This window comes from Rhizobium sp. 01T444, assembly GCF_056398305.1.
This window is the reverse complement of sequence record NZ_JBFTPD010000003.1, coordinates 487,456-545,126: the sequence shown is the minus strand read 5'-3', so window position 1 is coordinate 545,126 and position 57,671 is coordinate 487,456. Positions and strand designations below refer to the sequence as shown.

Sequence of the window (57,671 nt, the reverse complement as noted above, 5' to 3'; positions counted from 1 at the left end):
TATCTGCTTCTCATTGGTCGGCAGATAGTGGTCGGCAGCGATCATGATGTCGTGCGCCAGCGCATCCTCCCGGCCATCGAGATTGAAATAGGAGTGCTGGCAGACATTGGCGATCGTCGGCTGGTCCGTCGTCGTCTCGTAGTTGACGGAAAGCTCGCCATTGCCATGCACGCGATAGGTCGCCTGGATCGTGCAGTTGCCGGGATAACCGGCGCGGCCATCGGGATCGACGATCTTCAGCACGACACGGTCGGTCTCGTGCTCGACGATCGTCCAAACGAGTGTACCGATATTGTTACTGCCGCCATGAAGATGCGTGACACCCTTCTCGTTCAGTTCGAGCTGGTAGTCCTTGCCGTCGAGCGTGAACTTGCCGTCGCCGATGCGGTTGGCACAGCGTCCCGGTGTCGCGCCGAAGAAAGGCGAATGCGCGAGGTAGCTGCCTAAATCCTCGAAGCCGAGCACCAGCGGGGCATTATGGCCCTCGAGGCTGATATCCTGGATTACTGCGCCCCAGCTCAATACCTTGACCGTCAGTCCGCCGCCGCGGATGACGACGCGATGGACGGTCTCCCCGTCCTTCGTCTGTCCGAAAACTTCCCGTTCCAACTTGTCCGTCATGATTGACGCTCACTCCATCCCTAGAATTCTGGAACCGGAACCTGCCCCCATTCGCCGCAAACCGCAACCGGGCAGGGCCGGAAAACAAAATACCGTCGCAGAAATGCGACGGCATCATTTCTAAACTGGACCGGTGACGCTCAGATGTCCGAGCCGATCTCTTCGATATCGTAGGGCGTTGTCTGGTAGATCTCATTGATCCAGTTGCCGAAAAGCAGATGCGCATGGCTGCGCCAGCGGTTCTGCGGCGCGAGCGCCGGATCGTTATGCGGGAAGTAGTTGTGCGGCATCTTGATCGGTACGCCAGCATTCACGTCGCGGAAATATTCGTCCGAAAGAGACGTGGAATCATATTCGACGTGATTGAAGATATAAAGCCGCCGACCCTTCGGCTCGTGGACGAGACACACGCCCATCTCGCTCGATTCCATTAGGATCTCGAGGCCGTCGACCTTCTCGATGTCGGCCCGGCGCACCTCGGTCCAGCGCGACACCGGAACCTCGAAATTATCAGAGAAACCGTTGAGATAAACGGAAGAGGGCTTGAGATTACGGTGGCGGTAAACGCCGAAGGCCTTTTCCTTCAGTTCATATTTCGGCACACCGTGGAAATGATAAATCCCCGCCATCGCACCCCAGCAGACATTCATGGTCGAATGGACGTTTGTCTGCGTCCAGTCGAAAATCTGCTGCATTTCCTTCCAATAGGTAACGTCCTCGTAAGGCAGCGTCTCGATCGGCGCGCCCGTGATGATGAAGCCGTCAAATTTACGGTGCTTCACTTCCTCCCAGGTCTGGTAGAAGGCGAGCAGATGTTCTTCAGAAGTGTTCTTGGCCTTGTGGTTGCCGACACGGATCAGCGAGAGTTCTACCTGCAGCGGCGAAGCGCCCACCAGGCGCGCCATCTGCACCTCGGTCTTGATCTTGTTCGGCATGAGGTTGAGCAGCCCGATGTGCAAGGGGCGGATATCCTGGCGGATCGCCACCGTTTCGGTCATCACCCGCACGCCCTCGTTCACGAGGGTTTCGAAGGCGGGCAGCGTATCGGGGATCTTGATGGGCATTGCGGTCAACTCGATCAAAATAAAAAACCGGCGGCGAAAGAATCGCTACCGGTCCGCACGCGGCCCTTTAGCGATTTATTTAACGTGGCTGCAAGCCGGCCGGCCAAATCACCACGAGTTATCTTAATTAGCGCCAGTCGCGCTGCGAATCAACTGTCAATAGAGACAGCTGCACAAGCCATCACGCTTTCTTTATGGGTGGTGGAATCTGTTGATGGACCAGTAACGCCCCCATGTTATTAATGGTGTGATGGGCGATTTTGGAAAAAATAATGAAAAATGACGTCAAAGGGGGGAAGGGCATCCAGAGTCAGGACCGGGTGGGGTATGATCTCAGCCTGACATATCGGCTTGGAGTGATGTTCTCCGCATTCTGGAATTCGCAGGTTCGCGGCAAGGTCGTGGGACTTGCGATCCTGCTTGTCGTCATCATCCTGATGACCGCCTATGGACAGGTGATCCTCAACGAATGGAACGCCCCTTTCTACGATTCCCTCGAGCGTCGTGATCTCGGCGAGTTCTTCCGCCAGCTCGAAGTCTTCGCGATGATCGCCGGTGCGCTGTTGCTGCTCAACGTGCTGCAGGCATGGCTGAACCAGATGACGGCCCTCTACATGCGCGAAGGCCTCTCACGCGATCTCGTCGATCAGTGGCTGGAGCGCAAGCGCGCCCTCAAGCTCTCCACCATCGGCATCCTCGGCGTTAACCCGGACCAGCGCCTTCACGAAGATTCCCGCAATCTTGCCGAAAGCACCACCAACCTTGCTCTCGGCCTCCTGCAATCGACCATTCTGCTCGTCAGCTTCATCGGCGTCTTGTGGGAGCTTTCGAGCGGCTTCATCTTCCATATCAGCGGCCACAGCTTCACCATCCCCGGCTACATGGTCTGGGCGGCGATCTTCTACGCCGCATCGGCCTCGCTATTGAGCCAGGTCGTTGGCCGCAAGCTCGTCAAGCTCAATGCCGACCGATTCTCGAAGGAAGCCGAACTGCGCTTTGCGCTGATGCATGCCAACGAGAATATGCCGGCGATAACAGTGGCGCGTGGCGAAGAGAACGAGCGCAAACGCATCAACGGCGATATCAGCAACGTCCTTACCGTCATCAAGCGGCTCGCCATGGCCAATACCAACCTGACTTGGGTCTCGGCGGGTTATGGCTGGCTGGTTATCGTTATCCCGATCATTGTTGCAGCCCCCGCCTATTTCTCCGGCGGCCTCACATTCGGTCAGCTGATGATGTCGGTCGGCGCCTTCAACCAGGTCAATACGGCGCTGCGCTGGTATGTCGCCAACTTCGGCCCGATTGCCGAATGGCGCGCCACGCTGATGCGCGTCACCGATTTCCGCCAGGCGCTTCAGGAGATGGATGATGACTTCGATTTGAAGGACGCAATCGTCTACGAGGAAACCGCGCCCGACAGGCTGACGCTGAAGGATATCGTCATCGTTGCCAAGCTTGGCGAGGATATCGACGATTGCGGCGGCTTCCAGATGCGCGAAACGGATGTGACGATCAGGGCCGGCGAAAAGGTCATGATCAACGGCGATCACAGCGTGAACCGCCGCCTGCTCTTCCAGGCCATGGCCGGCCTCTGGCCCTGCGGCAAAGGCACAATAGGCCTGCCGCCGATTGACGACATCCTGTTCATCCCCCAGGTTGCCTATGTGCCGGGTGGAACGCTGCGGGAGGCGATCGCATTCCCCCAAAAACCCGAAGCCTATGACACCGCGGCCATCGAAGCCGCGCTTGAGGCTGCCGGCTTGCATTCGCTGGTCGCCCGCCTCGATAGCCGCGCGCGCTGGGACAAACTTCTCGATGCCGATGAACAGAAGGCAATCGGCTTTGCCCGCCTGCTCCTCGTCAAGCCGCGCTGGGCCGTTTTCGACGAAGTGCTCGAAGGCATGGAGCCGGAATGGCAGCGCACTATGACGAAGCTGCTTACCACGATGCCGGACACCGGCATGATCTATATCGGCCGCTCGGAGACCTATCTGGAAGCGCTGCATCCGCGCATACTGCATCTGCTGGCGCTGCCTTCGAAACCCGATGAAGAACCGGCAGCATCCGTCGCAGGATCAAGCGCCGCGGCAGCTCCTGCCCCGGCGCTCTGATCAATTCCAATAGAAGAAATACAGCGGTTTGGCTGGAATTACTCCAGGAGAGCCTACATCGGCGGCATCACGCCGTTGATGCCGACGGCGACCTGCGCGGCCGAAATGCTGCCGTCGGCTGCCCTTTCCGCCATGACGATAACGCCGGCACCCGGCTTCAGATCATCTTTCGTTGCCGGCGCAAAGGTGACGATCGGCGTGCCCTCGGCAATCGAGATGGTCTTCTCCTTGCCCTGATAGGTGAGCGTGATCGTGTGGCCGTCGACAGCCTTGACCGCATTGCTGACGGTCGCATTGGTCATCGAGCTATTCGGCTGCACGTCCCACGGACGGCTGCCTTCGCCGGTGCCCTTCATCGCGGCCGGGAAGATCAGCACCTCGATCGCGCCATCGGGACCTGTGCCCTTCGGCAAGGAGGCGACACCAACGAAATCGCCGACCTTGATATCATCGACAGAAGCATTCCTGATACCCGAGACCTTCCAGCCGGACTTGAGCGCCACCGTCGCATCGCTGCCCTCGCGGGTCTTGACGGTTAGCGTGTCGCCGTTGAGACTCTCGATCGTGCCACGAACGCGCACGCGCTGGTTTTCCTGAGCAATCGCCGCCTGCGAAAGGCTAAGCACGACGAAGCCGCTGGCGGCAAGCGCCGTCAATATTCTGGTATTGGATTTGCAAGACATGTAACTCTTCCTTGTCGCCATTGATCGGCACGATCCCCAGCTGAGCGGCACTCTATGCCGCATGACGCGGCGCGGGCGAATCAAGGAAAAGTGAGGAAAGCGGACCCCGACAATCCGGTTCCAGACCCCGGAGTCCGCGAAAGACCTTTGAAAAGGCCGGCTCAACCGGCAGCAGACATGTCCATGTACATGATTTCCCAGACATGGCCGTCGAGGTCCTGGAAGCTGCATCCATACATCGGCCCCATATCGAGGATCGGCTTCCAGGGCTTGCCGCCCACTGCCAGCGCTTTCCTGAGGTAATCATCCACCTCGTCGCGGCTACCGGCCGAAAGGCAGGTCAGCACTTCCTTGCCCTTCGTCGTATCGGCGATATCGCCCTCGATGAACTGCTGGAAATGACCGTGGGTCAGCAGCATCACATAGATGTTTTCCTCGACAATCATGCAGGCAGCATCGTCGGTGGTAAAATTCGGATTGTAGGAAAAGCCGAGCGCCGAGAAGAATTCCTTCGACTTGACGAGGTCCTTGACCGGCAGGTTCACGAAAATCATGCGCATGAAAAATCTCCCTAATGACGTGGCGGCACCATGCCGTTGATCACGTTCGGCCCAAGGACGGAGAAAAACCACCCGATCCGACATTTCAGGAAATTTTTATCGGATCAGCCTTCCAGCTCCTCGCGCAGCATTTCGAGTTCCAGCCATTCCTCTTCCATCTTGATCAGGCTTTCGCGCAGTTTCTCCATCTCGGATGCCAGCCGGTTGAAGGTTGCCGGGTCCTTGGTGAAGAGGTTCGGATCGGCCATCTTCTCCTCACGCTTGCCGATCTCCGCCTCTGCCTTGGCCATTTCTTTCGGCAGGTTTTCGAGTGCGAATTTCTGCTTGTAGGAGAGCTTGGCCTTCGAGGCAGAGGGTGCAGCAGCAGCCGTCTCCTGCGCCTTAGGCTTTTCCGCCGCCTTCTCGGCCCTGCGGCGTTCCTCGGCTGCACCCTTGCGCTGTGCCAGCATGTCGGAATAGCCGCCGGCATATTCGATCCAGCGCCCGTCCGGCGCTTCTGGATTGGCCGGCGCAATCGTCGAGGTCACAGTCCGGTCGAGGAAGTCGCGATCGTGGCTAACGAGGATGACGGTGCCGGCAAAACCCGTGACGATCTCCTGCAAGAGGTCCAGCGTCTCGATGTCGAGATCGTTGGTCGGCTCGTCGAGGATGAGCAGGTTCGTCGGCCGCGACAGGATGCGCGCCAGCATCAGCCGGGCGCGTTCGCCGCCGGAGAGGTTCTTGATCGGCGTGCGCGCCTGCTCCGGCTGGAACAGGAATTCCTTCATGTAGCCGGTCACATGCCGCTGCTCGCCATTGACCAGCAGGTTCTCGCCACGCCCATCCGTCAGGTAGTTGGCAAGCGTATCGTCGAGGTTTAGATCCTCACGCTTCTGGTCGAGGGTCGCGATATCAAGATTGGTGCCGAGCTTCACCGTACCGCTGTCGGGCGCAAGCTGGCCGGTTAGCATCTTCAAAAGCGTCGTCTTGCCGGCACCGTTCGGGCCGACGAGACCGATGCAATCGCCGCGATGCACGCGGATCGAGAACGGCGCGACGATCGGCCGGTCGTCATAGCTCTTGGTGATCTTGTCGGCCTCGATCACTAGCTTGCCGGATTCCTGCGCATCGGAAGCGCTTGCCTGCACGGTTCCCTGCGGTCCTTTGTGGCCACGATACTGCGAACGCATCGTCTGCAGCTCCCCGAGCCGGCGCATGTTGCGCTTGCGTCGTGCCGTCACGCCATAGCGCAGCCAGTGTTCTTCCCGCTCGATCGCCTTGCCGAGCTTGTGCTGCTCCAGCTCCTCTGCCTCCAGCACCTGGTCCCGCCACGCCTCGAAAAACGCAAAGCCCTTGTCGAGCCGGCGAGACGTGCCGCGGTCGAGCCAGATGGTGGCCGTCGAGACCTTTTCGAGGAAGCGGCGGTCGTGCGAGATCAGCACCAGCGCACTGCGCGTCTTCTGCAATTCGCCTTCCAGCCACTCGATGGTCGGCAGGTCGAGATGGTTGGTTGGCTCGTCGAGCAGCAGGATGTCGGGCTCCGGCGCCAGTACGCGCGCAAGTGCTGCGCGGCGCGCTTCGCCGCCAGAAAGGTTCTTAGGATTTTCCTCGCCGGTCAGCCCGAGATGCGAGAGCAGGTAGCTGACACGATAGGGATCGTCGCCCGGCCCGAGACCGGCTTCGGCATAGGCCTGCACGGTCTGGAAGTCGGCAAAATCCGGCGCCTGCTCCAGATAGCGCACCGTTGACGCTGGATGGCGGAAGACCTCACCTGACTGCGCGTCGACCAGGCCGGCGGCGATCTTCAGAAGCGTCGATTTGCCCGAGCCGTTGCGGCCCACGAGACAGATCTTGTCGCCGGACTCCACCTGCAGGGCAGCCCCCGCCAGAAGCGGTGCACCGCCGAAGCTCAGGAAGATATCGTCGAGTTTCAGAATGGGAGGCGCCAAGTATCAGACTCCGGAAAGATCATAGGGCCGCGCGAGCACGATGGCCCTGCCGCTGGCAAGCGAGAAGCGCACGGGGCCTTCCGCCACATTGGAAATGGTGCGCGACGAGCCGAAGGGCAAATGGAAGTCGGCGAGCGGATAGCGGGCATTTTCGATGAACAGGCCGCGCAGCTCGCTGAAGCCTGGCACGGAGAACAGGCTGCCCGGCGGAAGATCGATCTCCAGCGAGCCAGGAAGCAAAGGCACGGCCTCCTCACTGCCCGAGGTCAGCAGCATGTCGAAGCCTTCCTCCGCCAACTCCACGGCGTAGAGCAGATGCTGCAAGGCGTGGTCGGACCGTTCACCGCCCAACGCACCCGCAAGGATCAGGCGTTTGGCACCACGTTCGATCGCCTCGGAAACGGCAATTTCACCATCCGTCGCAGCCTTTGCGGCTGGATAGGGCTGGCGTGGCACATCGGGAAAAGCGCCGTCGAGATCGGGCGGCGTGGAATCGAAATCGCCAACCCACAGTTCCGGCACAACGCCCAGGGCCGCCGCATGGCGCATGCCGCCGTCGGCCGCAATAAACCGGCTTTCCCGCACGGCGTCGCGCAGACGATCCGTCAGGCTGAGTGCCCCGCCGAGCAGGATGGTGAAGGTGGATTGGCTCATGGGCATTGCCCATAGCGCAAACGGGGGGTGAAGGGGAAGAGGCGCCGCAGATCCGGTGCCTTTCCCTCAAAGCAATTCCCGCAAAAGCGTGCAGCCGTTTTGCGGGAATTGCGTAATCAAATGCTCTAGAAGCGATAGGTGACACCGGCGCCGATCAGCCAGGGATCCAGTTTCGCCTTGCCGCTGACATCGGCACCGCCGACGGTCGCATCGAAATCCGGACGCAGGAAGATTTTCTTCACATCCAGGTTCGCACCCCAATGCTCATCGAACATGTAGTCGAAACCGGCCTGCAGCGCGACGCCGAATGTGTTCTTCACATCGAGGCTGTCGGCACTCTTGCCGGACTGGTTGTAGAAGACAGTGTAGTTCACACCGGCACCGAGATAGGGCTGGAAGGCACCGAAATCGGTGAAATGATACTGCAGCGTCAGCGTCGGCGGCAGCAGCCACGTCTTGCCGATTTCCCCGAGGCCGGCAATCGAGCCTTCGCCATGCACATTGGCATAGGTCGTGCCGAGAACGAGCTCCGCAGAAATATTGTCGGTGAAGAAATAGGAGATATCCACTTCCGGAATCACCGTGTCCGAATAGGACAGATCGGATCCGGGAATGCCATCGACTGAGCCGTTGTCGCGCGTGATCACGCCAAGCGCACGAAGACGTACCTGCCATGGGCTTTGCGTGGCCATTGGCGAGCCCGCCGAAGGCGCCAGATCGGCAGAAAGCGCCGCATGCCCGAAGGATGCGAAAACGATAGCGGCAAAAATACCCCTCAGCCGAAGCGGATGATGTTTCATGTGAATCTCTCCTGATTTCGTCGATCGAGGAGAGACTTAGGCTTGCCTTGGATGGGTCGGCTTGAGCGAGATCAAACGCTCGGACTATTTTCTTAGCCCGGTGTATCCTTGTCGCGGGAAAGGAAGATCGCCTCGTAGCCGCCGATGAATTTCTCGAACAGCAGCGAGAAAGTGTCGATCTCCTCCTGTGGCCAGTCCCCCACAACCTCGGAAACGAAGGCGAGCTTCTGGGCCCGGATTTCCGCCAGCAGATCCTTCCCGAGCGGAGTCATGACGACGACGATACGTCGCGCATCCGCCTGCGAAGCCTCACGGCGCAGGACGTTGCGGCCCACCATATCGGACACGACGCGGCTTGCCCTCGAAGGGTCGATGCGTAGCATCTCGGCAATGGCGCCGACCGTCACCTCGCCATTTTCCTGTGCGCGACGCACGGCATCGAGTACGTCGAGATGAGATAGTTCCAGGTCCGGCGCCACACTCTGGATCGCCAGGCGGCCGATCAGCCGGCGTCCCGTCATCATTCGCATGCGCGTCATGGTGCGGCCGATGCGCGGCACACTGTCCAAAGGATCATCAAGCTCGGTCGTTTTTGTCTTGGTCAAGGTCTCGTTCATGACGGAATCATAACAGACCGGGGTTGAAAATAAAATATGCCAATGTCAATAATATGCCGTTGACAAATATATGACATTAGCACATAATATATCCATATAACGAGAATGGCCCATCCCATGGATATGCAACTTGCCCCCGCCCCGCTCGTAACGGATCCCCGTCGGCGGCTCATCCTCTTCTTCTTCCTGATGACCGCCATGTTCATGGCGACGCTGGATAACCAGATCGTCTCCACCGCACTGCCGACCATCGTCGGCGAGTTCGGTCATCTGGACCGCTTCGGCTGGATCGGTTCGGCCTATCTACTGGCGCTCAGCGCCGTGATGCCGCTCTATGGCAAGCTCGGCGATCTCTTCGGACGCAAATATGTGATGATGACGGCGATCGCGATCTTCACGGTTGGCTCCGCCGTCTGCGGTCTCGCCGTCTCGATGAACACGCTGATTGCCGCCCGCGTGCTGCAGGGCTTCGGCGGCGGTGGCATCATGGTTTCGATCTTCGCCGTCAATGCCGACCTCTTCGAGCCGCGCGAACGCGCCCGCTACCAGAGCTATTCCAGCCTCGTACTGATGGCCTCCGGCGCCATCGGCCCGGTCCTCGGCGGCACAATGAGCGATCTCTTCGGCTGGCGCTCGATCTTCCTCGTCAATGTGCCGATCGGCTTCATCGTGCTTACCGGCCTCGCCTTCATGCTGCCCTACCGCAAGCCTCATCGCCGGCCGAAGATCGATTATGCCGGCGCACTCCTGCTGGCGCTGACGACAACCAGCATCGTGCTTGCGACCGATAGCAGCGAGCTTTTCGGTGCGTTGATCTCTCCGCAGAGCATCGGCATCGTCGCCTTCGGTGTCGTTTGCGCCATCACCTGGGTTTTCGTCGAACGTCGCGCGCCGGAGCCGATCGTGCCGCTGCCGCTTTTCCGCAATTCCACCTTCAGCCTGCTACTGGTAATCTCGATCATGGGCGGCGCAATCGCCATCGGCATGGTCAACTACCTCGCGCTGTTCCTGCAGACGACGACAGGCCTTTCGCCGTCGGGCGCCGGTCTGCTCTTCATTCTGCTGACAGGCGGTCTCGTCTGCGGCTCCCTGAATGCCGGCCGCATCATTTCGAGGACCGGCCGCTACAAGCCCTTCGCCATCGCCAGCCTCACCTGCAGCGCCATCGCTTTTGCACTGATCTCGCAGGTTCATGCCGGCACACCGATTGCCTTCATCGGCGCGATCATGCTGCTGCACGGCATCGGTATTGGCCTTGCCCAGCAGGTTCCGGTCATCGGCGTTCAGAATGCCGCACCCGCCCGCGATGTGGGTGCCGCAACCGGCTCGGTCACGCTGTCGCGTATGGGTGGCGCCTCGATTGCCATCTCCATCTACGGTGCAATCATTGCATCGCAGCTCGGCAGGCTCGGCTCCTCCATCCCGGGTGTGGCCAATATCGAGGAGCTGACGCCGAAAATGATGGCAGCACTTCCCGAAGCCAGCCGTCAGGCGGTGGCTAATGCTTATGCCTCCGCCTTCTCGCCGCTGTTCATGACCTCCTGCGGCATCGCTTTGATCGGTCTGATCGCCGCCATTATGCTGAAGCCGGTGCAGCTCCCCCGCGCCGGCGAACAGAAGACCAGCCAGACCACCGCCGCCGCCGCCGAAGCCGCGGAGTAAGCACAGAGCGCGCGGCCTCCGCGCCTCTTCAATTTAGTCGGCTCGAAAACACCACCATTAATTGTATTATTCGCGCGAATGTTACGCGTGCCCGCATCGGTCGCCGTACTGACCGATTTTTTCCGCAGTGCAGCCGGAATCTGCTCTCGCGATGGAACTTTCGCCATAATTTCATCGGAGCGAGAAGTGCCTCGACAGGCGGGGCATTGCCGAAATGCAACGGCGCCACATTTAGATAGAGTCTCGCTATGCAACCCACGCGGAAATCGGCTACAGCAAAGACTTGGATCGGCCGATTGTGCAGCGCGAGAACCGAGGCGGAAGCCTATTGAATTTTCCTGGCAACGGCCGGCCCGAAGATGCGGCAGACCGGCGACTTAAAATGGTGCGGAGAGACAGACTGGACAGTATGACGACGTGGAAATCGCCCGCGCTTTCCAGTGATGCCTTTTTTGCGCCGCGCCGTTGGGCGCGCCGTTTCCTGCTGCTGTCGGCCTGCGCCGTCGCGCTGAACGGCTGCGAGTCGTTGATCCAACAATCCTATCAGCCGACCGTCGGCCCTTCGTCTAATCCGCAAATCGTCGACGAAGTGCAGAAGAACGACCCTCGCGCCGCCATGGGCGCCCGCGAGCATCCGCGCATCGTTGCGAGTTATGGCGGCGAGTATAAGGACGCCAGGACCGAGCGCCTCGTCGCGCGTATCGCCGGCGCACTGACGGCCGTCTCGGAGAATCCGAGCCAGTCCTACCGCATCACCATCCTGAACTCGCCCGCTATCAACGCCTTCGCGCTGCCGGGCGGTTATCTCTATGTCACCCGCGGCCTGTTGGCGCTTGCCAACGATGCCTCGGAAGTCGCGGCCGTGCTGTCACACGAGATGGGCCACGTCACCGCAAACCATGGCATCGAGCGGCAGAAGCGTGAAGAGGCGGAAGTCATTGCCAGCCGTGTCGTCGCCGAAGTGCTGTCGAGCGATATAGCCGGCAAACAGGCGCTTGCCCGCGGCAAGCTGCGTCTTGCCGCCTTCTCTCGTCAGCAGGAACTGCAGGCCGACGTCATCGGCGTACGCATGCTCGGTGAAGCCGGTTATGATCCTTATGCCGCAGCCCGTTTCCTCGACTCCATGGCCGCTTACAGCCGCTTCATGTCGGTCGATCCCGAGGCCGACCAGAGCCTGGACTTCCTGTCGAGCCATCCGAATTCCGCCCAGCGCATCGAGCTTGCCCGCACCCACGCTCGCGCCTTCGGCCAGGAAGGCTCCGTCGGCGATAAAGGCCGTGACTACTATCTCGATGGCATCGACGGCCTTCTCTACGGGGACAGTCCGGAAGAGGGCTATGTGCGCGGCCAGACCTTCCTGCACGGCGGCCTCGGCATCCGCTTCGACGTGCCGCCTGACTTCAGCATCGACAACAAGGTCGAGGCCGTCATGGCAACCGGCCCGAACGATATCGCCATCCGCTTTGACGGCGTGGCCGACAACCAGAACCAGAGCCTGACGAATTACATTTCCAGCGGCTGGGTTACCGGCCTCGATCCGTCGACCATCCAGCCGATCAACGTCAATGGCATGGAGGCTGCGACCGCGCGCGCCACTGCCGACCGTTGGGACTTCGATGTCACGGTCATCAGAAACAACAATCAGATCTTCCGCTTTCTGACGGCGGTGCCGAAAGGCAGCCCGTCGCTGGAGCCGACGGCAGACGTTCTGCGCGCAAGCTTCCGCCGTATGACGCCGGACGAAGCCGCTTCGCTGAAGCCGCTTCGCGTGCGGGTGGTCACAGTCCGCCCTGGCGAGAACATCACCACGCTCGCTTCCCGCATGATGGGTACCGATCGCAAGCTCGATCTCTTCAAACTGATCAACGCCCTGCCGACGGGCGCTGCCGTTTCTCCCGGCGACCGCGTGAAGATTATCTCCGAATAAAAGAAGGCCCGGCTTGTGCCGGGCCAGTCTGTGCTGCTGGGGAGTAATTCCTGTCAGGCATAGGCTGCCATGTGCGGATCGGCGCTGACGAGCGCCGTACGAAGCTTTTCCATCGCCCGGCTTTCGATCTGGCGCACGCGCTCTTTGGAAATGCCGAGGTCAGCGCCGAGCTCTTCGAGTGTCGCCCCGTCTTCGGCAAGCCGGCGCGCGCTGATGATCTTCATTTCACGCTCGTTGAGATGCTTGAGGGCAGAGGCAAGCCAGACACGACGGCGTTCGCCGTCGATCATGTTTGAGACCTGCTCATCCGGCAGAGGTTCGTCGCTGACGAGGAAATCCATCTTTTCTGCACTGTCGGCATCACCCGAAACGGAAGGCGCCTGCAACGAGGCGTCGTTGCCGGAAAGGCGCGCATCCATGGTCTGCACGTCAGCAAGGCTGACACCGAGGGCAGCCGCGATTTTCTGATGAATGGATTGCAGTGTCAGCTGCGTATCGCCCTTGGCCAGCTTGGCGCGCAGGCGCCGCAGATTGAAGAAAAGTGCCTTCTGCGCCGAACTCGTACCGCCGCGCACGATCGACCAATTGCGCAGGATATAGTCCTGGATCGAGGCGCGGATCCACCAGCTTGCATACGTGGAAAAGCGCACATCGCGCGCCGGTTCGAACCGGGCCGCGGCCTCCAGAAGCCCGACATAACCTTCCTGTACGAGATCGCTCATCGGCAGGCCGAAATTGCGGAACTTGCCTGCCATGGAAATGACGAGGCGCATATGCGCCATGGCGATTTGGTTGCGGGCGCCGCGGTCTTCATGATCTTTCCAACGAATGGCCAGGTTATGCTCTTCCTCACGGGCAAGATAGGGAGCCGCCATTGCTATTTTGATCATGCGCCGATCTGCAGACATGTTCTTCATATCGCTCTCCTAAATGGGCCACGTGCCTAAAAATGAACAAGCAAACATCGTTTCCGGAACATCGCTGCGCCGGAGCAAACTAGGGTCTTGAATGCATAAAGGCCTCCTCCTGGACTTTTCAGGAGGAGGCCCTATCTCTCGTCATGTGCCGCCAAGACGGCAGGATTGGATCTGTTTCTTGAGATTGCCGGAAAGGCAAATTCTGGAAATCATGATCCTCTCCTCATCGAACATTGACAGCTTCGGCGGAAGTCAAACCGAGCTTTATGGGCTCCGGTCATGTCCGCACTACTGTGTATGAACGTCGTAGCGGCGAAAAAGTTCCAATAAAAAACCCGGCACCAAGGCCGGGTTTTTTCATCAGCAAAAACAATGCGCTATTAAGCGGCTTCGTCCTGCGAGTCGTCTTCTTCGATTACCTTGCCACGCTTCGGACCCTTGTTGAGATTGGTCTCGACGAGGCGAACTGCTTCGGTTTCAGACATTTTGTTGACGGCAGCGATTTCGCGAGCCATGCGGTCAAGAGCAGCCTCATAGAGCTGACGCTCGGAATAGGACTGTTCCGGCTGGTTCTCGGCACGATAAAGATCGCGAACGACCTCTGCGATGGAAATCAGGTCGCCGGAATTGATCTTGGCATCATATTCCTGAGCGCGACGGGACCACATGGTGCGCTTGACGCGAGCCTTGCCCTGCACGACCTTGAGGGCGCGCTCGACGAAATCGGTCTCGGAAAGCTTACGCATGCCAATGCTCATGGCCTTCGCGACCGGAACCTTCAGCCGCATCTTGTCCTTTTCGAAATCGATGACGAAAAGTTCAAGCTTCATGCCGGCGACTTCTTGCTCTTCGATAGCCGTGATGGTACCGACGCCATGTGCGGGGTACACGATCGATTCACCAGTCTTGAAGCCGTGACGTGCGGTAGAAGGTTTTTTCTGCTGGGTGGTCATTCTAATCAAAAACTCCCTGTTACGCTACCGGCGGCGGCCGGAGCCGGGTCAGTCAGGCCCGGATGAGACGGTTAAATCCGTCGGGTGACTTCACTCTGGTTCCACCAGACAGAAGCAAAAGGTATCCTTGCGCGCGATCTTGGGATCCGACAGCTCAAGTTATTGATATGTCACGGAAACCGCGTACGGATTTGTTTTACTTTCGTGATGGTTTTGGGCATGCGTCATGCCACAAATGGAACAGTGTGGTGAACGTATCACAAAAATATGAGGAAATCAATAATTTGCTTAACGTGAGTCATGTGGGCAACACATAGCCCCCATGTGACTCACGCGTAATTTGAAACGTTTAACCTGCCGCTGAACCCGGTTTCATCGGCACCGCACGTCGAAATTTTCAGTCGCCGCTACCGGGCTTTTCCGAGAAGTATTTCTCGAATTTTCCGGTCTCGCCGTCCATCTCCTTGGCCTCGGCCATCGGCTCTTTCTTGACCGTGATATTCGGCCAGATGCTCGCATATTCAGCGTTAATCTTCAGCCACTTGTCGAGACCCGGTTCGGTATCGGGCTTAATCGCCTCGGCCGGACATTCCGGCTCGCAAACACCGCAGTCGATGCACTCATCGGGATGGATGACGAGGAAATTCTCGCCCTCGTAGAAACAGTCGACGGGGCAGACTTCAACACAGTCGGTATATTTGCAGCGAATGCAATTGTCGGTCACGACATAGGTCATGAAGAACTCCAGGATTTCCACGCGGGCGGGGCCGGGCAACCTGGAACGTCGCGCCTGTCCCCTAAGCCGGAGAGAAAGCGTGGACAGGCTTGGGAGGCAAGCACGCTACCCGGCAGGTTGTGTGTCACGTATCGGCTTTACAGCAGGATTTCAAGGACAAACGATCTCCGAAAAGCTGACGGCAGGAAGAGTTTTCTAATCCTCATCCGACATCAGCCTGTCGATTGCGCGCCGTTCCTTTTTCGTCGGTCTTCCGGAGCCGGTGGCCCGAATAGCTTGCTCATAGGGCGTGAGGCGTTTTGCCACATCCGGAGGCGGCGACAGATCCTCATAGAGCAGCTTCGCCTCCTCATAGGGTCCGCGCCGCTCGCCCGGCAGCCGGACAACGAGAATGACATCCCGCCGCTCCAGCCTCAGCTCAACGCGATCGCCCACCTTGACCATCTGGCTCGGCTGTGCACAGCGTGCGCCATTGATGCTGACGTGACCGGATTGGATATGGCTCTGCGCCAGCGAGCGCGATTTCACCATGCGTGCGAAGAACAGCCATTTGTCGATGCGCTGGCGCGAACCGCTCCCTGGCTGTGTCTCTCCACTCATGACTACTTCTTCATCTGCTCCTTGAGCGCTGCAAGCTTGGCAAACGGCGAATCCGGATCGATCGGCTTCTCCTTGCGCGGCGGCTTGGCCTCGAAGCGCAGCGGCTGCGAATTGCCGCGATTGTTGTTGCGGTCGTTGCGATCGCCACGATCCTTGCGGTCCTGACGGTCGCCGCGCTGCTCGTTGCGGTCATTACGCGCATGCTGAGGCCTGCCCCCATCACGATTGCCGCCGTCACGATTGCCGCCTTCCCGGTTACCGTCGCGATTGCCGCCATCCCGGTTGCGGTTGTTGTTGCGATTACCGTCCCGGCTCTCGCCACCTTCGCCACCGCCCTGACGGCGATTGTTGCGCTCACCGCGGTCCTGACCCTGGCCTTGGCCCTGTCCGCCGCGGCGGTCGCCATGGCCGCGCGCTTGGCGCTGGTTTTCGTTGCGGCCACCGAGGCGCCACAGGAGAACCGGCTTCGGCTCTGCAGCTTCGCCCGCCTCAGCCGAATCTTCGGCAACTGCAGGCGTTTCCTCAGCTACAGGTGCGGCTTCGACAGCGGGCGTTTCTTCCGAAGCGCCGTCTGCGTCATCGTGGTCGGCCTTTTCAGCCGTTTCCTCTGCTGCGGCCTCAGTCACCGCTGAAGCCGGAACGGATGCTGCATCCTGCGTTGCGAGGAATGCGGCTGCCTCTTCGGCCTTCACGGCATCGGCGCGGTAGCCGAGACCCTTGAGAATCTCTTCCATGTCTTCGAGCGTCGCGCCGAGAATGGATAGCATCGCCGTCGTCGTCGTGAAACGGCGACCGTCATAGGCGCCTTCGGGACGCGTGCCTTGACCCGGCTTCCACTGCAGGAGCGGACGGATGAGATCGGCAAGACGCTCCAGGATGTCGATGCGCACGGCGCGCTTGCCGAGGAAACGGAAGCCCGCGAGCTTGTAGAACATACGCTCGAAGCTCGGATCGGTGACCACAGAGGTACGGCCGGCGGCGAGCACCGGAATGAGATCACCGTAGCCCGGCTTGTCGAGACCGTCATTCTTCAGCGCCCAGAGCAGGGTGATGAGCTCCGCCGGCGCCGGCTTCAGAAGCGCAGGCACGAAGATATGATAAGCGCCGAAGCGAATGCCGTATCGGCGCATGGAAGCGCGCGCATCCTGATCCAGAGACTTCACTTCTTCCGTCACGTCGCGGCGGAAGAGCACGCCGAGATTCTCGACGAGCTGGAAGGCAAGCCCCTTGGCAAGGCCCTGCAGGTCTTCGGCGCGCGACAGGTCGTCGAGCGGCTTCAGCACCGTGCTGATATGATGATTGACGAAGCGCTCGATACGGGCGGCGACATGGTCGCGCGCATTGCCCGTGAGCTGCTCGTCGGCAAGCAGGATGACACGCGGACGCATCACATGATCGCTGCCCGAAAGGCGGCCGACAGGATCGCCGAGCCACCGGACGAGTCCATCCGATCCGATCGCCAGATCGGCATTGCCTGCGGCATGCAAGCGTGCGGCACGAGCTTCGAATTCGAGAGCAAGCGCCTTCTGCGACGCAGCCTGAACCGCCTTGGCATCCGGCCCGTCCGTTCCCCCAACAGGCGTGAAACGGAACCCGGTCAACTGCCCCACATGATGTCCTTCAACAAAGACATCGCCATTCACACTGATTTCAGCTTCCAGCATCGCATTCTCTCTCAGGCGCTTCATGAGCACAGATGTCCTGCGATCAACAAAGCGTTTCGTCAACCTTTCATGTAACGCATCGGACAATCGATCTTCGATTTCCCGCGTCTTTTCCTGCCAGTGTGTCGGATCGGCAAGCCAGCCGGGCCGATTCGATACATAGGTCCAGGTTCTTATCTGCGCGATTCGCGCCGAAAGCGTGTCAATTTCTCCATCTGTCCGATCCGAACGGTGAACCTGTTCGGCTAGAAACTGCTCGTTCACCGTGCCATAGCGCACTAGATCGGAAAAGAGGGTAGAAATAAGATCGGCATGTTGCGCAGGCGTTATGCGCCGATAGTCCGGTAGAGCGCAAGCCTCCCAGAGCTTTTCGACCCGCGCCGGCGTGCTGGCGAGATCAATAATTTCCGGATAGCGCGACAAATGTTCGAGCGCTTGCTGGTCGACGGCCGGCAGCGCCCGGGTCAGACCCGGCACGCGGGGGCCGGTCTCGAGGCTTGCCCGAAGGGATTGTATCGAGGAAAAATCGAGATCCTTGGTACGCCACTGCAGAACCTTGATATTGTCGAACTCATGGCCCTCGATGCGCTGCACGAGTTCCTCGTCGAAGGGTGAAACCTGGCCGGTTACGCCAAAGGTTCCGTCACGCACATGACGGCCGGCGCGGCCAGCGATCTGGCCGAGTTCGCCGGGGTTGAGGTTGCGGAATTGATACCCGTCGAACTTCCGGTCCTGCGCGAAGGCCACATGGTCGACATCGAGATTGAGGCCCATGCCGATCGCATCGGTCGCGACGAGATATTCGACGTCACCCTCCTGATAGAGCGCGACCTGCGCATTGCGGGTGCGCGGGCTGAGCGCTCCGAGCACGACAGCCGCACCGCCGCGCTGGCGCCGGATCAGTTCTGCGATCGCGTAAACTTCGTCCGCCGAGAAGGCGACGATTGCCGAACGCTGCGGCAGCCGGGTAATCTTCTTCTGCCCGGCATAGAGAAGGTGGGAAAGCCGCGGCCGCTCCGTGACCGTAATCCCCGGCAGAAGCTGCTGCAGGATCGGCCGCATTGTGGCAGCACCTAGCAGAAGCGTCTCCTCGCGCCCGCGCAGGTGCAGGATGCGGTCTGTAAAGATATGGCCGCGCTCGAGATCTCCAGCGAGCTGCACTTCATCGATGGCGACGAAGGCTGCCTTGGTTTCCCGTGGCATCGCTTCGACCGTACAGACCGAGAAACGCGCATTCGGCGGCGAGATCTTTTCTTCGCCGGTCACCAGCGCCACGTTATGGGCGCCGACCTTTTCGACCACGCGCGTATAGACTTCGCGCGCCAGCAGGCGGAGCGGCAGGCCTATGACACCCGTCCCATGCGCCACCATGCGTTCGATCGCATAATGGGTCTTGCCGGTATTGGTCGGCCCGAGCATCGCGGTCACGCCGCGCCCGCTCAGTATCATCGGCTGCGAAGTCAGGGTCATATTCCATGCAAGTGAGGCGGTGACGCCCCAGGGTCAAGTCGGAGCTGCGAATGAGGCACAGAACACATGGACAGCCGAAGCTTCAAACGCAAGGGCAGATTTGAAATAGACTTTGGATTGAGCACGGAAGTCACAGCCCGCTAAGTCCTTGATTTAAGATTCGGAACAGCTTGAGAACGAATCGGAGACGAATCGCTGACTCCGGCTGATTCAGCTTTTGTTCACGGCTAAGTATTGATTTTGAATCGCTTTTTTACACTAGATGCTGAATCTCTAGACTCGCCTGCGAACAAATGCTGGCACCGCGATTAACGCCTTTTTGCCGCATCGTAAAAACGCAAAGGTCAAGCCCGAAATTAACGCTTCGACCAAAGCCGGAACGAATCGGAGACGAATCGCTGATATCGAGGTTTCCCCTTTCGTTCACGGCGAGATCTTGTGGGCACTTTCGCCACCGATCCCAAGATACGGGTTCCGGGTTTGCGCAGCGATTCCGAGCGGTTGGATCGCGTTAATCTTTTGCATGCCGAATTTACGGAGCCTTAAACAGACCGGCGCCGGTAGGCTGAGGAAAGTCATGGCTGATCAAAGCCGGAACGAATCGCCGACGAATCGGAGACATCTTCATTTTCCCGCTTTGTTCACCGCAACATATTGTATTAAAAGATGATTTTAACCATAATCGGAAAATGTCCGATAGCATTTCGCCGACTTGCTTTCGAAGGAACCGGCTAAATTCGGCCTCTGTCGCAAAGGGCGATCACGCCGCCGTGATATTCTGAGAGTTTAGCCGGGAACAAAAATCGCGGATGCGGGTTTCTAGTCCAGTCGAAATGAGAATGAGGCAGGACAAACACCATGCTTGGCACGATACTTCTTATTATCCTTATTCTGTTATTGGTCGGCGCCTTGCCGAATTGGGGTTATAGCCGCGGCTGGGGCTATGGACCTTCCGGTGGTTTGGGGTTAGTTCTCGTCATCATTATCATTCTTGTACTGATGGGCCGAATTTAAAGGCCGGTAACCTGGGGAGTTAGACATGAAAAAGATTGTTCTTAGCTGCGCTCTCATTGGCGCTCTCGCCTCCTGCACCCCGACGGAGCAGGGCACGGCGATTGGTGCGGGCACGGGCGCCATCATCGGCGGCGCCGTCAGCAACAGCTGGGGTGGCGCGGCAGTCGGCGCAGTCGCCGGCGGTCTGACAGGCGCACTGATCGGCCAGTCGGTTGAGCGCCGCGGCTACTGCATCTATCGCGACCGCTACGGTCGCCGCTACGAAGCGCGTTGCCGCTAATCAGCATCGGCCCATCGGAAATTTTGAACGGGCGCTTCAGCGCCCGTTTTTCTTGGCCGCTTTTGTCGTCAACGCCGCGTTGACGATCGGTCGCTGAAGTCAAATCTACCGCGCCACCAGGACCAAGCGCATATTCCTTTCAACATCACAAGGGCAGAGCCTGTGCCGCCCGTGAAAGAAAAGGAACGCTACCATGGCCCAGATTTTCCTGAATTCCGCCGTCGCCGTCCTGATCGCCTCGGCTTTCCTCACGACGGCAGTCGCTGCCCTCCGCAGCCAGGACCGCGCCGTCCAGAAAGTGCCCGTCAAAGCCAATAGACGGCGCCATCCCAACGCCTGACGCCATCAATGAACCGAACCGCGTAACGGCAACTATACGAGCGCCCGTCTGCAGGGAGATAAGACTATGAACAAGATCATCGCAATCGCCGCCCTCATCACCATTGCCCTCGCGGCCTATGGCGCATCTGCCGGCCCCTATGACAGTGCCGGCAGCTTCCCGAGCAACTACGCCCACAGCCAGAAGAAATAGGTTCAGACGAAGAACTGACCGCCATTGGCCGTCAACGTCGAACCGGTAATGAAACCGGCATCCTCGGAAACGAGGAAGGTCACGCAGCGCGCGATCTCCTCGGGTTCGCCGAGGCGCCCGACCGGGATTTGCGGAATGATCTTCTCATTCAGCACCTTTTCCGGCACCGCAAGCACCATCTCCGTCCCGATATAACCGGGGCAGATGGCATTGACGGTGATGTTCTTGACCGCACCTTCCTGGGCAAGCGCCTTGGTAAACCCGAGGTCGCCGGCTTTGGCGGCAGAATAGTTCACCTGCCCCATCTGGCCCTTCTGGCCGTTGATGGAGGAGATATTGACGATGCGGCCGAAGCTGCGGTCACGCATGCTGCTCCACACATGGTGCGTCATGTTGAAGAGGCCGGTGAGGTTGGTATTGATCACCTCATGCCACTGCTGCGGCGTCATCTTGTGAAACATCGCATCGCGCGTGATCCCGGCATTGTTGACGAGGATCTCGACCGGGCCGAGTTCGGCCTGGACCCTCGCAATACCTTCGCCGCAGGCAAGATAGTCGGACACGTCCCACTTGAAGACGGGAACGCCGGTAACATTGTGAAATGCCTTGGCCTTTTCATCATTGCCGGCATAGTTGGCAGCAACTTTATAGCCGGCATTCTTTAGAGCCATCGAAATTGCCGCGCCAATTCCGCGCGTACCACCAGTGACCAAAGCCACTCTGCTCATGTTCCGCTCCCCAGTTATTGTCAGCCCGCTCTCGGGCGGGCCTCAAGAAACATGCATTGTACGCTATTTACATTGCCTCGAAGCACATCGCGACACCCATGCCGCCGCCGATGCAAAGCGTGGCGAGGCCCTTTTTGGCGCCGCGGCGCTTCATTTCGAAGAGGAGCGTATTGAGGACGCGCGCACCCGAAGCGCCGATCGGATGACCGATCGCGATCGCGCCGCCATTGACGTTGACGATATCAGGATCCCAGCCGAGATCCTTGTTCACGGCGCAGGCTTGGGCCGCGAAGGCTTCATTGGCCTCGACGAGGTCTAGATCGCCGACGGACCAGCCGGCCTTTTCCAGCGCCTTGCGGGAAGCAGGGATCGGGCCGGTCCCCATGACCTGGGGATCGACACCGGCTGTTGCCCAGGAAACGATGCGGGCAAGCGGCTGGATGCCGCGTCGCGACGCTTCCGCTTCGCTCATCAGCACGGCTGCGGCAGCGCCGTCGTTGAGACCGGAGGCATTCGCCGCGGTCACCGTGCCATCCTTGTCGAAGGCGGGCCGCAGCTTGGCCATGGCCTCCAGCGTCGCGCCGTGGCGGATATATTCGTCGGCATCGACGGTTACATCACCCTTGCGGCCCTGAATGATGAAGGGAACGATTTCATCCCTGAAGCGGCCAGCCTTCTGCGCGGCTTCCGCCTTGTTCTGCGAGCCGACGGCGAACTGGTCCTGGTCGTCGCGCGAAAGCTGCCATTGGCGTGCGATATTTTCTGCAGTAACGCCCATGTGATAGCCGTAAAAGGCGTCGGTTAGACCGTCCTTGATCATGGTGTCGATCATCTTCATGTCGCCCATCTTCACACCGCCGCGCAAATGCGCCGCGTGTGGCGCCATCGACATGGATTCCTGACCGCCGGCGACGATGATCTTCGCATCACCGAGCGCGATCTGCTGCATGCCGAGGGCAACGGCACGCAGACCAGAACCGCAGAGCTGGTTGACGCTCCAGGCCGTCGCCTCCTTGGGTACACCAGCCTTCATCGCCGCCTGGCGAGCGGGGTTCTGGCCCTCGCCGGCCTGCAGGACCTGACCAAGGATGACCTCGTCCACGTCTTCAGGGGAGACATTTGCCCGCTCCAGCGCGCCCTTGATGGCGGCAGCGCCGAGCTCGTGAGCGGGAATTGTGCCGAAAGCACCGTTGAAGGAACCGACAGCGGTGCGCGCTGCGCTGGCGATGACGACGGATGAACTGCTCATGGGGTGGTTTCCTCGTTTCTCGTCACACATATAAGTGGAAACTGACAAAGCTGCAGGCGCAAGTCAAATGCCAAGACTATTCCACCATTTGCTGCAGCGCCCTCAAATGGATTTATCCGTACAGGGAAAGGGCTTGCCGCATCGCACAAAGAGATTGTCACCGCCCTTCTTTTGCGTCTACAGTCTCTGGTGGAGGAGTATCCATACAATCAGACGGGGTTCGGGAGACTGATATGGCGAAGACTGAGGGTCAGATCGTAATCAAGAAATATGCCAATCGCCGCCTCTATAATACAGGCACCAGCACCTATGTGACGCTGGAAGACCTGGCGGAGATGGTGAAGAAGGGGGAGGATTTTGTCGTTCAGGACGCCAAAAGCGGTGACGACATCACGCATTCGGTACTGACCCAGATTATTTTCGAGCAGGAATCGAAGACCGGCAACACGCTGCTTCCGATCTCCTTCCTGCGTCAGCTGATCACCTACTACGGCGACCAGATGCAGATGGTCGTTCCGAGCTTCCTGGAACATTCCATGCGCGCCTTCACGGAACAGCAGTCGCAGATCCGTGAGCAGGTGAACCGTGCCTTCGGCGAAACGCCGCTCAGCAAGAACCTGCAGCTTCCCATGCAAATGGTCGAGGAACAGGTCCGCCGGAATACCGAGATGTTCCAGCAGGCCATGCAGATGTTCTCACCCTTCATGACGCCGCCGCCCAAGGAAAGCCGCAAGGCGGAGGCGAAGGACATCGACGAGCTGAAGGAACAGCTTCGCGCGCTGCAGAACAAGCTCGACAACCTATAGGCCGATAGAAACGTCCCGGCCGGCGCTGCGGATCGACACCGCAAAGCCGCCGATCACGTCGATCAGCGCAATGGTCATCAGGATGAAGAAGACCTGGGTCGCCGCATCCTTGACGAGAAGAAACTCGACCAGGAAGGCGATGAAGACCAGCATCGACAGCATGTGGTTGATGAGGTTGCCGGAAGCGTTCCGGGTCGCCTTCAAGATCTCGAAGAAGAGTACGACGAGCGCCACGACGATGAAAAGATCGCCGAGCGCCATACTCCAGATCGCTCCCGAAAGCATCGACAGTACGATCACATCGTGCTGGAGCGAGGGAATGCCGCCGCCACCCATCAGGCCCAGCATCGCCAGATTGTAAAGAATAAATGGAATAACCATCAGCGGCATTACGGTAATCATGCAGAAATATCTCCCTGATCTCCAGGGAATACTGCCTGACATCACCGTCTCACTTCAAGGCACTGAAGATTATAATATCTTGAAAAGAAAAAGGCCGGCATAGAGCCGGCCTTCAAAACTTTCATCGGACAAGCCGCATAAAGAATTATGCGCTTTCCTTCGGCGTCAGAACCTGGCGGCCACGGTACATACCGGTCTTTAGATCGATATGGTGCGGGCGGCGCAGTTCGCCGGAGTTCTTGTCTTCGACATAGGTCGGAGCCTTCAGCGCATCAGCCGAACGGCGCATGCCGCGCTTGGACGGGCTCGTTTTTCTCTTCGGTACAGCCATTTCTCTTACTCCACTTGCGGGCAAAACATTCCCACGGCCAGACTGGCGGCCGAAACGGACATGTCGCGATTTCGGAATTTTGCGCGCTTATACATGCAAGGGGCGGCCTTGACCAGTCCCCATATGTATTTTTTGCGATGCCTCTGATTGTCTGCTCAGACTTCGTCTTCCGGCACGATCCACGGCTCGGCTCGGGCTGCTTCTTCCCACTTCCGCCAGGCTGGATGCGCCTTCATCGCGCTCATGTAGGCCAGTATATCGGTGCTGCTGACGAGATCATAGATATCGAAGCGATTGACGACGGGCGCAAACATCGCATCCGCTCCGCTGAATGCACCGAAGAGGAACGGTCCACCGGATTTCTGCAGCAGGTCGCGCCAGATTGTCTCGATGCGACTGATATCGGCAGAGACGCCGTCAGGCAGCGCGATCTTGCCCTTCAGGCGGCGAATATTCATCGGGCAGGCGCTGCGCAGCGCCCGGAAGCTCGACATCATCTCCATGGAGCCCRAACGGGCGAGCGCCCGCTCGGCGCGATCCTTCGGCAGCAACCCGGCATTTGGGTAAAGCTCGGCTACATATTCGATGATCGCGAAGGATTCCCAGATCTTCAGCGCACCATGCTGCAGCAGGGGCACATGGCCGCTCGGAGAGACCGCCTTGATATTGGGATTGCTGTTTGGATAATCGAAGGGGATCAGTACCTCTTCGAAATCGATGCCGACGCCCGTCAGCGCCATCCACGGCCGGAAGGACCAGGAAGAGTAGTTCTTGTTGGCGATATAGAGCGTCAGCTTGTCCATGGTGTGTTCCTGTCAGGGTTCGAAATCGAAGATCAGCAGTTCGTGGAAGTGGTTCATATCCTCGAACACGCAGAAGGCCGGCGGGTTGAGTTCCAGTACCGGCGCCCTGCTGCGGATATCCTCTGTCACCTCGTCAAGCATTGCCTGCCAGCGCGGCAGCGCCTCGTCTTCCAGCCGCTCGATCGCATAGGTGAAGGTCATGTGGAACTTGTAATTCTCATGGTGGGGCTGACGGTAACCCAGGAGATCGGCGAATGCGTCGCGCCAGGCGCGCATAACCTTGCGGTCATCCTCTGTCGCACCCTCGAGGAGCAGGCCGGACGGACGGGCTTCGACGATCGCGACCTTGAAGGGATCGAACATCTTGAAGCCTTCGAGCCGCGCGCCCATGAGCTCTGTCATGTCATCGATCGGCGTATCGAGCGGAATATTATCAGGCCAATGGTTCTCCTTGCGGCCGGTCTCGATCACGCCTTCAAAAAGCGTCATATGGAGGCTGGTGATTGGCGTGAAGATGAATTGTGGTGCCTCGGGCATCGCCAGATATCTCTCACGCGCTTCGATCAGCACCTGCTGCGTTCGTGAGCCCCTCGGGGGATGGCAGACGATCGTGTTACCCCGCTCGGGCAGGAAGCCGCCGAGCTTCTGGTAGCGGGAGCCGAGATGCCGCGGCGGAGCCGGATTATGGGTCTTCGAATACTGGAGAAGCTCGGGCGAAAGTGTCGTGGTGGTCATGGGCGACTCGGGGCTTTGATTGCTGATGCATTCGCCCATATGGCAGGATCAAGAATGTCAGATGACGCTTGCCGCTTCCAACGACAAGTTCTGATTCAATCATAGATGCACTTGATGTAATCGCCCGAGCCCTGCGCCCGCCGTTCGATGAGCGCTGCAAGCCTGCGCAGCCCTCGTCCGGGTTTTCCGGCATTGCGATCGATCGGGTTCGGTAGCGAAACCGCAAGCAACGATGCCTGGCGGCGCGTAAGCTTCGAGGCAGGCACCTTGAAGTGATATTGCGCAGCCGCCTCGATACCGTAAATGCCTGGCCCCCATTCGGCGATATTGAGATAAATCTCCATCAGCCGCCGCTTCGACCAGACGAAGTCGGAGCCGACAGCCAGCGGTAGTTCCAATCCCTTGCGGATGAAGGAGCGGCTATTCCAGAGGAAGAGGTTCTTCGCCGTCTGCATGGGAATGGTGCTGCCGCCACGCGTCTCCTGGCCCTTCAGCGTATCCTCGACCAGCATCCGCATCTCGCCCCAATCGACACCGCCGTGGAAGCAATATTGCCCGTCTTCCGACATCATCACCGATTGCACGAGCACAGGTGCAACATCGTCGATCGACACCCACCGTCGGTCATAACCGCGCAGAAGCAAGAGATCGCGCAGCATCAGCGTCGAAACCGGATGGATGAAGGGCAGCAGATAGAGAAGGATCAGCACGTAGGGAAAAAGCATCACCGCCAGAACGGCAAGAACAATGCGCTTCAGCACCTGGCGGTCTCCAACCCAGCGCCGGCGAACCGGCGCCTCGACGCTCTCCTCTGTCTGCGGCGCTATATCCAATGTCCCAGTCCGATTTCGCCCTTGTCGTTGTCATACCGCCTGAAAACCATCATTGCCAGAGTGCAGCGGAAATCTTGACGCGGCGATCGACAATTCCGTTGCCAGCAGCCGTTCTGCCGTGCCAAAGAGCGCGCATGGACGCTAAGCGGGAAACATTCGAGACACGGTTGAAAAACAGCGCCGCTGAGATCGAGGCGCTGCTCGATCTCCTGCTCTCTCCCACCGTACTGTCCGACGAGATCGCCCGTCCCGACCTCTTGCGTAGCGCCATGCACTACGCCGTCCTGAATGGCGGCAAACGCCTGCGCCCCTTTCTTGTCGTGGAAAGCGCAGCACTTCTCGGCGGCAACAGGCAGGCAGCACTTCGCGTCGGCGCAGCACTCGAATGCATCCATTGCTATTCGCTCGTTCACGACGATCTGCCCGCTATGGACGACGACGACCTGCGCCGCGGCAAGCCGACCGTACACATCAAATTCGACGAAGCGACCGCCATTCTGGCCGGCGACAGCCTGCTGACCTACGCCTTCGACATCATCGCAGCCCCGGAAACCGACCTGCCGGACCGCAGCAAGACAGAACTCGTTCTGGCGATCGCCCGCGCCGCGGGCCTCGGCGGCATGGCCGGCGGGCAAGCCCTTGATCTTGCAGCGGAAAATCAGGCGCCCGATGAAGCTGGCATCATCCGCCTGCAGGCGATGAAGACGGGTGCGCTGATCCGCTTCGCCTGCGAGGCCGGCGCCATCATTGCCGGCGCTTCGGCCGAAGACCGGCAGCGCCTGCGCCGCTTCGGCGAGAAGATCGGCCTCGCCTTCCAGCTTGCCGATGATATTCTCGACCTGATCTCCGATATCAAGACGATGGGCAAGGCGACCGGCAAAGATGCCGCCCGCGGCAAGGGAACGCTGGTGGCGCTTCACGGCATGGAATGGGCGGAGAAGCGGCTGCGTCAGCATGTCGAGGACGCAGAAGAGCTGCTCGCCCCCTATGGTGAACGCGCCGCAGTGCTGATCGCCACGGCCCACTTCGTGGCCGAACGCAAGAATTGAGACAGAGGAAGGGCGGTACCATCCAGCCCTGCTCCAGTTCATCGAAAAGCGGAGTGATTACTCCGCTGCCGTCTTCTGGCCGAAACGCTTCTCGATATAGTCGATGACGAGCACCTCGAAATCCGAGGCGATATTTGGGCCGCGCAGCGTCAGGGCCTTCTTGCCGTCGATGAAGACGGGGGCAGCCGGCGTCTCGCCGGTGCCGGGAAGCGAAATGCCGATATCGGCATGTTTGCTTTCGCCCGGTCCATTGACGATACAGCCCATCACGGCGACATTGAGTGCTTCTACACCCGGATATTTCTCACGCCAGATCGGCATGTTCTTGCGGATGTCGCTCTGGATGTTCTGCGCGAGCTCCTGGAATACCGTCGAGGTCGTGCGTCCACAGCCGGGACAGGCCGCGACGACAGGCACAAACTGGCGGAAACCCATGACCTGCAGCAGTTCTTGCGCCACCTGCACCTCGCGGGTGCGGTCACCATTCGGCTCCGGCGTCAGCGAAATGCGGATCGTATCGCCGATGCCGTTCTGCAGCACATAGCCCATGGCAGCCGAAGAGGCGACGATGCCCTTGGTGCCCATGCCGGCTTCGGTCAAGCCGAGATGCAGCGCATGGTTGGAGCGTTCGGCGAGCATGGAATTGACGGCGATCAGATCCTGAACCTGGCTGACCTTGGCCGACAGGATGATGCGGTTGCGCGGCAGGCCGATCTCTTCGGCAAGCTGGGCAGACAGCAGCGCCGACTGCACGATCGCCTCGTGCGTCACCTGCCGGGCCGAAAGCGGCGATCCTTCGGCCTGGTTCTTGTCCATCAGCTGCGTCAGCAGTTCCTGGTCCAGCGAACCCCAGTTGACCCCGATGCGCACCGGTTTGTTATAGCGGATCGCCATCTCGATGATTTCGGCGAACTGCTTGTCCTTCTTGTCCTTGAAGCCGACATTGCCGGGATTGATGCGATACTTCGCCAGCGCTTCGGCGCAGGCCGGATGATCGGCAAGCAGCTTGTGGCCGATATAGTGGAAGTCGCCGATCAGTGGCACATCCATGCCGAGGCGCAGCAGCCGCTCGCGGATCTTCGGCACGGCGGCAGCGCTTTCGTCGCGGTCGACGGTGATGCGCACCAGCTCCGAACCGGCGCGATGGAGTGCGGCCACCTGCGCAACCGTGGAATCCACATCCGCCGTATCGGTGTTGGTCATGGATTGCACGACGACCGGCGCACCGCCGCCGACGATGACACCGCCGACATCGACGGCAACGGAAGCGCGGCGCGGTTTCGGATCGAAATCGAAAGCAGACATAAAGAGCTCTTACACCCGGAAAACAGAGCCTTTCAGGTGGATCAAGCCCGCGAGCTTGTCAACCGCCCCGTATATCACTTTTGTTTGGAGGCGGCTCAGTGGCCGCCGCCCGAGACCCCGTCGGCATATTGCGCGAGCCTGGAGAATGCGAGAACGACGAGCAGCAGCACCGGCAGTGCCATGAAGACGGCCGCAAAACCCACATGCTCGGCCACGAAGCCGATCACCGAAGGCGCCACCAGCATGCCGGAATAGCCCAGGGTCGTGACGACGGAGATGCCGATACCGGGCTTCAGGCCGGGGATGTTGCCCGCCGCCGAAAACGCGATCGGCACCATGTTCGAAATACCAATACCGCAAAGTGCGAAGCCGATGATGGCGATTTCAGCATTCGGCGCAAGGCTAGCAAGCAGCATGCCGACGATGGCAAAGAGCGTGCAGATGCGCAGCGTCTTAACCCCGCCGAGACGATCGCGGACGAGATCGCCGGCAAAGCGCATGGTCGCCATGGCGGCCGAGAAGGCCGCAAAGCCGAGGCCGGAGAGGGCGACCGACGCACCCATTTCCTGCCTGAGATAAAGCGCACCCCAGTCGAGGACAGCACCTTCCGGCACCATACAGAACAGCGCCATAACGCCGAGCAGCCACGGCAGCGGCACCATCGGCAGCTTCGTCTTCTCCTTCTTGGTATCGGGATGCGGCGGATCGGCCAGAACCATCGGCCAGGCGACGGCAAGGAAGATAGCGGCCAGCACGGTCGCCAGTTCCGCGTGGCCGAGAATGCCGAGCCTGGAGATCACCAGGCCGCCAAGGCCGGAGCCTATCAGACCGCCAAGGCTCCAGAACGCATGGCAGGATGACATGATCGCGCGGCGCATGGATTTTTCCACCGCCACGGCATTGGCGTTCATTGCCACGTCCATCGCGCCCATGAAACCGCCGAACAGAAAGAGCGAGATCGCCCCTGTGATGACGTTGGGAGACAGCGTCAGCGCCAGAAGCATTGGCAGCAAACAGACGGCAAGCACCCGCACGACAACGCGTGAACCATGCTTGGCGATCTGCGCGCCGGCGATTGGCATCATCACCAGCGAGCCGAAACCGAAGACGAGAATCATGAGCCCAAGCTCGAACTTGGTGAGTCCCAGCCGCTCGGCAAAGTCGGGAATCTTCGGCGCCCAGCAGCCGACGACGAAACCATTCATGAGAAAGAGCAGCGAGACCGCCGCTCTGCTCCTGGTAATGAAGCCGCTCCGTACCCACGGCGCTGCACTCACATTATTATCCATTTCCTTGTCTTTCCTCTTGATCGGGCTTGCCTGCCCGATCCCTGTAAAAGGCGGAACGGTCTCAAGCCGTCTTATCCGCAATGATCGTCCGGCACCCGCGTGCACGGTATTGTTCGAGCATGGCGGCATCCGCATCGTGCTCGACGATAAGGCATTCGCAATGCGCGACCGGCAGAACGCTGTGTGGCGCAGCCGTACCGAATTTTTCCGATGTCGCAGCGACCATGACCCGCTTGCTCTTGGATGTGGCGAACCTCTTGAACTCCGCATCCTCGAAGCCGAATGTCGTCAAACCCGCCTCGATATCGACGCCGCAGGCGCCCAGGATGCAAAGGTCGGGCGCTAGCTGCTCCATGTCCCGCAAGGCTTTTGCGCCAAGCGATCCGCCGGTCTGGCGGTCGACCAGACCACCGATCAGGATCACGTTTACACCGGGCTTCTCGATCAGGGCCGCGGCAATCGCCGGCGCATTTGTGGCAGCGGTCAACGGAAGATCGGCCGGCAGAGCATTGGCAATCGCCAGATTGGTGCTGCCGGCATCGAAGAATACCGTCGTACCTGCGACGATTTCCTCTGCCGCGGCGCGGGCCAGCGCCTGTTTCCGGTCGGCAGCAAAGCTCATGCGCTGGGTCAGACTTCCGTGCGCCGGCGAAATCGGCAACGCTCCGCCATATACCCTCTCACAGAGCCCTGCCGCCGCCATCTCGCGCAGATCGCGCCGCACCGTATCCTCCGAGACGCCGAATTCGAGTGCGAGTTCTGCAGCCAGCACGCGGCCATGCGTCTTCAGTCGCTCGGAAATGACAGTCTGGCGTTCCCGCAACAGGAAATCTTGCATGTTTATACCGGATCAACCCTTCAAAATCTGAAATCATGCATAAACACTGATAACCGTGCACGCAACATGCACGATCACACGTTTTCTGACGCTCTGAAACAAAGCTCCACGACCAGGGCGAAATCTCGCATATTGACCGTCTCCGGGGGCAGGACTATCGATCAGGCATTCCCGATTCCCGCCGGCATAGCCCGCCTCTGGTACATCCCGTGAAAAACTCCGTCAGCCTGGGCATCCTGCTCACGACCGCCGCCTATATGGCGTTCACTTTCCATGATGCGATCGTCAAGGTTTTGACGGCGAGCATTCCCGTTTGGCAGATCCTGTTCTTCCGCAGCCTCACCATCCTTCTCGGCTGCCTCGCCTATGGCCGCAGCAAACTTGTGCATCAGGCGATCACCTCGCCGATCATCAAGCCGATGATTGCCCGCAGCATCCTTCTGCTCTGTGCATGGCTTTCATACTACACGGCCGCAAGTCATCTGCAGCTCGCCGAGGTCACGACGCTCTATTACGCAGCGCCTGTCGTCGGCACCTTGCTCGCCTGGTTCATCCTGAAGGAAGAGGTCACCCCCGCCCGTTGGCTAGCGGTCGGTGTCGGCTTCGTCGGTGTGCTCATCGCCAGCAATCCCGTCGGGCTCACGATCTCCTGGCCGGTCTATCTGGCGCTGCAGGCAGCCGTGCTCTGGGCTTCCGCCATGGTATTGCTGCGCAAAACCTCGCTGCATGAGAAGACTATCATCCAGCTTGCGGTCTCCAACGTCTTCTTCCTCATAATGACCGGTATTGCCGTGATCTACACCTGGCAGACCCCAACTCTCACGCAACTCGCCCTGCTCATCGGCACCGGTGTCGTCGCCGGCTGCGCCCAGTTCGCCCTCTTTGAAGGCATGCGTCAGGCTCCAGTGTCGGTGCTCGCGCCCTTCGAATATACATCGCTCGTCTGGGCCTTCATCCTCGGCTATCTGATTTGGGCTGATGTACCCACGCAGAATGTCGTCGTTGGTGCGGTGATGATTCTTGGCGCGGGCTTGATCATCATCGTCAGCGAAAAATTGCGTCGTCGCGCCCTAGCCTGATACCGGTTTCAGCCAGATTCGTGGTCAGAGTGGCAGCTTGAGAAAAATATTCGCAGTTGCCGCTTTTATTTGCAGTTTTCTACGCTTTCGATACCGCAATTTTCTGCGATGTATCGACCATCCGAACACAATCTTCCCAAGGATGGATAGAACAATGAACTGGTTGAAAACCGTCGCCGCCGCCGCCCTCATTCAGGCTGCAGCCCTGCTGCCCGCCCATGCCGGCGAAAACCTCAACGCCATCAAGTCTGCCGGCGTCTTCAAGATCGGCACGGAAGGCACCTATGCGCCCTTCACCTATCATGACGAAAGCGGCAAGCTCGTCGGCTTCGACGTCGAGATCGGCGAAGCGGTGGCCGCCAAGCTCGGCGTCAAGGCGGAGTTCATCGAAGGCAAATGGGACGGCCTGATCGCCGGCCTCGACGCCAAGCGTTATGACACCGTCATCAACCAGGTCGGTATCACCGACRCACGCAAGCAGAAGTACGACTTCTCCGAACCCTATATCGCGTCGAAGGCCGTACTGATCGTTCGCGACGGCGACGACAGCATCAAGACCTTCGCCGATCTCAAGGGCAAGAAGTCCGCCCAGTCGCTGACCAGCAACTTCGGCAAGATCGCCACGGAAGCGGGCGCCGAACTCGTCGGCACCGACGGCTTCGATCAGTCGATCCAGCTCGTCCTGACGAAGCGCGCCGACGCAACGATCAACGACAGCCTCTCCTTCCTGGACTTCAAGAAGCACAAGCCGGACGCTCCAGTGAAGATCGTGGCCCAGCAGGAAAATGCCGACTATTCCGGCATCATCATCCGCAAGGGCGAGCCGGAACTGCTCGAAGCGATCAACAAGGCGCTCGCCGATATCAAGGCTGATGGCACCTACAAGAAGATCGCCGACAAGTATTTCGGCCAGGACGTTTCGAAGTAAGTCCTGACACCGGCGGTTTCGCGCTGCCGCCATATCATTTATAGCTGCATGAGAAAGCGTCCGGCGAACACTCGCCGGACGCGTCTTTTCTTGAGGACACGCCCTTGCCGCACTGGCTCCAACTGATGGCGGAATCGCTTCCCTCGCTCCTCTGGGCGGGGCTGATCTTTACCATCCCCTTGACCTTGCTTTCCTTCGCCTTCGGCCTGATCCTGGGACTGATCACCGCCATCGCCCGTCTTTTCGGACCCGCGCCTGTTGCAGCCATTGCCCGTTTCTATGTCTGGGTCATCCGCGGCACGCCGCTGCTCGTCCAGCTCTTCGTGATCTTCTACGGCCTGCCGAGCATCGGCATCCTGCTCGACGCCTTCCCGGCAGCGCTCATCGGCTTCACGCTGAATATCGGCGCCTATAGCTCCGAAATCATCCGTGCCGTCATCTCCTCTGTGCCCAAGGGCCAATGGGAAGCGGCCTATTCCATCGGCATGAGCTGGCGCCAGGCCATGAGCCGCACCATCCTGCCACAAGCCGCCCGCGTCGCAGTACCGCCGCTGTCGAATACCTTCATTTCACTGGTCAAGGATACCTCGCTCGCAGCAGCCATCACAGTACCCGAGCTCTTCCAGGCCGCGCAGCGCATCGTCGCGACCACCTACGAACCGCTGATCCTTTATATCGAGGCGGCGCTGATCTATCTCGCCTTGAGCTCCGTACTCTCGACGCTGCAGCAGCGGCTGGAGCGTCGCTTCGCCCGTTATGGCGGAATGCTGGAGGCAAATGCATGATCGAGCTTTCCAATATCGAAAAGCGCTTCGGCGACGCCGTCATCTTGAAGGATATCAGCATCCGCATCCCGGAAGGCAGCGTTACCGCCCTCGTCGGCCCCTCCGGCGGCGGCAAGAGCACCCTGCTCCGCTGCATCAATCTCCTGGAGATTCCGACTGTAGGCACCATCCGCCTCGGCGAAGAAACGCTCTCTTTCACGCCCGGCAAGCGTGTCGGCTGGCAGGCAATTCAGAAGATCCGTCGTCAGACCGGCATGGTGTTCCAGAACTTTCAGCTCTTTCCGCATCAGACGGCGATCGAAAACGTCATGGAAGGTCTGGTCACAGTGCTGAAATGGCCAAGGGAAAAGGCGCGCGAACGCGCCATGGAGCTGCTGACCAAGGTCGGCATGGCGCACAAGACCGATGCCTGGCCCTCGACGCTCTCCGGCGGCCAGCAGCAGCGCGTGGCGATCGCCCGCGCTCTTGCGCCTTCGCCGCGCGTATTGCTCTGCGACGAGCCGACGTCTGCGCTTGATCCGGAACTGTCAGCGGAAGTGGTGGATGTGCTGGGTCAGCTTGCCAGGGAAGGCACGACCATGGTCATGGCGACCCATGATCTTCGCCTCGCCTCCAAGATTGCCAATGACGTGGTTTTTCTGGAGGCCGGCAGCGTGGTGGAAACCGGCAGCGCCAGAGCGATCTTCAATACGCCGGAGAAGGAGCGCACCAAGCGCTTCATCTCTACCATCAACGCCGCTCATACCTACGATATTTGAGGCGATGCCGGGATGCGAAATCCCGGCATACGGAAATCCCGATCAGGCGGCAGTGACGACGGCACGTGCTGCCTTCAGCGCATTTCCCCACCAGGTCAGCTGATCGAGCAGGTTCTTGGCAGCTTCGTTCAGATGCGCGTAATCGCCGAGGCTCTTGCCTTCCTTCAGAACGGCAAGATATTCGCTGAACGCGATGTGTACCCCCGTCCTGACAGAAGCTGCACTCATTTCGACGAAGACCAGACGAAGCTGCTCGACGGYGCGTGCGCCACCGACGCCGCCGTAACCGACGAAGCCGACCGGCTTATGGATGAATTCGCCGAGATCGATCGCGTTTTTCAGAACAGCCGTCGGAGCATGGTTATATTCGGCGACCGTGAAGATGAAGCCGTCGAATTCGCGCAGCTTCTTCTTCCAGCGCTCGGCGGTTTCGCTTTCCGCCGTGGTGGCGCGCGCTTCGCCGAAGAAATGCATCGGGTAGTCGAGAAGATCGAGAACCTCGACTTCGAGATCGGAACGCTGGTCGACGAGCTCGGCGATCCACTTGGCCGGATGTTCAGCGAAACGGCCAATACGCGTGCTGCCAACGATGACGGCAATCTTCAACTTGCTCATGAGATGATCCCTGATTGATCTTGGGGGCGGTGATGGGAGCTCAAGTCTATGAGAAAGCCTCCTCGCCCGGCAAGGCGAGAAGGCTGCTAACTCATAGAAAAATCAGCTTTTTAACGACACGATCGTACACAATCGGGTGATGCCGGAAACGATCGTCCGTCGTCTTCTTAACCGGCATAGACGACGAGCAGATCCTTGGCGTCGATCTGGTCGCCGGCCTTGACCAGGACTTCCGAAATCGTGCCGTCCTTTTCCGCATGCAGCGCCGTTTCCATCTTCATCGCCTCGATGGAGACGAGTACGTCACCGGCACTGACGACCTGGCCAGGCGCAATGAAGACACGCGAGATGACGCCTGGCATCGGCGCCCCGACATGGACGGCATTGCCGGCTTCCGCCTTGCGGCGGGCCGCAGCCCCCGAAGCGCCGTGCGCCCGATCCGGCACCTTGATGCGGCGCGGTTGGCCATTGAGTTCGAAGAAGACGGTGACCATGCCCTGGCTATCGGTACCGCTCATCGCCTGGTTCACGATGACCAGCGTCTTGCCCTTTTCGATATCGGCAAACAGCTCTTCGCCATCCTTGAGGCCGTAGAAATAGGAGGGCGTCGGCAGCACCGAGACCGGACCATAAGTGTCCGCAGCCAATGCGAAATCGGTGAAGACCTTCGGATACATCAGGTAGGAGGCAAACTCGAAGTCGCTGACCTCACGCTCCAGCTTGGTCTCGATCGCCTTGCGCTCCGCGTCGAGGTCGGCATCGTCAAGCAACGAGCCAGGGCGCACCGTATAGGGCTGATCGCCTTTCAGCGCCTTCTTCTGCAGCGCCTCCGGCCATCCTGATGGGGGCTGGCCGAGATCGCCCTTCAGCATCGAGACCACCGATTCAGGGAAGGAAACCTCCCTATCCGGGCTAACGACGTCGGCAACTGTCAGGTCTTGGCTCACCATCATCAGCGCCATATCGCCAACGACCTTGGACGACGGCGTCACCTTGACGATATCGCCGAACATCTGGTTGGCGTCGGCATAGGCCTGCGCCACCTGGTGCCAGCGGGTCTCGAGCCCTAGCGAACGGGCCTGTTCCTTGAGGTTAGTGAACTGGCCGCCCGGCATTTCGTGCAGGTAGACTTCCGAAGCAGGTCCCTTGAGGTCACTCTCGAAGGCCGCATATTGATTGCGAACCGCCTCCCAATAGAAAGAGATGCGGCGGATCCATTCCGGATCGAGGCCCGGATCGCGCTCGGAGCCACGCAGCGCTTCGACGATGGAGCCGAGGCAGGGCTGCGAGGTATTGCCTGACAGTGCATCCATCGCTGCATCGACGGCATCGACGCCTGCATCCACGGCAGCAAGAACCGTGGCCGCGGCAATGCCCGACGTATCATGCGTGTGGAAGTGGATCGGCAGGCTGGTTGCCTCGCGCAGCGCCTTGAACAGCACCTTGGCTGCGGCCGGCTTCAGGAGGCCTGCCATGTCCTTCAGCGCGATGATATGCGCGCCGGCCTTTTCGAGCTCGACGGCAAGATCCGTATAATATTTCAGGTCATACTTCGGTCGCGCCGAATTGAGGATATCGCCCGTATAGCAGATCGCCGCTTCGCAGAGCTTGTTCTCCTCGGCAATGGCGTCCATCGACACGCGCATATTCTCTACCCAGTTCAGGCAGTCGAAGACACGGAAGAGATCGATACCCCCCTTGGCGGCCTGTCGGACGAAGTATTTGACGACATTATCGGGGTAGTTCTTGTAGCCGACGCCGTTCGCGCCACGCAGCAGCATCTGCAGCAGAAGGTTGGGAGCCCCCTCGCGGATCAGCCCCAGACGCTCCCACGGATCCTCGGTCAAAAAGCGCATGGAGACGTCGAAGGTCGCACCACCCCAACATTCCAGCGACAAGAGATTTGGCAGCGCATGCGCATAGGTGCCAGCGATCTTGGCAATGTCATAGGTGCGCATGCGGGTGGCGAGCAGCGATTGGTGACCGTCGCGCATCGTCGTATCGGTCAGCAGTACCTGCGTCTGCTCGCGCATCCACTCGCCGAATTTCTTCGGACCGAGCTGGTCGAGAAGCTGCTTCGTCCCATCGGGGATCTTGCCGCCGTCTGCGTAGGGTACGACCGGCTTGGCGGCATCCTGCGATGGCCGCGGGCGATCCTTCGCCTCGGGATGACCGTTGACGGTGACATCGGCGAGATAGGTCAAAAGCTTGGTGGCACGGTCCTGGCGCTTGACCTGCTGGAAGAGCTCAGGCGTGGTGTCGATGAAACGGGTCGTATAGGTGTTATCTCTGAACTTCGGATGCGTAATGATCGCTTCCAGGAAGGTCAGGTTGGTGGCAACACCGCGAATACGGAATTCGCGCAGTGCGCGGTCCATGCGCGAAATCGCCTCCAGCGGGTTCGGCGCCCAAGCCGTCACCTTCACCAGCAACGGGTCGTAGTAGCGGGTAATAATCGCGCCGGTATAGGACGTGCCGCCGTCGAGGCGGATGCCGAAGCCCGATGCCGAACGATAGGCAGTGATGCGGCCATAGTCCGGAATGAAATTGTGCTCCGGATCTTCCGTCGTGATGCGGCACTGCAGCGCATGGCCGTTGAGGCGGATATCCGCCTGCTTCGGCACGCCGGATTCCTCAGTGCCGATCGCGAAACCGTCGAGGATGTGGATCTGCGCCTTGACGATATCGATGCCGGTCACGACTTCGGTGACCGTATGCTCGACCTGGATGCGCGGATTGACTTCGATGAAGTAGAATTTGCCGGTATCGGCATCCATCAGATACTCGACGGTGCCGGCGCCGACATAGTTCGTCGCCTCCGCGATCTTCAGCGAATAGGCGGCAAGTTCCTGACGCTGCGCTTCCGACAGATATGGGGCGGGCGCGCGCTCGACGACCTTCTGGTTACGGCGCTGGATGGAGCAGTCGCGCTCGAAGAGATGCACGACATTGCCGTGCGTATCGCCGAGGATCTGGCTTTCGACGTGGCGGGCGCGCTCGACGAGTTTTTCGAGATAGACTTCGTCCTTGCCGAAGGCAGCCATCGCCTCGCGCTTGGCCTCGGTTACCTCGCGAGCGAGATCTGCTTTGGAGCGGATGACGCGCATGCCGCGACCGCCGCCGCCCCAGGACGCCTTCAGCATCACGGGATAGCCGATCGCGGCAGCCATCTTGGCAACTTCCGCCATATCGTCAGGCAGCGGCTCAGTCGCCGGAACGACCGGAACGCCGACGGAAATGGCGAGATTGCGCGCTGCCACCTTGTTGCCGAGCTGACGCATAGTATCGGCCCTCGGGCCGATGAAGGTGATGCCTGCAGCATTGCAGGCATCGACGAATTCGGGGCTTTCCGAAAGCAGACCGTAGCCCGGATGAATGGCGTCGGCGCCGGAAAGCTTGGCGACACGGATCACTTCGTCGATCGAAAGATAGCTTTCGATCGGGCCGAGATCACGGGCGAGATGCGGGCCGCGGCCGACTTGATAGCTCTCGTCGGCCTTGAAGCGGTGCAGCGCCAGCTTGTCTTCCTCAGCCCATATCGCGACCGTTTTTATTCCGAGCTCATTGGCCGCGCGGAAGACGCGGATGGCGATTTCGGAACGGTTGGCGACAAGGATCTTCGATATGGGCAATGTACTCTCCTCAAAGCACGAAAAACGGGCCATGCTGCACCCGCGAAGAGAATTCTTAACGTGCTGTTACAGAAAGTTCAATTTCCCTCGTCTCGACGAAATAGAATTTCTCTAGATCTCAGGTAATCAAACCATACCGGAAAGCAAGCGCCACCGCCTGCTGCCGGTTCTTGGCCTTCAGCTTATCCTGCAGACCGTTCATGTACCAGTCGACCGTATGATTGGAGATCTTCAGATGCTTGCTGATTTCCATCGAGGTCATACCCTCGGCGAGATAATGCAGGATTTCCATTTCGCGCCGGGTCAGCTGTGTGTCGGTTATCGGCACCGTTTCCAGCGTCGCAGCTTCGCCCTGCAGATCGAGCAGCCGCCAGAAGGTTTTGCGGGCGATCGCCTCGAAAAGCGAGATTTCAGCCGGTGAAAGCTCAACGGGCTTACCGCCGAGGCTGAGGCTGCCCAAGATGCCGTTTCGTCCATAGATCGGGAAGACATAGCCGTCTTCCAGCCCATGGCCGAAGGCATCGACCATCATCTGCTCCATGCGGCGCTGATGCGGGTCGGCCCTAAAAGCGGCCATGCTGTCGCGCCAGCGGAAGGGCCGCTGCGCATGTGCAAGATACCGCACGGTCGGATCGACGAGCACATATTTTTTCACTGCATAGACGTGTGACCATCTGTCCGGCCACCGGCTGGCCATAGTCACACTCCATGGGTTGTCTCCCTGCTTGGGGTGGCGAAGCAGACCATAGAAATCGAATCCGCTCGCGCGGATCACCTTGTCGAGTTCTTCGATCGCGCTTTCGCTGTCGGAATGTTCCTCTAGAATCACAAGTAATTGAATTAAAGAATGAATTTGCACAAAATGCCCCTTGCCCGGACCAACGAGGCCGCCGGAGCAGGCCTGATAACCCGCCGCTGAACGGTCTTTATTAAAAAATTGCAGTTCACAAACTGGATGGTGCGCTAGACGCTCCAGGGAATGCAAGCGCAAATTGTCGCGATGTATGCCTAAGCAACAATTTCGAAACTATGGTCACTTATCGCACTGAGCGATCGCACCGTACGCGCGAATTTCGAAGTCGGATTCCAAACCTGAATATCCCGTTAATCGTCGGTTCAGGTAGATCTTTGTAGCATCGCACCATCCCGTTTTTTCGCAGATGCAAAAGAGGTCCCGACGTGTCGTTATTCAAGGTCTATGCAAGGGCTCTGCGCTATCTTGGCGCCTACAAGCTCCGCGTATCCCTCGTCGTTATCGCGAATATCGTATTGGCGGCCATCACCATCGCCGAGCCGATACTGTTCGGCCGTATCATCGATGCGATTTCCGGCAAGGGCGAGGTCAAGCCGATCCTCATGATGTGGGCGGCGTTTGCCGTCTTCAACACCATAGCGTTCGTCCTCGTGGCACGCGAAGCCGACAGGTTGGCCCATGGCCGCCGCGCGACGCTTCTGACCGAGGCATTCGGCCGCATCATCTCCATGCCGCTTTCCTGGCACCACCAGCGGGGCACATCCAACGCGCTGCACACGCTGCTGCGGGCTTGCGAAACCCTGTTCGGCCTGTGGCTGGAGTTCATGCGCAACCATCTTTCGACGGTCATTGCGCTTGGTCTGCTCATCCCGACCGCAATGTCCATGGATCTGCGTCTCTCCGCAGTCCTGATCGTGCTCGGTATCGCCTATTGGATCATCGGCCGTGTGGTCATGAGCCGCACCAAGGACGGCCAGGCTTCGGTCGAAAACCACTATCATACCGTCTTCGGCCATGTCAGCGATTCCATCAGCAACGTCTCGGTTCTCCATAGCTATAACCGCATCGATGCCGAGACGCGTGCGCTGAAGTCCTTCGCCGATCGCCTGCTGCAGGCGCAGTATCCGGTACTCGACTGGTGGGCGCTTGCGAGCGCGCTGAACCGCATGGCCTCGACGATCGCCATGATGGTCGTGCTCGTCATCGGCACCGTGCTCGTCCAGAACGGCGAACTGCGCGTCGGCGACGTTATCGCCTTCATTGGCTTCGCCAACCTGCTGATTGCCCGCCTTGACCTGATGCGTCAGTTCGCCACGCAGATTTTCGAAGCCCGTTCGAAGCTGGAAGACTTCTACAATCTGGAAGATTCCGTCCGCGAACGCGAAGAGCCGGCCGGCAACGGCGAGATCAAGGACGTCAAGGGTGATGTCGAGTTCAACGACGTCTCCTTCGGCTTCGCCAACAGCTCGCAGGGTCTGCACAACGTCTCCTTCAAGGTGAAGGCCGGCCAGACGGTTGCGATCGTCGGCCCGACCGGCGCTGGCAAGACGACGCTCGTCAACCTGCTCCAGCGCGTCTATGACCCGCAGGGCGGCCAGATCCTCGTCGACGGCCACGATATCAGCAAGGTCACGCGCAAGTCGCTGCGCCGCTATATCGCCACCGTCTTCCAGGACGCGGGCCTGTTGAACCGCTCGATCAGCGACAACATCCGCCTCGGCCGCGAGAACGCTTCGGAAGAGGATATGCGCCGCGCCGCCGAAGCGGCTGCCGCTGCCGACTTCATCGAGAACCGCGACGAGCAGTACGACACCCATGTCGGCGAGCGCGGCAACAAGCTCTCCGGCGGTGAACGCCAGCGTATCGCGATCGCCCGCGCCATTCTCAAGGATGCGCCGATCCTGGTGCTGGACGAGGCGACCTCCGCTCTCGACGTCGAGACGGAAGCCCGCGTCAAGGCGGCGATCGACAACCTGCGCCAGAACCGCACCACCTTCATCATCGCCCACCGTCTCTCGACGGTCCGCGAGGCGGATATGGTGCTGTTCCTGGATAACGGCCGCATCGTCGAGCACGGCAGCTTCGATGAGCTCAGCCACTCGAACGGCCGCTTCGCCGCTCTGCTCCGCGCCAGCGGCATCCTGACGGACGACGAAGTCCGCAAGGCCCATACGACCGAAGCTGCCTGATCGGCTTCGCAAGGACACGACAAAAGGCCGGAAGGGCATCGCTCTTCCGGCCTTTTTGTTGCGCGGGATTCCCTGTGAATCGCTGTGGGCAGACCCGCTTGTTCTCATCATCGGTAAGGATTGATCCGTAGAGTCTCTAAGCCGCTTCTGCATAGACGAGGTCAGGTGCAAGGATCCATTCGCCCTGTTTGAGCGACATGACATCAAGTCTGCCGCGGCCATCTCTGGCGGCAACGCCGACAAACCGATAGCAGCCACCGTTCCGGTCGATGACCACGGCAGAAATCGGTTTGCCGCGAAGATGACCGACCACAGGGCCGTCTGCCTTCGCGGCATCAAGCAGGAAATATTCGTGAGGAATGTTGCGACTAACCATCAGGCGCGACCCTCGCTCCGGATGGCCAGGCCGACAGCCGTCTTTGTCCCTGTCTTCATCGCTGCGTCCGGGCGATTGGCCTCAGCCGGAACCGGCTTGCGGCAGAACTGTTTCGTCTTCTTGATCTCGACAATGAATGGCTTTCGCTGCGACCTCATAACCTGTCCTTTCCGCTTGAAATGCGTGTCACGCAAAGATGCATTCGACCTGTCCAAGCGGTCCGAAATCAGCCGCCAGATGCTGGCCGGGCCAAACCTGAAGAATGGTGGTGCACGATCCCGTCGCAACGATATCGTTGGCCTGAAGCTGCCTGCCGTTCGCCGAAAGTTGGTTTGCCAGCCAGACGACGGCATTGAGCGGATTGCCCATGACCGATGCGGATGTCCCCGAAAAGACCGTCTGCTTGAACAGGAAGGTTGTAATATCGATGCTGGCAAGATCGGCTGATGTCAGCGCCCCGGTATGATCACCGCACAGGGTTGCGACATGCAGGCCGAAGTCGGCGATCGCTGCGTAATCTCCCGTAAAGACCCGCCGCGTGCGCCGGCCGAGAATGCCGACGGCCGGGCGGCAATCGAGCACGGCTTCAGCAGCACTGTCGAGGTTGATCGGTTCTCCGATATCCGGATAAGACCGCAGCATCCTGAAAACCAGCTCACCCTGGACACCGATGGTGCCTTGCGGCAGCCGGAATTCCTTCGTGCCGGCAAACAGTGCGGAGGCAGGAATTTCGGAATAGATCGGCTTTGCAAGACCGAGAGTGTGGCGCGATTCCTCGCTCGTACCGACGAGCGCATAGCCCTTACGCTCGAAACCCAGCGCATCCTGCGCAATCGCCTGAATGTCATAGGCCTCACGTTTGGAGGAGATCAGGTCAAGCGGAAGATCGCAGAGTTCGTTATGCCGACGGCTCCTGGCGAGGATATCGGCTGTGGCGTCCTTGAGTTCGAAGTACATCTTCGTGCTCCCTATCATTGGCATTGCCTCAGGAAGCCAAAATGGAGCGAGGCGCGTAGCCGTTCCATTCGTGATGAACAGCTAAAAAATCAAAATCTCATAGTGATCCCGGAGGTCCCGCTTGCGGCTGCGCATTCCACCTGGAACAACTGCGTCAAGGCGTAACCACCCAACGCTCGGCGAAAAAGCCGGCGGCCTCTTCAACCGCCGGCTCCGTATTCCTTAAGGAAGCCTGCCTATTTGCGCTTGCCCTGGCTATAGGCGTCCACTCCACGGCTGATGCGGACGGGCACCGGAATAGCGCCGCCGCTGGCAAGAGGCCGAGTGTTTTCCTGTTCGCGCTTGTATTCGAGATGATAGGCATAGGCGAACTGGGCGGCGATGCCGACAAGCACAAAGATCGGACCGATGATCTGGTCACGGTTGGTAATGTAGAGCAGCACCTGCCCGACCATCGCCAGGATGGTGCCGGCGACAAAGATATTGAGCGAGTGCCGGCCGAGGATCGTCAGCGGATGATCGGCCGGGCGGCGGAAAGCCTGGGACACCGTCGGAATATTGATCACCAGATAGGCGAGCGCCAGCACATGCAGGAAGCGCGGCAGCGACAGGAATGTCTTGTCGAAGCCGGTCAGCACGGCAGGCAGGCCAAGTGCTGCAAGATAGTTTCCGATATCCCAAAGACGCGCCGTCACCCAGATGAAGGAGAGCACGACATAGCCGAGTGCCAGCGCGAAAAGCAGCGGATGGTGGGGAAGCGTGCCGCCGCGCTTGACATGCATCATCGACACGATGCCGATCGTGAACAGGAACTGCCAGGAGAAGGGATTGAGGAACCAGTCTCCCTCGAAAAGCATGTTCTGCGGCGCGATCTGGTAAATGCCCGCAAGCAGCCAGACGGTGCCGGAAACGGCAAGCGCCAGCAACGCGCTCTTCTCGTTCAGCAGCAGGATCAACGGCACCATCAGCATCAGCGCGCCGTACATCGGCAGGATATTGTTGTAGCCGATCTGATGGCCGAGCAAGAGCAGTGCGGGAATGCCCTCCTTCAGGTTCATCAGCACCGCCAGAATATTAATCTCGACCAATAGCCCCGGCCGGTGGAACAACCAGGCGCCGCAGATGAACAGCGCAAGCGTCACGAAAGTGGTGATCATATGGGCAAGATAAAGCGTGAAGGCACGCTTTGCCGCCTTGATCGCCATTTCCAGCCGCTTACCCGCTTTGAAGCGCGAGCCATAGGCAAGACCGACTGCAATGCCCGAGATCAGCACGAAGGCTTCGGCGGCATCGGAAAAGCCGAAATTCTTGGTCGTGATATATTCGAAGATTTGCCCCGGAACGTGATTGATGAAGATCGTGATGAGCGCGAGACCACGAATCACATCGAGCCTCGTATCACGCTTGGACGCCGCCACTGATATGGAACTTCGTTGGGCGCCAATGGCTTTGGTCGGCATACCTGCCATGGTGTCTCTCCTGTTATCCGTTTTGCAAACGCTACGCCGGCCAAAAGGGTTCCCCCTTTGGCCGTGCGAATCGTCGGAAAATCAGCTTGGAGATTGCTGTTATCCGACCGGATATCCCTCGTGGGGATTGGCGACTTCGCTGCCGTTTATCGACAGAGTGTAGCCTTCAGCATTGGACGCTTTTGAGACCGAAATGCGGTATTTGCTTCCGTCGCGTTCGATCTCTGCCGCAAACCCGTCCCAATTGGAAGGGAGCGACGGGTTCACAAAAAGTTGTCCACCCTTTAGCCGGATACCGAGGATACCTTCCACCGCCGCGCGGTAGAGCCAGCCGGCCGAGCCGGTGTACCAGGTCCAGCCACCGCGCCCGACATAGGGGGCATGGCCATAGACATCGGCCGCCACGACATAGGGCTCGACGCGATACCGTTCGGCCGCCGCCTTGTCCAGCGAATGGGTGATCGGATTGAGGATCTGGAAGCAGCGCAGGGCATCGTCACCCCGCTTCAATTCCGCCAGCGCCATGACCACCCAGGTCGAGGCGTGTGTGTACTGGCCACCATTCTCGCGAACGCCCGGCGGATAGGCCTTGATATAACCTGGATCCTTCAGCGACCTTTCAAAAGGCGGTGTGAAGAGGCGGATGATCCGCGCATCTTCGTCAACCAGCCGGTCGAGCACCGCATCCATCGCCTTGATGGCCCGCTTCGGATCACCTTCACCTGAGAGCACGCTCCAGGACTGTGCAATCGAATCGATCTGGCATTCCAGGCTCTCCTTCGAGCCGAGCGGCGTGCCGTCATCGAAAGTGCCACGGCGGTAATAATCGCCGTCCCAGGCAGCGCTTTCGAGCGCCTTCTTGAGTTCGATGAGATGAGCCTTCCAGCGCTTCGCACGGGCCTTGTCGCCCCGGTCTTCGGCATACGGTATGAAAGTGCGCAGTGTGCCGGCAAGGAACCAGCCAAGCCAGACACTCGTGCCACTGCCGCCGATGCCGACGCGATTCATCCCGTCATTCCAGTCGCCACCGAGGAAGAGCGGCAGGCCGTTCGTTCCCTTGCGAGCAATGGCGAGATCGAGCGCCAGGGCTGCATGTTCGTAGATGCTTACCGTATCCTCGGATATTTCCGGCTTGAAGAAGGAGTCATGCTGGCCTTCCAGCAGCGCCGGACCTTCGAGGAAGGCGAGCTGCTCGTCGAGCACGCTCTTGTCACCGCTGACACTGCAATAATGATCGATCGCATAGGCGAGCCACACGACATCGTCGGAGATTATGGTGCGTACGCCGGCTCCCGTCCCCGGCAGCCACCAGTGCTGTACGTCCCCCTCGCGGAACTGGCGCGAGGCCGCATTGATGATCTGGCCTCGCGCAAGCGCAGGCTCCTGCAGCACGAAGGCGAGTGTATCCTGCAACTGGTCGCGGAAGCCGAAGGCGCCGCTCGCCTGGTAGAAGGCCGTCCTGGCCATGATGCGGCAGCCGAGGCTCTGATAGGGCAGCCAGGTATTGACGAGGTTGTTCATGCCTTGATCCGGCGTCGAGATCTGCAGCTTGCCGGTGAACTCCTGCCAAAAGCCCCGGTTCGCCTGCACCGCTTCATCGAACGAGGCCTTTCTGATATCGGCAAGCAGGGTGCGCGCCTCCTCTTCGGTGGACGCATCACCCAGGAAGAAAGTGACGTCGCGCGCTTCGTCAGCGCCGAGCTCGATATCGATCGCAAGGATCGCCGCTGGATCGCCTTCAAGGTCCGTGGAGCCGGAAAGAGCAGCGGCTGTGGTCACGGCGACAGGCGCCTCAATCGTCCCGCTCTTGCCGATGAACTCGCGACGGCTTGCCGAGAAACTCGAAACCGTCTCGCTTGCGGCGAGGAAGGCGGTGCGACCCGAATAGTCGATGCTGTAGGGGTTCGTCGCAAACAGCGCGCCTGTCTCTTCGTCACGTTTCGTCAGGATGAAAGGGGCGGTCTTCTGCGGATTATTCCCAAGGACCCATTCCACATAGGCGTAGAGCCTGAGCTTGCGGCTTGCCGAACCGGCGTTACGCAGACGCAGGCGCTGCAGCCTCACCGGCTTTTCGCGATGCACGGTCTGCGTCACTTCCAGCGCGATCTCGTGCTGCGTGCTGGAGAAAGTAGAGTAACCGAGACCGTGGCGCGCTTCGAAGCTGATATCGTTGCGACGGGAGAGCCTTGCAAACGGCGTCATAACCGCGCCACTTTCGAGGTCCGCTATGTAGAGGGCTTCGCCGGAACGGTTGATGACTGCATCGTTCGACCAGGAGGTGAGCTGGTAATCACGCGAATTGACGCTCCAGGTGAAACCGGCACCTTCGGCTGACACATGGAATCCGAACCGGTCATTCGAGATGACATTGATCCAAGGCTGCGGCGTCGCCCGCCCGCCCGGCAAGCGCACGACATATTCACGGCCGTCGCGGGCAAAGCCACCGATGCCATTCCAGAAGTCGAGATCGCCTTCCTCCTCGATGGCAATAGTCTTGATAGCCGGGGCAGGTAGAGGCGGTATGCGCTTGACCGGCGTCTCCGTGTCCTCTGGCTCCTCCTTGACAGGGGTAAACAGCAGGCGGGCGCGGTTGATCTGATCAACCACCTTACCGTTCTTCGCATGCAGCGTTACGCGCGAGGCGGCGATCAGTGCATGATAGGTGCCCTCTTCCATTAGATCCTTACGGACTGCGAAGATGTGCTGGCGCAGACCATCGGCCTGGCCCATGCGGCGCACGCCCTCGCACATGGCGTCGAGCGCGTGCTGCATATCCTGTGCATAGGAAGAGGCCCGTTCGTTCATGATGACGAGATCGGCGGTCACCCCGCGTGAACGCAGATATTCCTGCGCCAGCAGCGCTTCGCGGGCGATTTCGAGATCCATCTCGTCATCGATGCGCAGCGTGAAGATCGGGAAATCGCCCGAAATCGCCAGCGGCCAGAGCGCCGACTGTGACTGCATGCCGGCCCGGACGGCGCCATAGTCGCCGCGAAGCTGCATGTCAGGATAGACAAGATAGCGGCCGAGATACTGGAACGCTGCCGCCTGCTGCGAACTGACACCGACATGGCGCATCTGCACCTGTGTACGCGTCCAGGCCTGGATGATTTCGTGGTTGAAGGCATCCGGATGGCGATAGCGATCGATGGCCTTATCCACCTCGGCACGGCTAGGTGCTGCAATCGTCCAGAAGATCACGCTGACCTTCTTGCCAGCCGGCACGCGCACAGTCCGGCGCAACGACAGGACAGGATCCAGCGTGAAACCGTCGGTGCCGGAAAGGCAGGCACCCGGATCGAAAGCAGCGGCATTCGAAAGGCTGCGGCCACGACCGATGAACGTCCTCCGCTCCGTTTCGAATTCCGTATGTCGCGTATCCCCGGCGTTGTCGACAATCAGATGCGCGATACTCATATTCGCTTCGTTCGGATCGCGCTTGTTGCGCTCGGCACGGATGACATCGCCGCGCGTGTCGATCTCCGTTTTGACGAACATGCGGGCGAAAGCCGGGTGCGCGTTGTCCGTGTCGTCGGATGTGATGACCGGTTCGAGATAGGACGTCACTTCAATGAAGCGATCCTCCGCACCCATGTTGAACAGCGTCAGGCGGCGGGCTTCCGCATCATGCTCGGTGGCAACGATACATTCGACCTCGCTCGTAAGCTCGCCAAGAACCTTGCTGAACACGGCCTTCTCGTCAGCAAACTCCACTCGGACTGTTTCGCCCTCCACGCGCTTCGGTTCTGATGTTGCCGACCACCATTCATTGGTCACCGTATCGCGCAGGAAGATGAAATTGCCCCAGCGGTCTTCGGTCGGATCTGGCTTCCAGCGGGAGACGGATAGACCGTTCCAGCGGGCATAACCCGCGCCCGTTGCAGTCAGCATCAGGGAATAATGGCCGTTCGACAGGAAGACGAGCTCTCGTTCGCGCGATGCCGGATCGGCGATTTTACGGATGACGGGCCGCATCAACTCGTCCTGGATGCTGGCGGGCGTATCGGATTCATCCTTGCCGCTCATGACCGGGATGTCGCGCGGCGCTTTTTCCTGCAGCAGCAGTTCGGCCGCTTCGATGACCGGATCGGAGTGGAAGAGTTCACGCAGATGGCCGTTGAAGGCAACGTTGGCGACAGCGGCGATCGACATGCCATGGTGGTGGGCATAGTAATTATAGACGACTGCACATTTCCTGCCTTCAGGAACGCGTGTCGGCGTGAAGTCGACGGCGTCGTGAAAGCCGAACTTGCCGAGAGCGCCGAGCTTGCGAAGCCTCTGCAGGTTTTCGAGCGATGCTTCCGGGTCATATTGGCTGGCGAGCAGCGAGGCATAGGGCGCGATGACGGCATTGTGGCCGAGACCGCGCTTCAGGCCGAGCGTAGGCACGCCGAAGTTCGTGTACTGATAGTTGAGGTTATGGTCGCGGGCATTGAAGGCCGCTTCCGAGATGCCCCAGGGCGTACCGAGCTTACGGGCATGGTTCATCTGTTCGACAATGACGAGATTGTTGGTCTGGTTGAGGATGCCTCCGCCGCGCTCCTGCATGACGAGCGGCGGCATCAGATATTCGAACATCGAGCCGGACCAGGAGACCAGTGCACCACGAGAGCCGACCGGCACGACCTGGCGTCCAAGCTTGTACCAATGCTCCGTCGGCAAATCGCCCTTGGCGATACCGAAGAGCGAGGTAAGACGGCATTCCGAAGCCAGAAGGTCGTAACAGGCCGCATCGAGCTCGCCGCTTTCCACGCGATACCCGATCGACAGCAGGCGACGCTCCGGACGGTATAGGAAGCCGAAATCCATCGAAAAGGCGAGATCGCGGGCCTTGTCGCGGAGCGCGATCAGGCGGGGGCGCAACGCATCGATATTGGAAAGGTCGAAGGTACTATCGGAGATGTGTGCCTCGCAGACCTTGACCAGCGAGGCCGCCCACAACGTGACCTCTTCCGTCTGCTTCGACTTCACCTCGTGATGCAAGTTGCCGGCAAGGTTCTGGATGTCGCGCGCCAGAACGGCAAGGTTGATGACACGGATCGACGCAAATTCGTGCTCGCGCTTGACGGCGGCAAGCGCATTCTGGAAGCCGGCAATTCGCTCTTCCAGACGGCGGCGCAGCGGCCGCACGGTCTTGCGGTCGTCAGGCAGGTCAGCCAGCACTTCATCAAGAATGCCGGCCGTGTCACCGACACCGTCGAGATTGCCCTGGACATGTGCCGAGGGTGCTTCCGCCCAGTCACGGCAGGCCGAGGAAATGGCAATCAGGTGACCAGCGAGATTGCCGCTGTCGACCGCCGATACGTAGCGAGGTCCCAGCGTCTGCAGCGTATCGGTGTGATACCAGTTGAAGAGATGGCCGCGGAACTTTTCCATGCGGTCGACCGTGGCGATCGTCTGCTCCAGGCGCTCGATAGTCTCCTCGAAGGAGAACCAGCCGAAATGGCGGCCGGAAATGACGGACAGGAGATAGACGCCAATATTTGTGGGCGAAGTGCGCGTCGCCACGATGACATGGGGCGTTTCCTGCACGTTGTCGGGCGGCAGATAGTTCTGCTCCGCCGTCGTGAAGGTCTCGAAGTAGCGCCAGGTGCGGCGCGCGATCTTGCGCAGCTCGCTGGAGACTGCATCCGGCACGTCGAGCCGGTCTTCCGTCTCGGCCGACTGGCTCACATACCAGGCGACGACGGGCGAGCAGATCCAAAGGAGCGCAAAGGGAATGCCAACGAGGAATGAGTTATTTCCCGACAATGCGGCGAAAGCGACCGACAGAATCGCCAGAACCGGAGCATGCCACATCGCTCTATAGTAGGAGAGGATGGTACCCTGCCTGCCTGCCCCGACGCTGGCCGCAGTGCGCCACTGCAAGAGCAGCTTGCGGCTGACTAAGAGACGGTAGAGCGATCGGCCGATAGCATCCACCATCATGCAGACGGTGTCAGCAATGAAGATGATGCGCAGCGCCACCTGGGCATCGGCAGCCGCAATATCCGACCAGACAGTATAAAGATGGGCGCTGGCGACAATATCGCTGCTGCGCGGGATGATGCCATTGATGAGCGAAAGGGTTGGCGCCACGAATAGGCAGAAAATCAACAGGATCTGCCAGATCAGCGCCCCAAATGGCTCCATCAGATACCAGCCGAGCACGGAAGCGAGGAACCAGGTGATCGGTGTCAGCGACCGGCGCAGATTGTCGAACATCTTCCAGCGCCCGAGCGCGGTGACGCCGTGTTTCGGACTGAACATATAGGGCAGAAGCTGCCAATCGCCGCGCACCCAGCGATGCTGGCGCGAGGTTTCGACCTCGTAGCGTACCGGAAAGTCCTCGACGAGTTCGAGATCGGTGACGAGTGCGCAACGTGCCATCGAACCTTCGAGAAGGTCATGGCTGAGCACCGAATTCTCCTCGATACGCCCCTTCAGTGAAGCCTCGAAGGCATCGACATGATAGAGGCCCTTGCCGGTGAATGTGCCTTCGCCGGCAAGATCCTGATAGACATCCGAAACCGTGAAAACATAGGGATCGAGACCGCGATTGATCGAAAAGACGCGTTGAAAGACTGACGCATCCTTGCCCGTCGTCAGCGACGGTGTGACGCGCGGCTGCAGAATGCCGTAGCCGCTTTCGACACGCCCGCTTTCCGGGTTAATGACCGGGCGGTTGATCGGATGATGGAGCTTGCCGACGAGTTTCGTGACGGTATCGCGCATCAGGCGCGTATCGGCATCGAGCGTCATGACATATTCTATATCGGCCGGCACGGTGTTGGCGCCTGGCAGATAGGTCGTATCGCGGTCGCCGCGCAGCAGCAGGTTCAACTCGTGCAGCTTGCCGCGCTTGCGCTCCCAGCCCATCCACACACCTTCAGATGGATTGTAGAGGCGGCGGCGATGCAGCAGATAGAAGCGCGTCTTGCCGTCATGGGCATAGCGGGCTGAGAGATTAGCGACCTCCCGGCGTGCATATTCCAACACTTCGAGATCGGCGGAAGTTTCCTCAACCTCGCTATCCGGCCAGTCGCTCAGCAACGCGAAATAGATCTCGCCGCGTGGATTGGCGAGATAATGGACCTCGAGATTGCGCACCATCTCATCGACGCTATCGCGATCAGAAATCAAGCACGGCACGACGAGGAGCGTGCGCGCATCCTCCGGAATGCCTTGTTTGAACTCATAACCGACAAGCCGCGCCGGCGTGACGAAGAAAGAGAGAACAGTGTTGAAAAGCCCGCTCGCACCTTCCGAGGCCGGCAATGCGAACAGGATGAGCAGCAGGGCGATTTCAACCGACCCCATGCCGGCATTGGCCATAAACCCGCCGACGATCCCCATGGCGATGATCGTGATCAGCGCGACCGGAATGGCGATGGCCATCCAATTGAATTTGCGCACCGCGCGAATGACGTGCTGCGCCAGCGTCGGGCGGTAGTCTGCGCGCGCTTCGAATTTTAGGCGTTGAGCGCCCGCAATGAAGCCGCCAATGTCAGGCTCATGCGGCAGCGGCTCATCGGAAAGCCTGGCCTCGGACACCATATCGACAGCAAGCTGGGCGATTTGCACCTCGCTCAGCGGCGAGCGCCTGGCAAGCCTTTCGATCTGCCGGCGATAGCTGTTGCGCGAACCGGAGTCGAGAGCACCGTAGCCGGACTGATCCCAGAGCAACCTGTCGACGTGGCTGACCTGCTCGACCCAAACCGACCACTCCGCATCGTTGATCTCGCGCAGGCTGCGGATGATGTTGCCCATCGTGACATTGCCGGCGGAGAGGCGGCTATGCTCCGCCATCATCGCCTCCTCGCTGTCGCGCCCAAGCTTTTCCAAACGCTCGTCGAGCCAGGAGATCGCCAGGCTCGACGTCTGCGAACCATCACGCATGCGGTAGAGGAATTGGGTCGAGAAAGTGTTATCCTCGGCAAGCTCTTCCAGCGTCTTCAGATAGGCGGCAGCCTTTGCGGTATCGGCGAGACGCACCAATTCGTTGGCGGCCTCGTTGGCGCGACGGCGCAGGCGGCGGCTTCGCTCGACGCGGCTCGAAATACGACGGAGGTTTTCGACCAGCACGTAGCGCACCAGCGACGGCAACGCCCAGAGCTCACCGATCTTGAGGGTTTCGTGCTGCTGGAAGCCGTCGACCAGCGCTGTCAGGCTTTCCTGTGAGATGGTGCCGTGAGTATGGGCGACATAAAGCCAGGCCAGTACGAGCGTGCGGGGGATCTCGACGCCGCCGAMTTTCATGAGCGGCAGTTCTTGATAGAACCGGCGCGGGAAGTCGCGGCGGACTTCCTGAATTGCTTCCTCGACGATGTAGTGATTGTCCAGCAGCCATTCGGCGGCYGGCGTGATCGYCTCYCCGGCCTCGRCGTCGGTCGCRGTTGTGCGRTAGACGCGCAGGATTTCCTTCTCRTTYTCCTTGTGGCGCGCAAAGAAATCGAACGSTGCGAAGGCCGGCAACTCGCTCACGGTGCCGCAGGCTACGCTTTCGCCCATGGCCCTGATGTCCTCGTTGGACAGATAAGTCGAGCGGATCGAATCACTGTGGTCGATCTGCTTGTTCTCAGGCTCGTACGACAGGCTCGGAGACGGACTTGAAATGGCCATGGGTTCGGTTCTGGATCCAAACGACGTTATGATTTCGGCTAGGTTCTGCATTGCTTACGATGACTCTCGCATGAACGCGCCGGTCATCTTCGAAGTCGGGAAAGCAAGATAAACGGACGGTCGGAGCGCTTTGGAGCAACGAACCGACCGGCTTCGGACGTAACTTTGCGATGGTCATGGCCGACTTATGCCCTCCCTGCGAAGCCACCCGGGAAAGTTGGACATTCTTGCGATAATTCAAGTCAAAGGACCCTGTTTCTCCGCTGCCCTTCCCCCGACGTGAAAAAGGCGCATGGACGACATCCATGCGCCTGCACGACGTTCCCGGCACTATCAGCGCCTCACGCCTACTTTCCGGAATGGGCTAGATTGCGTGGAACAGGTAAAGAAGGATGACGATGGGATCGGGATACCGATCTGCCATAGCAGGATGCCTTTCACGACCACTCTCCCTAAACAACACCGAAGTGTCAGGAGAATGCCAGCGCATCCCAATTGTTCCGGATAGGAGAATATTCAATCAAATAGGCGCCATCAGTCAGCGCCTCGAACGCGCCGGTGTCAGCCGACGACGCCGCAAACCATAGCGACGACGAAAAGGAAAGCCGCCGTGAAAAATGTTGCATGGATCGCGGTCTGGATTCTGTGCCGCGTAGTGACCGGCTTCTTTGCCGGAACGGATCCGTACTGGTTCACGTGAGTATGCGAAATACCCAGATTTGCCATGTGTCGCCTCCGCCTGTTTGTTTTGCGGCCGAATTGCCAGCTCGCATTTATATTCTTACATTCTCTATAAGGTAGGTAGAGATAAAATTCCGTCCAGAGCAGACGGAAGAGAAAATCCACCCAGGCGCCAACTCAGCAGAGCGTGCGCCATGCCCAGATCCAGGAACGCTCGACGGCGCTGTCGCTCTGGGGTGCATTGGGGGATGTCTCGATCAACCGGCGATCCTTTTCTGCCGGGATAGTCACGGAGGCGGTTTCCCTCCGCTCGACCTTAACAGGAGGATCGAGGTAACCCATGGTCATCCCACCGAGAAAGAACATGCCTCAACCTCCATCGATCACGAAAGCTAACGGTCGTTAACGGGATCATGACAGAACTAAGGCAGCTGTCAATAGTCTAGTCGAATGGTCGTGTTTTAGGGAAACATTATCCTTAACGCCGACGGCATGCGATATTTTTCAAGGGCTTGAAAACATTGGCTTTCAAGCCTTCACGAAACCCTTGCTCGCGATCATCAAATTTCGCGTGTACTCCTCGTGAACGCTCCCGGCGGCAAGTTCGGCCGATGTCAGCCGTTCAACAATAGCGCCGCCGCGCATCACGGCAAGCCTCTTGCACATATGGGTGATGACCCCAAGATCGTGGCTGACCATGACGAATGTCAGTTTCCGGTCCCGCCGGATCTGCTCCAGCAGATTGAGAACCTCCGCCTGTACGGAGGCGTCGAGCGCCGATGTCGGCTCATCGAGCAGCAGGATAGATGGCTCGACAATCAATGCGCGGGCGATCGCCACACGCTGCCGCTGGCCTCCGGAAAGCTGATGCGGGTAGCGAAAGCGGAAACCATTGCCGAGCCCGACTTCGTCAAGCGCCCGTGCGATGCGCTTCTCGCTGTCGCTGATACCGTGGATGGCGAGCGGTTCCAGAAGCAGCCGGTCGACGGTCTGGCGCGGATGCAGCGACCCGTAGGGATCCTGGAAGACCATCTGGACGCTTCGATAGAAGCCTTTGCTGCGCTTCGAACCTTTAAGCGGCTCGCCGTGAATGCGGATCGTTCCCTCGCTGACAGGCGCAAGCCCGGCGACCGCGCGCAGCAGCGTCGATTTGCCCGAGCCGGACTCACCGACGAGGCCGAAGGATTCGCCGCTTTCGATGGAAACGCTCACATCCTTCAGCGCATGGAAATGGTCGTAGACGACACCAAGGTGGTCTGCAGACAGCGCCGTACTCATAGAGCCCACTCCGGCTTGCGGTCGAGAACCGGCAGCGGATGCCTGTCTTCACCGATCTGCGGCATGCAGTTCAGCAGGCCTTGCGTATAGGGATGCTTCGCGTTGCGAAGCTCGGATGCGGCGATCTCTTCGACGATACGACCGGCATACATGACGATGACACGGTCGCAGAAAGAGGAGACGAGTCTCAGATCGTGGGAGACGAAGATCAGCCCCATACCACGGTCGGACACCAGCCGGTCCATGATCCTCAAGACATCGAGCTGGACTGTTACGTCGAGGGCCGAAGTGGGCTCGTCGGCGATCAGCAGTTCCGGCCCGGCGATCAGCATCATGGCGATCATCGCGCGCTGGCCCATGCCACCCGAAACCTCGTGAGGATAGAGACYGAAGACACGGTTGGGATCGCGGATCTGCACCGCTTCCAGCATGTCGAGCGCACGATCCCGCGCCTCGCCTTTGCCGACCTTCTCATGGGTGCGCAATGTTTCACAGATCTGCTTGCCGATGGTCATGACCGGATCGAGCGAATATTTCGGATCCTGGAGGATCATGGCGATACGTTTGCCGCGCAGCTTGCGCCGTTCGGCAGCCGAAGCCTTGAGGAGATCAAGGCCGCTGAAATCCAGCGTGTCGGCAGTGACGACGCCGTGCGTCGGTGTCAGCCCCATGATGGCGCGGCCGGTCTGCGACTTGCCGGAGCCGGATTCGCCGACGATACCGAGACGCTCCTTGCCGAGCGTGAACGACACGCGACGCACGGCCTCGATAACACCGGTGCGGGTCGGATAGCTGACACGCAGGTTTTCGACGGTCAGAAGCGAGCTCATTGGCCGGCCTCCTTCGGATCGAGCGCATCGCGCAGGCCGTCACCCAACAGGTTGAAGCCGAGGCTGACAACGAGGATGGCAATGCCGGGCATGGCCGCGACCCACCACTGGTCGAGGATGAAGCGGCGCCCGGAGGCGATCATTGCGCCCCATTCCGGCAGTGGCGGCTGTGCGCCGAGGCCGAGGAAGCCGAGGCCGGCGGCCGTCAGGATGATACCCGCCATGTCGAGCGTCACGCGCACGATCAGCGAGGAAATACAGAGCGGCATGACGTGCCTGATAATGATGCGCAGCGGCGAGGCGCCCATCAGCTTGACCGCCGAGATATAGTCGGAGCGCCGGACCGTCAGTGTCTCGGCGCGGGCGATGCGCGCATAAGGTGGCCAGGAGGTGATGGCGATGGCGATGATGGCGTTCTGGATGCCGGGCCCGAGGGCTGCGACGAAGGCAAGCGCCAGCACGAGCTTCGGGAAGGCAAGGAAGATATCGGTGATACGCATCAGCGTCGCATCCACCCATCCTCCGGCATAGCCCGACACAGTGCCGACGATGAGTCCAACAGGCGCGGAGATGATGGCGACCAGCACGACCACGAGCAATGTCAGCCGCGAGCCATAAACGAGGCGTGAGAAGATATCGCGGCCCTGATCGTCGGTGCCGAGCAGATAGCCGGCGCTGCCGGGCGGCAGCAGGCGGGCATTCATGAGATCGCCGACAACGGGATTGTGGGTGGCCATCAGATTGGCAAAGGCAGCAATCAGTAGCAGCGCCACGATGATCAGCAGGCCGACGACGGCAAGCCGGTTTGCCGTAAACTGCCGCCAGGTAACGTAGGCGCGGCCGAGCCGGGCCTGCATGCGTGACTGCGGCCGGTCGGACAGCAACCAGTCACGGCGGCTCAAGGGCGTGGAAGGCGTGGTCGGAACCGTCATCGGTTGCGCGTCCTCGGGTCGAGTATCCGATAGAGAAGATCGGAAATAAGGTTGATGCCGACAAAGACCGTGCCGATGACGATCGTGCCGCCAAGTACGGCGTTCATGTCGGCGTTTTGCAGCGAGTTGGTGATGTAGAGGCCGATGCCCGGCCAGGAGAAGACCGTTTCCGTCAGCACCGAGCCTTCAAGCAGGCCCGCATAGGAAAGCGCTATGACGGTGACGAGCGGCACCGCCGCGTTTCTCAGCGCATGACCCCAGATCACCCGCGTTTCCGATAGGCCCTTGGCGCGGGCTGCCACCACATATTCCTGCGACAGCTCGTTCAGCATGAAGCTGCGGGTCATACGGCTGATATAGGCGAGCGAGAAATAGCCCAGCAGCGAGGCCGGCAGGATGATGTGGCGGAAGACGTCATAGAAAACATCCCACTGCCCCTGCCAGGCACTATCGAGGAGATAGAAGCCGGTGACCGGCGTAAAACTGTACTCATAGACGATGTCGATACGGCCGGGGAAAGCCACCCAGCGCAGCCGCGCATAGAAGATGACGAGCGAGATCAGCGCCAGCCAGAAGATCGGCACCGAATAGCCGACGAGGCCGATGACGCGCACGACCTGGTCGGCAATGCTGCCGCGGCGCA

General features: G+C 59.7%; 50 protein-coding genes and 1 riboswitch (2 of these 51 only partly in view). Of the genes, 14 read left to right on the top strand and 36 right to left on the bottom strand.

The genetic code is table 11. The features are described 5' to 3' along the window. Both AC1DTN_RS08025 and metA read right to left on the bottom strand, forming a co-directional pair. A protein-coding gene (locus AC1DTN_RS08025) for an aldose epimerase family protein (RefSeq protein ID WP_477920331.1) crosses the window boundary here: on the bottom strand, nt 1-621 show its 5' portion. 402 nt of this gene lie to the left of the window's left edge; the window shows 621 of its 1,023 coding nt (coding positions 1-621); it begins with the start codon at nt 619-621; the stop codon falls past the left edge of the window. 140 nt (nt 622-761) lie between these two features. Beyond that, nucleotides 762-1,685 carry a homoserine O-acetyltransferase MetA gene (gene metA / locus AC1DTN_RS08020; protein ID WP_310385199.1) on the bottom strand — a complete coding sequence of 308 codons (924 nt, stop codon included), beginning with the start codon at nt 1,683-1,685 and terminating at the stop codon, nt 762-764. Between the two features lie 47 nt (nt 1,686-1,732). Then, nucleotides 1,733-1,810: riboswitch (SAM riboswitch) on the bottom strand. A 147-nt stretch (nt 1,811-1,957) separates the two neighbouring features. Between metA and AC1DTN_RS08015 the strand changes: the two genes are divergently transcribed. After that, nucleotides 1,958-3,799: an ABC transporter ATP-binding protein/permease gene (locus AC1DTN_RS08015; RefSeq protein WP_477920330.1), complete on the top strand. Its 1,842-nt coding sequence runs from the start codon at nt 1,958-1,960 to the stop codon at nt 3,797-3,799. 53 nt (nt 3,800-3,852) lie between these two features. On the opposite strand, the gene AC1DTN_RS08010 is transcribed toward AC1DTN_RS08015, so the two are convergent. The 6 genes from AC1DTN_RS08010 to AC1DTN_RS07985 all read right to left on the bottom strand — a co-directional run bounded on the left by AC1DTN_RS08010 (nt 3,853) and on the right by AC1DTN_RS07985 (nt 9,041). Then, nucleotides 3,853-4,482 carry a hypothetical protein gene (locus tag AC1DTN_RS08010; RefSeq protein ID WP_477920329.1) on the bottom strand — a complete coding sequence of 210 codons (630 nt, stop codon included), beginning with the start codon at nt 4,480-4,482 and terminating at the stop codon, nt 3,853-3,855. 161 nt (nt 4,483-4,643) lie between these two features. Continuing rightward, nucleotides 4,644-5,042 carry a VOC family protein gene (locus AC1DTN_RS08005; RefSeq protein WP_477920327.1) on the bottom strand — a complete coding sequence of 133 codons (399 nt, stop codon included), beginning with the start codon at nt 5,040-5,042 and terminating at the stop codon, nt 4,644-4,646. Between the two features lie 104 nt (nt 5,043-5,146). After that, nucleotides 5,147-6,970: an ABC-F family ATP-binding cassette domain-containing protein gene (locus AC1DTN_RS08000; protein WP_477920326.1), complete on the bottom strand. Its 1,824-nt coding sequence runs from the start codon at nt 6,968-6,970 to the stop codon at nt 5,147-5,149. Nucleotides 6,971-6,973: 3 nt separating this feature from the next. Further along, entirely contained in the window at nt 6,974-7,624 is a 651-nt protein-coding gene (locus tag AC1DTN_RS07995; RefSeq protein ID WP_477920325.1) for a thiamine diphosphokinase, read from the bottom strand. Nucleotides 7,625-7,749: 125 nt separating this feature from the next. Beyond that, nucleotides 7,750-8,424 carry an OmpW/AlkL family protein gene (locus AC1DTN_RS07990; protein WP_477920324.1) on the bottom strand — a complete coding sequence of 225 codons (675 nt, stop codon included), beginning with the start codon at nt 8,422-8,424 and terminating at the stop codon, nt 7,750-7,752. 92 nt (nt 8,425-8,516) lie between these two features. Next, nucleotides 8,517-9,041: a MarR family winged helix-turn-helix transcriptional regulator gene (locus AC1DTN_RS07985; protein WP_477920323.1), complete on the bottom strand. Its 525-nt coding sequence runs from the start codon at nt 9,039-9,041 to the stop codon at nt 8,517-8,519. Between the two features lie 117 nt (nt 9,042-9,158). Between AC1DTN_RS07985 and AC1DTN_RS07980 the strand changes: the two genes are divergently transcribed. Then, nucleotides 9,159-10,703: an MDR family MFS transporter gene (locus tag AC1DTN_RS07980; RefSeq protein WP_477920322.1), complete on the top strand. Its 1,545-nt coding sequence runs from the start codon at nt 9,159-9,161 to the stop codon at nt 10,701-10,703. Nucleotides 10,704-11,085: 382 nt separating this feature from the next. Beyond that, complete coding sequence (locus AC1DTN_RS07975) at nt 11,086-12,630, top strand: M48 family metalloprotease (protein ID WP_477920321.1); 1,545 nt, start codon at nt 11,086-11,088, stop codon at nt 12,628-12,630. 53 nt (nt 12,631-12,683) lie between these two features. Here AC1DTN_RS07975 and AC1DTN_RS07970 read toward each other — a convergent pair whose 3' ends face one another. From AC1DTN_RS07970 to AC1DTN_RS07950, 5 genes are all read right to left on the bottom strand, one after another. Continuing rightward, entirely contained in the window at nt 12,684-13,547 is an 864-nt protein-coding gene (locus AC1DTN_RS07970) for an RNA polymerase factor sigma-32 (protein WP_477920320.1), read from the bottom strand. A gap of 380 nt (nt 13,548-13,927) precedes the next feature. Next, nucleotides 13,928-14,500: a CarD family transcriptional regulator gene (locus AC1DTN_RS07965; RefSeq protein ID WP_007825443.1), complete on the bottom strand. Its 573-nt coding sequence runs from the start codon at nt 14,498-14,500 to the stop codon at nt 13,928-13,930. Between the two features lie 397 nt (nt 14,501-14,897). Beyond that, a complete protein-coding gene (gene fdxA, locus AC1DTN_RS07960; RefSeq protein ID WP_007825445.1) occupies nt 14,898-15,236 on the bottom strand; it encodes a ferredoxin FdxA in 339 nt (112 codons plus the stop codon). Between the two features lie 195 nt (nt 15,237-15,431). Continuing rightward, nucleotides 15,432-15,836, bottom strand: a complete 405-nt coding sequence (locus AC1DTN_RS07955) for an RNA-binding S4 domain-containing protein (protein WP_113319837.1) — start codon at nt 15,834-15,836, stop codon at nt 15,432-15,434. A gap of 2 nt (nt 15,837-15,838) precedes the next feature. Then, complete coding sequence (locus tag AC1DTN_RS07950) at nt 15,839-18,970, bottom strand: helicase-related protein (protein ID WP_477920319.1); 3,132 nt, start codon at nt 18,968-18,970, stop codon at nt 15,839-15,841. An 858-nt stretch (nt 18,971-19,828) separates the two neighbouring features. Here AC1DTN_RS07950 and AC1DTN_RS07945 point away from each other — a divergent pair. The 4 genes from AC1DTN_RS07945 (at nt 19,829) to AC1DTN_RS07930 (ending at nt 20,796) form a co-directional block, all read left to right on the top strand. Further along, nucleotides 19,829-19,984 (top strand): DUF3309 family protein, encoded by a 156-nt coding sequence (locus AC1DTN_RS07945; protein ID WP_007825451.1) that lies wholly within the window; start codon nt 19,829-19,831, stop codon nt 19,982-19,984. A 25-nt stretch (nt 19,985-20,009) separates the two neighbouring features. Beyond that, entirely contained in the window at nt 20,010-20,264 is a 255-nt protein-coding gene (locus AC1DTN_RS07940; protein ID WP_007825452.1) for a YMGG-like glycine zipper-containing protein, read from the top strand. 193 nt (nt 20,265-20,457) lie between these two features. Continuing rightward, on the top strand, nt 20,458-20,604 hold the full coding sequence (locus tag AC1DTN_RS07935) for a hypothetical protein (RefSeq protein WP_439016851.1): 147 nt from the start codon (nt 20,458-20,460) through the stop codon (nt 20,602-20,604). Nucleotides 20,605-20,670: 66 nt separating this feature from the next. After that, a complete protein-coding gene (locus tag AC1DTN_RS07930; RefSeq protein WP_439016852.1) occupies nt 20,671-20,796 on the top strand; it encodes a hypothetical protein in 126 nt (41 codons plus the stop codon). Between the two features lie 2 nt (nt 20,797-20,798). Here AC1DTN_RS07930 and phbB read toward each other — a convergent pair whose 3' ends face one another. Both phbB and AC1DTN_RS07920 read right to left on the bottom strand, forming a co-directional pair. After that, nucleotides 20,799-21,524, bottom strand: coding sequence for a beta-ketoacyl-ACP reductase (phbB, locus tag AC1DTN_RS07925; RefSeq protein WP_113319839.1), 726 nt, complete (start codon nt 21,522-21,524; stop codon nt 20,799-20,801). 67 nt (nt 21,525-21,591) lie between these two features. Next, nucleotides 21,592-22,773 carry an acetyl-CoA C-acetyltransferase gene (locus tag AC1DTN_RS07920; RefSeq protein ID WP_113319840.1) on the bottom strand — a complete coding sequence of 394 codons (1,182 nt, stop codon included), beginning with the start codon at nt 22,771-22,773 and terminating at the stop codon, nt 21,592-21,594. Between the two features lie 233 nt (nt 22,774-23,006). Here AC1DTN_RS07920 and phaR point away from each other — a divergent pair, with 233 nt between their 5' ends. Further along, nucleotides 23,007-23,579 (top strand): polyhydroxyalkanoate synthesis repressor PhaR, encoded by a 573-nt coding sequence (phaR, locus tag AC1DTN_RS07915; RefSeq protein ID WP_113319841.1) that lies wholly within the window; start codon nt 23,007-23,009, stop codon nt 23,577-23,579. On the opposite strand, the gene AC1DTN_RS07910 is transcribed toward phaR, so the two are convergent. From AC1DTN_RS07910 to mtgA, 5 genes are all read right to left on the bottom strand, one after another. Further along, nucleotides 23,574-23,981: a hypothetical protein gene (locus AC1DTN_RS07910; RefSeq protein WP_477920317.1), complete on the bottom strand. Its 408-nt coding sequence runs from the start codon at nt 23,979-23,981 to the stop codon at nt 23,574-23,576. The genes phaR and AC1DTN_RS07910 overlap by 6 nt on opposite strands. 145 nt (nt 23,982-24,126) lie before the next feature. Beyond that, complete coding sequence (gene rpmF, locus AC1DTN_RS07905) at nt 24,127-24,312, bottom strand: 50S ribosomal protein L32 (RefSeq protein WP_003543812.1); 186 nt, start codon at nt 24,310-24,312, stop codon at nt 24,127-24,129. Between the two features lie 155 nt (nt 24,313-24,467). After that, nucleotides 24,468-25,115: a glutathione S-transferase family protein gene (locus AC1DTN_RS07900; protein WP_477920316.1), complete on the bottom strand. Its 648-nt coding sequence runs from the start codon at nt 25,113-25,115 to the stop codon at nt 24,468-24,470. Nucleotides 25,116-25,127: 12 nt separating this feature from the next. Then, nucleotides 25,128-25,850: a DUF1868 domain-containing protein gene (locus AC1DTN_RS07895; RefSeq protein ID WP_439016858.1), complete on the bottom strand. Its 723-nt coding sequence runs from the start codon at nt 25,848-25,850 to the stop codon at nt 25,128-25,130. Between the two features lie 95 nt (nt 25,851-25,945). Continuing rightward, a complete protein-coding gene (gene mtgA, locus AC1DTN_RS07890; RefSeq protein ID WP_439016859.1) occupies nt 25,946-26,683 on the bottom strand; it encodes a monofunctional biosynthetic peptidoglycan transglycosylase in 738 nt (245 codons plus the stop codon). A gap of 134 nt (nt 26,684-26,817) precedes the next feature. Between mtgA and AC1DTN_RS07885 the strand changes: the two genes are divergently transcribed. Then, the gene (locus AC1DTN_RS07885) at nt 26,818-27,732 is read left to right on the top strand and encodes a polyprenyl synthetase family protein (RefSeq protein ID WP_477920315.1); all 915 of its coding nucleotides are present in this window, start codon (nt 26,818-26,820) and stop codon (nt 27,730-27,732) included. 57 nt (nt 27,733-27,789) lie between these two features. Here the strand turns inward: AC1DTN_RS07885 and ispG are convergent, their stop codons facing one another. The 3 genes from ispG to AC1DTN_RS07870 all read right to left on the bottom strand — a co-directional run bounded on the left by ispG (nt 27,790) and on the right by AC1DTN_RS07870 (nt 31,164). Beyond that, nucleotides 27,790-29,037, bottom strand: a complete 1,248-nt coding sequence (gene ispG, locus AC1DTN_RS07880; RefSeq protein WP_477920314.1) for a flavodoxin-dependent (E)-4-hydroxy-3-methylbut-2-enyl-diphosphate synthase — start codon at nt 29,035-29,037, stop codon at nt 27,790-27,792. A 95-nt stretch (nt 29,038-29,132) separates the two neighbouring features. Continuing rightward, nucleotides 29,133-30,326, bottom strand: a complete 1,194-nt coding sequence (locus AC1DTN_RS07875) for an MFS transporter (RefSeq protein ID WP_439016862.1) — start codon at nt 30,324-30,326, stop codon at nt 29,133-29,135. 61 nt (nt 30,327-30,387) lie between these two features. Next, nucleotides 30,388-31,164: a DeoR/GlpR family DNA-binding transcription regulator gene (locus AC1DTN_RS07870; RefSeq protein ID WP_477920312.1), complete on the bottom strand. Its 777-nt coding sequence runs from the start codon at nt 31,162-31,164 to the stop codon at nt 30,388-30,390. Nucleotides 31,165-31,373: 209 nt separating this feature from the next. On the opposite strand from AC1DTN_RS07870, the gene AC1DTN_RS07865 reads away from it, so the two are divergent. The 4 genes from AC1DTN_RS07865 (at nt 31,374) to AC1DTN_RS07850 (ending at nt 34,714) form a co-directional block, all read left to right on the top strand. Continuing rightward, a complete protein-coding gene (locus AC1DTN_RS07865; protein WP_477920311.1) occupies nt 31,374-32,243 on the top strand; it encodes a DMT family transporter in 870 nt (289 codons plus the stop codon). A gap of 154 nt (nt 32,244-32,397) precedes the next feature. After that, complete coding sequence (locus AC1DTN_RS07860) at nt 32,398-33,171, top strand: amino acid ABC transporter substrate-binding protein (RefSeq protein ID WP_477920310.1); 774 nt, start codon at nt 32,398-32,400, stop codon at nt 33,169-33,171. A 104-nt stretch (nt 33,172-33,275) separates the two neighbouring features. Further along, the gene (locus tag AC1DTN_RS07855) at nt 33,276-33,956 is read left to right on the top strand and encodes an amino acid ABC transporter permease (RefSeq protein ID WP_113183626.1); all 681 of its coding nucleotides are present in this window, start codon (nt 33,276-33,278) and stop codon (nt 33,954-33,956) included. Next, the gene (locus AC1DTN_RS07850; RefSeq protein WP_113183627.1) at nt 33,953-34,714 is read left to right on the top strand and encodes an amino acid ABC transporter ATP-binding protein; all 762 of its coding nucleotides are present in this window, start codon (nt 33,953-33,955) and stop codon (nt 34,712-34,714) included. Before AC1DTN_RS07855 ends, AC1DTN_RS07850 begins: the two co-directional genes overlap by 4 nt. A 42-nt stretch (nt 34,715-34,756) precedes the next feature. Here the strand turns inward: AC1DTN_RS07850 and AC1DTN_RS07845 are convergent, their stop codons facing one another. The 3 genes from AC1DTN_RS07845 to AC1DTN_RS07835 all read right to left on the bottom strand — a co-directional run bounded on the left by AC1DTN_RS07845 (nt 34,757) and on the right by AC1DTN_RS07835 (nt 39,820). After that, nucleotides 34,757-35,329 carry an NADPH-dependent FMN reductase gene (locus AC1DTN_RS07845; RefSeq protein WP_477920309.1) on the bottom strand — a complete coding sequence of 191 codons (573 nt, stop codon included), beginning with the start codon at nt 35,327-35,329 and terminating at the stop codon, nt 34,757-34,759. Between the two features lie 167 nt (nt 35,330-35,496). Further along, a complete protein-coding gene (gene pyc, locus AC1DTN_RS07840) occupies nt 35,497-38,961 on the bottom strand; it encodes a pyruvate carboxylase (protein ID WP_477920308.1) in 3,465 nt (1,154 codons plus the stop codon). A gap of 118 nt (nt 38,962-39,079) precedes the next feature. Then, nucleotides 39,080-39,820, bottom strand: a complete 741-nt coding sequence (locus AC1DTN_RS07835; RefSeq protein ID WP_113319852.1) for a LuxR family transcriptional regulator — start codon at nt 39,818-39,820, stop codon at nt 39,080-39,082. A gap of 320 nt (nt 39,821-40,140) precedes the next feature. On the opposite strand from AC1DTN_RS07835, the gene AC1DTN_RS07830 reads away from it, so the two are divergent. Beyond that, the gene (locus tag AC1DTN_RS07830) at nt 40,141-41,904 is read left to right on the top strand and encodes a glucan ABC transporter ATP-binding protein/ permease (RefSeq protein WP_113319853.1); all 1,764 of its coding nucleotides are present in this window, start codon (nt 40,141-40,143) and stop codon (nt 41,902-41,904) included. 136 nt (nt 41,905-42,040) lie between these two features. Here AC1DTN_RS07830 and AC1DTN_RS07825 read toward each other — a convergent pair whose 3' ends face one another. From AC1DTN_RS07825 to AC1DTN_RS07780, 10 genes are all read right to left on the bottom strand, one after another. Continuing rightward, on the bottom strand, nt 42,041-42,280 hold the full coding sequence (locus tag AC1DTN_RS07825) for a hypothetical protein (RefSeq protein WP_113319854.1): 240 nt from the start codon (nt 42,278-42,280) through the stop codon (nt 42,041-42,043). Beyond that, nucleotides 42,280-42,438, bottom strand: a complete 159-nt coding sequence (locus AC1DTN_RS07820) for a hypothetical protein (protein WP_310385411.1) — start codon at nt 42,436-42,438, stop codon at nt 42,280-42,282. Before AC1DTN_RS07820 ends, AC1DTN_RS07825 begins: the two co-directional genes overlap by 1 nt. 28 nt (nt 42,439-42,466) lie before the next feature. Continuing rightward, on the bottom strand, nt 42,467-43,237 hold the full coding sequence (locus AC1DTN_RS07815) for a 2-keto-4-pentenoate hydratase (protein ID WP_477920307.1): 771 nt from the start codon (nt 43,235-43,237) through the stop codon (nt 42,467-42,469). 236 nt (nt 43,238-43,473) lie between these two features. Then, complete coding sequence (locus AC1DTN_RS07810; protein WP_477920306.1) at nt 43,474-44,706, bottom strand: OpgC family protein; 1,233 nt, start codon at nt 44,704-44,706, stop codon at nt 43,474-43,476. Between the two features lie 99 nt (nt 44,707-44,805). Next, on the bottom strand, nt 44,806-53,307 hold the full coding sequence (locus tag AC1DTN_RS07805) for a glycoside hydrolase family 94 protein (RefSeq protein WP_477920305.1): 8,502 nt from the start codon (nt 53,305-53,307) through the stop codon (nt 44,806-44,808). 858 nt (nt 53,308-54,165) lie between these two features. Next, complete coding sequence (locus tag AC1DTN_RS07800) at nt 54,166-54,354, bottom strand: hypothetical protein (RefSeq protein WP_113319858.1); 189 nt, start codon at nt 54,352-54,354, stop codon at nt 54,166-54,168. A gap of 162 nt (nt 54,355-54,516) precedes the next feature. After that, the gene (locus AC1DTN_RS07795; protein WP_477920304.1) at nt 54,517-55,266 is read right to left on the bottom strand and encodes an ABC transporter ATP-binding protein; all 750 of its coding nucleotides are present in this window, start codon (nt 55,264-55,266) and stop codon (nt 54,517-54,519) included. Next, the gene (locus AC1DTN_RS07790; protein ID WP_477920303.1) at nt 55,263-56,096 is read right to left on the bottom strand and encodes an ABC transporter ATP-binding protein; all 834 of its coding nucleotides are present in this window, start codon (nt 56,094-56,096) and stop codon (nt 55,263-55,265) included. Before AC1DTN_RS07790 ends, AC1DTN_RS07795 begins: the two co-directional genes overlap by 4 nt. Further along, nucleotides 56,093-57,028 carry an ABC transporter permease gene (locus tag AC1DTN_RS07785; RefSeq protein ID WP_477920302.1) on the bottom strand — a complete coding sequence of 312 codons (936 nt, stop codon included), beginning with the start codon at nt 57,026-57,028 and terminating at the stop codon, nt 56,093-56,095. The genes AC1DTN_RS07790 and AC1DTN_RS07785 overlap by 4 nt, the downstream gene beginning before the upstream one ends. Continuing rightward, nucleotides 57,025-57,671, bottom strand: partial view of an ABC transporter permease gene (locus tag AC1DTN_RS07780; RefSeq protein ID WP_113319862.1) — the 3' portion only. 421 nt of this gene lie beyond the right edge of the window; 647 of the gene's 1,068 nt are visible here — the last part of the coding sequence; the start codon falls outside the window, past its right edge — the gene reads right to left on this strand; the stop codon is at nt 57,025-57,027. Before AC1DTN_RS07780 ends, AC1DTN_RS07785 begins: the two co-directional genes overlap by 4 nt.

Bases quoted from the DNA above. Each gene is read 5' to 3' on its own strand.
- metA (WP_310385199.1), bottom strand. From the start codon at position 1,685: ATGCCCATCAAGATCCCCGATACGCTGCCCGCCTTCGAAACCCTCGTG.
- AC1DTN_RS08015 (WP_477920330.1), top strand. From the start codon at position 1,958: ATGAAAAATGACGTCAAAGGGGGGAAGGGCATCCAGAGTCAGGACCGG.
- AC1DTN_RS08010 (WP_477920329.1), bottom strand. From the start codon at position 4,482: ATGTCTTGCAAATCCAATACCAGAATATTGACGGCGCTTGCCGCCAGC.
- AC1DTN_RS08005 (WP_477920327.1), bottom strand. From the start codon at position 5,042: ATGCGCATGATTTTCGTGAACCTGCCGGTCAAGGACCTCGTCAAGTCG.
- AC1DTN_RS07995 (WP_477920325.1), bottom strand. From the start codon at position 7,624: ATGAGCCAATCCACCTTCACCATCCTGCTCGGCGGGGCACTCAGCCTG.
- AC1DTN_RS07990 (WP_477920324.1), bottom strand. From the start codon at position 8,424: ATGAAACATCATCCGCTTCGGCTGAGGGGTATTTTTGCCGCTATCGTT.
- AC1DTN_RS07985 (WP_477920323.1), bottom strand. From the start codon at position 9,041: ATGAACGAGACCTTGACCAAGACAAAAACGACCGAGCTTGATGATCCT.
- AC1DTN_RS07980 (WP_477920322.1), top strand. From the start codon at position 9,159: ATGGATATGCAACTTGCCCCCGCCCCGCTCGTAACGGATCCCCGTCGG.
- AC1DTN_RS07975 (WP_477920321.1), top strand. From the start codon at position 11,086: ATGGTGCGGAGAGACAGACTGGACAGTATGACGACGTGGAAATCGCCC.
- AC1DTN_RS07970 (WP_477920320.1), bottom strand. From the start codon at position 13,547: ATGAAGAACATGTCTGCAGATCGGCGCATGATCAAAATAGCAATGGCG.
- AC1DTN_RS07965 (WP_007825443.1), bottom strand. From the start codon at position 14,500: ATGACCACCCAGCAGAAAAAACCTTCTACCGCACGTCACGGCTTCAAG.
- fdxA (WP_007825445.1), bottom strand. From the start codon at position 15,236: ATGACCTATGTCGTGACCGACAATTGCATTCGCTGCAAATATACCGAC.
- AC1DTN_RS07955 (WP_113319837.1), bottom strand. From the start codon at position 15,836: ATGAGTGGAGAGACACAGCCAGGGAGCGGTTCGCGCCAGCGCATCGAC.
- AC1DTN_RS07950 (WP_477920319.1), bottom strand. From the start codon at position 18,970: ATGACCCTGACTTCGCAGCCGATGATACTGAGCGGGCGCGGCGTGACC.
- AC1DTN_RS07945 (WP_007825451.1), top strand. From the start codon at position 19,829: ATGCTTGGCACGATACTTCTTATTATCCTTATTCTGTTATTGGTCGGC.
- AC1DTN_RS07940 (WP_007825452.1), top strand. From the start codon at position 20,010: ATGAAAAAGATTGTTCTTAGCTGCGCTCTCATTGGCGCTCTCGCCTCC.
- AC1DTN_RS07935 (WP_439016851.1), top strand. From the start codon at position 20,458: ATGGCCCAGATTTTCCTGAATTCCGCCGTCGCCGTCCTGATCGCCTCG.
- AC1DTN_RS07930 (WP_439016852.1), top strand. From the start codon at position 20,671: ATGAACAAGATCATCGCAATCGCCGCCCTCATCACCATTGCCCTCGCG.
- phbB (WP_113319839.1), bottom strand. From the start codon at position 21,524: ATGAGCAGAGTGGCTTTGGTCACTGGTGGTACGCGCGGAATTGGCGCG.
- AC1DTN_RS07920 (WP_113319840.1), bottom strand. From the start codon at position 22,773: ATGAGCAGTTCATCCGTCGTCATCGCCAGCGCAGCGCGCACCGCTGTC.
- phaR (WP_113319841.1), top strand. From the start codon at position 23,007: ATGGCGAAGACTGAGGGTCAGATCGTAATCAAGAAATATGCCAATCGC.
- AC1DTN_RS07910 (WP_477920317.1), bottom strand. From the start codon at position 23,981: ATGATTACCGTAATGCCGCTGATGGTTATTCCATTTATTCTTTACAAT.
- rpmF (WP_003543812.1), bottom strand. From the start codon at position 24,312: ATGGCTGTACCGAAGAGAAAAACGAGCCCGTCCAAGCGCGGCATGCGC.
- AC1DTN_RS07895 (WP_439016858.1), bottom strand. From the start codon at position 25,850: ATGACCACCACGACACTTTCGCCCGAGCTTCTCCAGTATTCGAAGACC.
- AC1DTN_RS07885 (WP_477920315.1), top strand. From the start codon at position 26,818: ATGGACGCTAAGCGGGAAACATTCGAGACACGGTTGAAAAACAGCGCC.
- ispG (WP_477920314.1), bottom strand. From the start codon at position 29,037: ATGTCTGCTTTCGATTTCGATCCGAAACCGCGCCGCGCTTCCGTTGCC.
- AC1DTN_RS07875 (WP_439016862.1), bottom strand. From the start codon at position 30,326: ATGGATAATAATGTGAGTGCAGCGCCGTGGGTACGGAGCGGCTTCATT.
- AC1DTN_RS07870 (WP_477920312.1), bottom strand. From the start codon at position 31,164: ATGCAAGATTTCCTGTTGCGGGAACGCCAGACTGTCATTTCCGAGCGA.
- AC1DTN_RS07850 (WP_113183627.1), top strand. From the start codon at position 33,953: ATGATCGAGCTTTCCAATATCGAAAAGCGCTTCGGCGACGCCGTCATC.
- AC1DTN_RS07825 (WP_113319854.1), bottom strand. From the start codon at position 42,280: ATGGTTAGTCGCAACATTCCTCACGAATATTTCCTGCTTGATGCCGCG.
- AC1DTN_RS07820 (WP_310385411.1), bottom strand. From the start codon at position 42,438: ATGAGGTCGCAGCGAAAGCCATTCATTGTCGAGATCAAGAAGACGAAA.
- AC1DTN_RS07815 (WP_477920307.1), bottom strand. From the start codon at position 43,237: ATGTACTTCGAACTCAAGGACGCCACAGCCGATATCCTCGCCAGGAGC.
- AC1DTN_RS07810 (WP_477920306.1), bottom strand. From the start codon at position 44,706: ATGGCAGGTATGCCGACCAAAGCCATTGGCGCCCAACGAAGTTCCATA.
- AC1DTN_RS07800 (WP_113319858.1), bottom strand. From the start codon at position 54,354: ATGTTCTTTCTCGGTGGGATGACCATGGGTTACCTCGATCCTCCTGTT.
- AC1DTN_RS07795 (WP_477920304.1), bottom strand. From the start codon at position 55,266: ATGAGTACGGCGCTGTCTGCAGACCACCTTGGTGTCGTCTACGACCAT.
- AC1DTN_RS07785 (WP_477920302.1), bottom strand. From the start codon at position 57,028: ATGACGGTTCCGACCACGCCTTCCACGCCCTTGAGCCGCCGTGACTGG.